Below are 56,765 nucleotides of genomic sequence, written 5' to 3'. Positions count from 1 at the left end.
TGACCGTCTGGCTGCCCGGATCAGCCGTTTCGACGCGGTGGAATCGTGCTATCTGATGTCGGGTTCCTACGACCTCCTGATCTTTGCCGTGGGCAAAGACTTGCGTGCGGTGGCGAGCTTCGTCTCGGAGCGTCTGGCCAGCGTGGAAGGGGTCCTGTCTACCGCCACACATTTCATGCTCCGTGCCTACAAAGAGCAGGGGCACCTCCTTCTTTCACCCACAGAGAGCGGCGATAAGCCCGCCGTCAGTCCGTAATGAGTGATCAAGGTCAACGTTTTGTGGCAGACCACGTGGTTGGTTTGCCTCGTTCCGGTATTCGCGATTTCTTCGCCATCGTGGCCGCCATGCCGCAGGCCATTTCGCTGGGGATCGGGGAGCCGGATTTTGTCACGCCCTGGCATATCCGTGAAGCGGCCATGTTCGCCCTGGAGAAGGGCAAGACCAGCTACACGGACAACAAGGGCTTGATCCGCCTGCGCCGTGAGATCTCCACTTATGTGGAGAATCATTTCGCGCTGAGCTATCACCCTGAGCAGGAAATCATCGTGACGGTCGGTGTGTCCGAAGCGCTCGATATTATCCTGCGTGCGGTGCTGAATCCGGGGGACAAGGTGCTCTACCACGAGCCCTGCTACGTGTCCTACAGTCCGAGCATCAAATTGGCGCATGCCGTTCCGATCGCGGTCGAAACTTCCGCCAATGATGAGTTCGGCATCGATCCGGACAAGGTGGCTGCCGCTTGGGAACCCGGCTGCAAGGTGCTGATCCTGAACTTCCCGACCAATCCGACGGGCGGGGTAACGGAGCGTGCCAAGCTGGAGAAGCTGGCCAAGTTTGCGGTGGAAAAGGACCTGCTCGTGCTCAGTGACGAGATCTATTCCGAACTCACTTTCGAAGGCGAGCATACCAGTATCGCGACCCTCCCCGGGATGAAGGAGCGCACTGTCTTCCTGCACGGATTCTCCAAGGCCTTTGCCATGACCGGATTCCGGATCGGCTATGCCTGCGGTCCGGCTCCGCTCATCGAGGCCATGATGAAGATCCACCAGTACAGCATGCTCTGCGCGCCGATCCTCTCGCAGGAGGCTGCCATCGAAGCCTTGAAAAATGGTGGTCCTGCAGTGGCCAAGATGAAAGAGGCCTACCAGCGTCGGCGTGACTTGATTGTTCGCCGCTTCAACGAGGTCGGCCTGAAGTGCCACTTGCCCAAGGGGTCTTTCTACGCCTTCCCCTCGATTGAAGCATCCGGCTTGAGCTCGATGGAGTTTTGCCAGCAATTGCTCAAGGAACAGGAGGTCGCGATTGTGCCCGGCACGGCCTTCGGTGCCTGCGGTGCCGGTTTCGCCCGCGCCAGTTTCTCCACCAGTTACGAACGCATCCTCGAGGCCACCAACCGCATCGAGCGATTCATGGAGAATTTTGCTTAGGCAAAATTCTCCATGAACGTCGAACATCCAACTTCGGAGATTGAAGATCGAATGAGGATGGGTTCGACCTCTCGCCTAAACTATCTATCTTGTCTAACTTGAGCATCGCATTCGATGTTCGACGTCGGACGTTCAATGTTCAAAGTTCTCTCCCGTGATCGATCCCTCCAGAACCGTGGCCCTCGTCGGCCGTCCCAATGTGGGCAAGAGCCGTCTCTTTAACCGGCTTTGTGGCCGGCGCATGTCCATCGTCCACGATATGCCGGGTGTGACGCGCGACCTGATTTCCACCGAGGTGAATGACGACTTCGTGCTGTTGGATACCGGCGGGATCGGGATGGAGCTGGAAATGACGCCTAAGAAGATCGCGACCGCGGCGGAGGACCAGGTGGAGTTTGCCATCCAGGCTGCCAAGGTCATTCTCTTTGTGGTCGACGTGCGTAACGGGGTGACTCCGCTTGACGAGATGGTGGCCGAAAAGCTGCGCCGCTATGGCAAGCATGTGATTCTGGTGGCCAACAAGGTGGACAGCGAGGCCGAGGAAGACGCGGCCGACGAGTTCAACCGTTTCGGCCTGGGCGCGCCGGTCAAGGTCTCGGCCGAGCATGGTCGCGGGATCAGTGATCTGAATGAGGCGATCGAGGCAAAGCTGGGCCCGAAGCCGGAAGGTTCGGAAAGCGACAAGCAGAAGCGGATCCGGATCGCGCTGGTCGGCCGTCCCAATGTGGGGAAGTCCTCCATGGGGAACGCGCTCCTGGCGTCCACCCGTTTGATTGTTTCGGATGTGCCGGGCACGACCCGTGACTCGGTCGAGCTCGATCTTGACTACAAGCATCGTGACGGCGAGCTGCTCAAGTTCCGCTTGGCGGACACCGCGGGCCTGCGCATGAAGCGAAAGGTCGACAGTCCGGTCGAATATTTCTCCACCGTCCGGACCCAGCATTCGATCGAAAACTCGGATGTGGTCTTTCTCGTGATCGATGCCGCGGATGGCGTGACCAAGCAGGACCAGGCCCTCGCCGGACAGATCCTGGATGCCGGGCGTGCCCTGGTCGTGGTGGTCAACAAGTGGGATAAGATCCAGGAGATGTGGGAAGCCGAACCCGTGGCCGGCTACAAGAACCTGAAGCATTTCCTCACCTCGTATGAGGAGTCGCTGCGCAAGGAGATGTTTTTCCTGCCGGATCCGCCGGTGTTGTTTGTCTCGGCCAAGACCGGTTTTAAAGTCGAAAGTCTGCTGGAACGGGCCGCTTCGATCGAGGCCACCCTCGATATGAAACTGTCCACCGGCAGGCTGAACCGTGTGATCCAGGATATGTTCGAGGCGCGCTCACCCAAGCTGGTCGGCACTAAGCGCTTCAAGGTTTTCTATGCCGTGCAGACCGGTTCGCGCCCGCTCAGTATTCGCCTGTTCTGTAATCGTAAGGAACGGCTGGATCCGACTTACCGCCGTTATCTCGAAAAGGGACTGATCCACGAGTTCCGCCTCGGCGGCTGCCCGGTTCGATTTGATCTGGAAGGCAAAGCCAGACGCTACGCCGAGGATGAGGGTGAAACCCCTGCGCCGCGCCTCAGCCGCCAGACCCAGGATAAGATCCGTGAAAAGAAACAGGGCGACAAGGCCTTCGAAAAGAAGCATCCCGAGCGCCGCAAGGCGATCACGCAGAAGAAAGCCGCCCACAATAAGGGGAAGAAGCGCTAGGCGTTGTGGGGTGAATGTTGGTTCGATTTTGCTTCGAAATCAAACTTGAGCAAACGGTCATTTAGGTAGGATTATTGCGTTGCAGCCTGCCCGCATGCTCACTAGAAGCGTGAAACTACGAACAACGTGTTTGCAACGCAGCAAAGATGTCGTGCTAAACCGTGTTCGTAAGTTTACTATGTGTGACCTATAATACTGTTCAGCACTGAGAAAGCAAAATGGAATTCATCGTCATACCCGCCATAGTTATCGGTATCATTGGCATGTGGTTCCTCTTGATGAAAAGTGAAAGCTACAAGCAAAGAGCGATTGGCGGAGTGATCTTCTTGGGGCTGATCTTGTTAATCCTTGATACTTATCGTCTAGCAGGGAGTTCGTATCGAACAGACTTCTACGACTCAGCACTCAATGGCATCGCTGAAATGATTGAAAAAGGAAGAGGCAAGGAAGTCGTTGAGCCCATTTATAGGTTTCAAGAGAAGAGTGAGCGCGATACTCGATCATCATTCCCGAATGTTGCCGAGTTGGCGTCCACAATCAGCAGACTAAACAGAGCTGAACCAGTCGACACAGACAACCCAGTTAACCCGCCCGAAAATTCTAAAAACCAACTGGACGATTAAGCCGTCAGGCTGGTTGTCTGGTCTCGACGTTCGCTAAAAATGAAATGAATCCTTTCTCAAAACTGATGAAAAAGAAACCAAAGGAAACTTGGTATCCGATTCCGTTTGAAGAAGGCGTCACATACAGGGTGAACCAAACCATCCTCGGAGACTTCGATAAAATAAAAGAAGGAACAGAACTCACATATGTGAGCACAGGTTTTTCGAGATATGACGGTTACATTGGATTCTTTTTCAAAGATTCAGAAGGAGTTGATAGAAGATGGGATATTGATGAATCATGGGACCCCATCGAGCGATCCAAAGGTCTTTTTACACCCTTAACCTCAAAGAGCGAACCAGGCGCAGGTGGCAACGGCTAAAGCCGCGCCACTGCTCATCGATATGTGAAAGCGAATGAATCTTACAACCGCTTGCGCTAGAGATTGGGAGTTTGGGAGGCAAGTATATGCCGTATCTGAGTTCATCTCCCCAACCTCGCCCGAAGGGCCCTCTAGCGTCAGCGGTTGTGACCCAAAAAAGGAATGAGGTGAAGGGAAAGCACTTGTCGGATTCAGTCTCACTTGGCACTTTGGAATCCATATCCAGACGGAGCTGGACAACCCCATTTACGCCGCCCGGCATTCGACAACCACCACTAATCCAAAATTCACAGGCTGGGTTTCCAGTCCTCACCGTTCTCAGAAATGAAAGCACTCCTTTCCATTCTACTTCTATTCGCGATGACGAACACAACAACCGCAGTCCCAGATTCCCTAAAAAAGAAAAGCGAAGTCGACCTTGTTTCGATTACACTCGAAGTCGAAAGCGAGGCTTGGTTGTTCATTCTTCTAGCAAGAGACGGAACAATAAACCGAATGGGCGATGGAGCGAATTCACCCAAAAAAGAATCAGTCTACATTGGCATAACAGAAGAAAAGTTGTTTGAAGCCTTCATGGAGAATGTAGACGAGCAGATGCTCTCACACCCAGGCGCATACGACCATAAAGAGAAAGAAGGAAAGGCATGTAGCGTGAAGATCATCTTTTCTGATCAGAATGAAGAAAAGAAATCTGGTTTCTATTTTGGATATGGATCGGACTCAGCTGGACCACCTCAGCCAATCCCAAGCTTAATCATGAAAGCAATAGAGATTACAGACCCTTGGCACCAAGAGCAGAAAAACAAAGAGTGAGAACCAGACAGGATAGGCAACGCCTTTGGCGCGCCTACCTTTGACGTTCTGCGAAGGAAAATGAAACTCATCGAAGCACTAAACGAAATCAATTCTCGGGATAATTATGAAGACCTGATGACCATCTACTCGAAAAGAGAATGGAATGAAGACTCCGAAACAATCATTGTCCTTCAACCTGAAGATGGGAACATCGAACCAATCGATGGGCACAGCTATTTCCTTGAAGTATTTATCGTCAAGGAATGGCTTGAAGAATTGAGTGAAAAAGAAGTGAGCAAAGCGACGTGTGACAGAATAATCCAATATGCGATCAACGATGCATAAGCAAACCGAAGGCAGAACAAGGCGGTGGTCTCAATTCCTTTCGCGCTCCGCGCTTCAGTCTTGAGACACCTCAACGTTAAATGAAGGAAATTGAACCAAACTTTCATGCACTAATTGGAGGCTTCATTCATCAATGCGGCGCTATCGAGTTACTCATAAATGCAGCGATTAAGAATTATTGCCCTGAAGAAATACTAGTGACGGAGGTCGTTAAATTACCCCTATTTAAGCGACTAAACATTCTGAAAAGAGCGCTGAAAGAACGAACTGAAATTGAGCACCCGAAAATTGATTTACTCTTTAAAGATTTAGACGAATTACGCCTCGAAAGAAATAAAGTGGCCCACAACCCCATACTATTATCTAGTCTTGGTGAAACCGAAGGTGGTGAGATCCATGTAGTCCGCTTCAAGTCTGATTGCTCTAATGATGAGCGCATTAACAAAGAGCGAATGCATGAACTAGCTTGCGCTAGTGGTGCTGCACTACGCCGCTTAAGTGAACTCATCCCTTACGAAAAAAGAAATATCTAACCAGTAGGCACAGGGCAACCCATGTAACCCGCCCGAAAATCCGAGAATCACTAGAACCACTAATCCGTCAGGCTGGGTGCCTGGCCTCGACGTTATCAAAGAAAATGAATTTCAAATCCATCGCACTTACACTTACTATGGTGCTGCAAAGCGCGATTTTTGCTGAAAGCCCATTCGAACCTTTTGAGCCTAGGGCACCATCTCCCTACAAAATCGACACCGTTGTAAAAGTGACCATCAACCTAGGGCAAGAAACTGCAGGGTATGTTGATGGAATAGGCTTAGTCATCATAAAACCCAAGCAAGTTCAACTAGATCTTGCCGGTGCAAGACGTCTACTCGGCGAACTGAAAGAAATAAAGAAGGACAGAACCTTAGATCCATTCTTCCCCATCGATCCAGTTGGTAGTCCCTACATGTGCTGGGTGAACGTCATGGACATGGAAAACGAAATAATCGATGGATTCCCAGTTTACACGCACTCCAAAGAACGCACTCCAATCCTTCACCATTTTGTAGTAAAATATGAACCAGACTTAGAAGAGTCCTACAAAGAACGACTCAAAAAGTTCATGGCTCCAATAGAACAGGAATGATAACCAGTCAGGATAGACAAGATCGAGGCTGCGCCCCGATCTGTCTACCTTCGACGATGGAAGAATAAAAAATGGAAAATACAACCAACACGGTCTTCAACAATTTTGGCAATTTTATGATCATTGCTCAGCTGATTAATTTGCTTATCATCGGAGCTATAGTCTGGGGTGTCATCCATTTCTGGCAGAAGATCTCAAAATGGAATAATGAAAGAAATCAAATCCTTCACAGTATGGCAGTCGAACTTGCCGAAATTAAAAGAGAGATGAAGAGCAATCGAGGCCTTTAAGATCACCGAAGCACTCAGGAGTCCATCCAGACGACACAGACAACCCATTTAACCCGCCCCGAAATTCTAAAAAGCAACTGGACGATTAAGCTCTCAGGCTGGTTGTCTGGTCTCATCGTTGGAGAAAGAGAATGAACAAAAGAAGCCTTATCGCTTTATCCTTAGTGATGCACTTCCTGCTTTTCTTCACTGGCGGAATCACCATCGAGAAAACGATACCAATCATGATGGTGGGAGAATCTGGAAATGCGTCAGATGAAGATAATAAGGAAGGCGCAAGGGACTTGATGGCTGTTCTGAAAGCGAGTCAGATCGAGTCTTCTAAAGAGAATGGCACCCCTGTGCTCGTCCAGTCCATGCACCAGTTTGGCGATAACACATATGTTGTGCGGTATAATTTCATGGTTATAACGCTAGTCCTTGTCTCCGCGATCTACCACTTCTACTCACTGAGAAAACTAAAATTCCAACAAGAGGAGGTGAGCAACGGCTGAAGCCGCCGCTCACTCCATACGTTGGCTGAAAAATGAACGTGGGGTTTACCACTCGCCTTTAACCTGACCTGCTTTGCCCTCGCTGGATATCTCAAGTTCCTCAGAGAATAAAGAGAACTGAATGAAGTCTGCTCATTCCGTCAGGGCTGCACTCGAGTGGGACCCCTCCGGTCCGGCTGAGTCGCCGGACCACCTCCCCTGCAAGCAGAGGAGGAATCTGTGTGTCTGCTTCGTCCCCCATCGCAAAGCCTAGGCATCCACTTCTATAGGAAGTCGTTTCTTCTCGAAAATCGCCTATGAACCATAAAAAAGCCGCCCCGTTTCAGGGACGGCTTGTATGAAATCAATTGGTAGAAATCGCTATCGCGCTTTCTCTACAATTTAGGCCTTGGCCTTCTTGTAGTTTTCTTCGGCTGCGTTCCAGTCGACCACATTCCAGAATGCCTCGATGTACTTCGGGCGAAGGTTCTGGTACTTCAGGTAGTAGGCGTGTTCCCAGACATCGAGACCGATGACAGGAGTACCTTCGACTTCGGCGATGCCCTTCATCAGCGGGCTGTCTTGATTCGGTGTGGAAGTGACGGCGAGTGTACCGTCTGCCTTGACTACGAGCCAGGCCCAACCGGAACCGAAGCGGGTGGCGCCTGCCTTGGCGAAAGCTTCCTTGAAGGCATCGAAGCCACCGAGTTCGGCGTCGATCGCCGCGGCCAGTTCGCCGACGGGGGCACCGCCGCCGTCCGGGCTGAGGATGGTCCAGAAGAACTTGTGGTTGGCATGGCCGCCACCGTTGTTGCGGACGGCACCGCGCTTGGCTTCGGGCACGACCGACAGGTCGGAAATGAGGTCGCAGACGCACTTGTCTTCGAGGCCGGTGCCTTCGAGCGCAGCGTTTACATTGGTGATGTAAGCGTTGTGGTGCTTGCTATGGTGGATCTCCATCGTGCGCGCATCGATGTGCGGTTCGAGCGCATCGTATGCGTAGGATAGTGAGGGGAGTTCGTATGCCATGATAGTTAATATATGATTATGTTGGTGAGAGAGTAAGCCAGTAATGTGAGACGGACTGTCCCGTCTGTCAAATGGGGGATGAGGTTGTTATTTGAAAGTTGCTCGTTGTTTGTTCCCGCAACGCGCAACCCGCAAGGTCCCACTCTCAACCCTCGAGCTTCTTATCCTTATTCGCCTGCCGCTTCATTTCGAAGAAGGCCTTGAGCAATTCATGGTTGAGCTCCTGCAGAATGCCGCCGGTCGATTCGAACTTGTGATTGCTTTCGGGCAGGGCGCCGAGGTCGACGGCGCCGCCGACGCAGCCCATCTTCGGATCGGGCAGGCCATAGTAGACCTTGCCGATGCGGGCGATGACGAGTGCGCCGGAGCACATGGGGCAGGGTTCCTTGGTCACATAGAGGGTACACTCGTTCAGGCGCCAGTCGCCGATCGCATTGGCGGCTTGTGAGATGGCGATGATTTCGGCGTGTGCCGTGGGGTCGTTGGTGCTGCGCGACTGGTTGTGGCCGGTCGCGATGATTCGGCCCTGATGCTCGATGACCGCGCCGATCGGGACCTCATCCTTTTTCCAGGCCTCGATTGCCTCGTTGTAGGCATGCGTCATGTAGTATGCCTCGTTGCGGTTGAGCTCGGAGGGAAAGATCTTTTCGAATGGGCAAGGCAAGTTCATGCGGGAGGAGATACGGGATGCGGGATACGGGATAGACAAATCCCCGGTGGGCGACACGGTCAAGCCATCCCGTATCGCGTGGAACAGTCGAATCTTGACTTTCGCGGCTTAAGTGCTTCCCTCCGCGGTTTCACAATTATTTATGGCAAAAGCACAAAGCGAAGAATACGTCGAAGTAGAAGGTAAAATTGTAGCCGTTCTTCCGGGCACCATGTTCCGGGTCGAGTTGGCAAACGGTCATCAGGTGCTCGCCCATATTTCCGGTAAGCTGCGCAAGCACTTCATCAAGATCACAACGGGTGATACCGTGAAGATGGAGATGAGCCCCTACGATCTGGACAAGGCGCGCATCGTGTATCGCCTGCGCAATGCAGCGGTTCAGCGTAATGCGCCGAAGCGTAGCTACGGCCCGAAGCGCCGGTAAGCATCAAACGCCCCGAATTCTGGAAGCACCGCCCCGCGGTGTTTTTTTGTGCCCGGACTTCGCGCCATAATTACGAGAAGAAGTATAACTGACTTCCGGACTTGCAAGCCAGGGGAAAAGCGCGTTGTGTTCTTATCTTTCTATCTTCACTCAACCAATAAGGATTATGAGCAAAGCATTCGATTCAATCGTTTCCACCGTGGGTAATACCCCGCTTGTTAAGATCAATAAGACCACCGCTGGACTTGAAGCCGACATCTACTTGAAGTGCGAGTTTTTCAACCCGCTGGCGAGTGTGAAGGACCGTATCGGTAAGGCCATGATCGAAGCCGCCGAGCGTGACGGCAAGATCGGTCCGGGCAGCATCATTATCGAGCCGACCTCCGGCAACACCGGAATCGCGCTGGCCTTTGTCTGTGCGGCCAAGGGCTACAAGCTGATCCTGACCATGCCGGAGACGATGTCGCTGGAGCGCCGTGTGTTGCTCCGTATGCTGGGGGCGGACATCGTTCTGACTCCCGGTCCGAAGGGCATGCCGGGTGCGATCGCCCGTGCCACCGAGCTGGTGGAGGAATACGGCGAGAAGGCTTACATGCCGCAACAATTTGAGAATCCGGCGAATCCGGAAGCGCACCGCAAGACCACAGCCGAGGAAATCTGGTCTGCGACCGGCGGAAAGATCGACGCGTTCGTGGCCGGTGTGGGCACCGGCGGCACCATTACCGGTGTTTCTGAAGTGATCAAGTCGCGGAAGGAGCTCTTGTCCGTGGCGGTCGAACCGGAAGCCAGTCCGGTGCTCTCCGGCGGCCAGCCGGGGCCTCACAAGATTCAGGGAATCGGCGCGGGCTTTATCCCGAAGAACTGCAACGTCGATATCATTGACGATGTGATCAAGGTCTCCAACGAGAACGCGTTTGCCACTGCCCAGCGGCTGGCCCAAGAGGACGGTATTCTCGGTGGTATTTCCACCGGTGCCAATGTCTGGGCGGCGATGGAACTGGCCAAGCGTCCGGAAATGGCCGGCAAGACCATCGTCACGGTCGGCTGCAGCTTCGGCGAGCGCTACCTGAGCACCCCGCTGGCGGAAAAGGCCCGCGAAGAAATGATGGCCGCGACTGCCAGCTAAGTCAGGCAACACGATTTGAAACGAAAGCCCCGGTGGAAACGCCGGGGCTTTTTGTGGTTAAAGCCTTTGGACTGTGTGCCTTGAACCCCTCCACCCTTCGGCAGGCTCAGGACAGGCCGCTTCGCGGTCCCCCTCCCCTGCGTGCACCCGTCTTCGTCTAAGACTACGCCGAGCCATGGAGGAGGAGTTTATGAGGTATGTCAGATTCGTTGAGCCAGCGGTTGTGCATGCGGCGCTGCGTGCCTTGAACCCCTCCGTCCCGGGCGAGCCGGGCCACCTCCATGCCTGCTCGCAGGGGAGGAGTTTTGTTGGGGATGGCAGAATTAGCGTGCCTCGCGCCTCTTTCTCGGTTGCGAAAATGGGAGCCTCGCGAGTGATTTCCGGGGGGCAGCACAGCAAAAGCTCCTCCTCTTATCAAGGGGAGGTGTCTGCGCTTGCCGCAGACGGAGGGGTGGGCTTCTGCGGGCTCGCCGGATCGGGCTCTTTTGCGCCGGCGGCTGGGCATTTTTCACGCATCGGGCACTTTGCCGCCGACCCCTTCGGGCATGGACCGGCTCCACACTTTGTGTCTCCGGCAGTTAGTTCCGTGTCGGGCTCCAATGCCTTGGCATGTTTCGCTTGTACGGCCTCCGGTCCTTTAGCTGCGAAATCGCTGACAATCCTAGCATGGTTTTGCGCCACGAGGATGGCTTCCGGGGTTTTGCCGGTGACGATGACCTGGATACCGTCTTCCAGCTCTTCAACATCTACGGAGATATCTCCATGATGTTCGATCATTTCAACGAAAGCGGGGTCCCATCGGCGGACCATGGCGCCCGAGGCGAGGCGCTCGGACATATATTTCACGTGGGCCTTCAATGAGGCCGCGATTTCCGCATCCTGTGATGTGGTGGTGGCTTTGTAACCTGTTTCGGTCATCTCGACCGTACGCTCGATGGCTTCATGCTGTTGCGCCATGTCATGGATCAAGCCGCGTTGTTCGGCCGGAAGGGGGCCGCGCATGGGTTCCGCGAGGACCGGCGTGCTGATCATGACTGTCGCAGCGGCGATGAGAAGACTGAGCTGTCGTGTGTATGGGGGCATGATGGGGTCTGGAATGTTGTGGGGCGATTGAACTGCGGGGGGCGAGGCAAAGCTGACAACAAGGTTCCAGTTTAGGCAAAATCTGAGTTTTTGGAAGCTCGATTTCAGGCCTGTCAGCGCGAGCTCATTGGAGCCACGAGCACACGCGTGAGCAGGCCTTGACTACTCCGTCCACAAACGAGGGGCTTCCGGTGCTAGAGTTGCCGTTTTTTCACGGGCTTTTTCCGATCGCGTGGGCCGCCGTCGGCGGAGTTGATCGCTTTTTGGGCCGCTTCAAGGTTGGCGAGGATCCTGTCGTGGGCTTTGCCGTCATCGCTTTCATCGATATAGACATGGCCGCTCTCCAGAAGGTGAAAAATGCCCCGTAGCCGCTTTGAGTCGACTTTTTCCGCCGCGCCGCGATTGATGTCCGGGGCATCGCCGTATTTCCGCAGGAATGATTCGGCCTCGTCGCTGAGCACCGCCACTACGATGGTGCCGCCAAAGCTGTGGTTGTCCTTGTCTTTCGTCTGCGCGACGAAAAAGGTCACACCTTCGATTTTATTGGCCGCCAGGGGGCGCTTGACGAAGATGCAGTCCACATCGACCTTCTGCCCGTCGAATTTCCCGGGATTGGATTTATAGTATCGAGCGGAATCTTCGTCGGCGGAGTTACCTGCTTGCAGGGGGCTGAGGAGCGCAAGCGTGAATAGGGTGAGGCTGAGTCGGTACAGTCGTTTCATCAGGATTGGGGGTTAAGGTTCAGCCTGGGTATCGTCCAACGGTCCTAAAAGTTTCGTTTGTGTGTCGACTGGTAGACGAGGCACAAAAAAGCCCGTTGATTGTGAAAACCAACGGGCTAAATGGCGGGATAGACGGGACTTGAACCCGCGGCCTCCTGCGTGACAGGCAGGCGCTCTAACCAACTGAGCTACTACCCCAAAAAGTGGGAAAGACGCAGACAGTAGAAATGGCCTTTTTGAAGTCAAGCGGTGTTTTCGACTTTTTTTAGATGTTACTGTGGTCCTGTTTTTGACGCTTTGATTCCCGGATCGTGGTCTTGCCAGGATGTGAATTGACGACCAAAGCAGCCCGAACTATGAGTCGGGCATGAAATACCGCCGTTTTGGACGTACCGGACTGGAGCTTTCCGTTTTTAGCCTGGGGGGCATGCGTTTCCCTCGTGGTTGGGAAAAAGGCCTGACTTACGAGGGCTTGACCGATACCGAGCGGGAGACAATTGCGGCGATCCTCGACCGGAGTTTCGACTGTGGCATCAATCACATTGAGACGGCCCGTGGCTACGGGCATTCGGAGGATTGGTTTCGTCTGGTCCTGGGGGCGCAGGCGCGTCCGCGGGACAGCTACTACCTGCAGACCAAGGTCGCGCCCAAGGCGGACCCGAAGGAATTCGAGAAGACACTGCAGGAATCCTTTGATTCACTGGGTTGTGACTACCTCGACCTTTTCGGCTTTCACGGGATCAACGAGCAACAGGAGCTGGACTGGATCATCCGTCCGGGGGGATGCCTTGAGGTGGTGCGCCGCTGGCAAAAGGACGGCCGGATTCGTCATGTCGGGTTTTCAACCCACGGGGCCTGTGAAGTGATCGTGAAGGCAATCGAGTGCGGGGAATTCGAGTATGTGAACCTGCACTGGTATTATATCAACCAGACCAACTGGGCGGCGATCGAGGCGGCAACCCGTCAGGATATGGGCGTGTTTATCATCAGTCCGACGGACAAGGGCGGCCAACTCTTCGCTCCCCCGCAGAAGCTGAGTGATGCCTGTGCACCCCTGCATCCGATCACCTTCAACGACCTGTTCTGCCTGCGGCGTCCGGAGGTCCATACCCTGAGTGTGGGAGCCGGGCAGGCGAGTGATTTTGACGAGCATCTGGCGGCGTTGGCCTACTACGACCGGATCGATGGGACGATCGCACCGATCGAAGCGCGGTTGGAGGCGGTTCTGCAGGATGCGCTCGGGGCGGACTGGTGGCCCTCCTACAGCGAAGGCTTGCCGTGGTACACGCAGGTTCCCGGCGAAGTGAATCTTCCTTATATCCTGCGCCTCTGGAGTCTGGCCAAGGGGCTGGATATGACCGGTTACGGCAAGTACCGCTACGGGATGATCGAAGGGGGCGACGGAGGCAACTGGATGGGGGGCAAACCTTCGGGCGAGTTTGATGAGCCGGCCCTTCTGGCCCTACTTAAGGATCATCCACATCGGGATCGTATTCCCGGCATCCTGCGTGAAGCGCACGCCATGTTCAAGGGTGAGGCGAAACAACGCCTGAGCTCGGACTGAGCTAGGACTCGTGGGGTTCCAGCAGGGCGTTCATTTTGCTGGTGAGAATGCTGAAGTCGATCGGCTTGCTGACGTAATCGTCGCAACCCGACTGGATGGCTTTTTCCCGGTCGCCGCGCATGGCGTGTGCGGTAATGGCGATCAAGGGAATCGTGCCACAGCGCGGGCAGTCCTTGAGTTCGCCCGCAACGGTCCAGCCGTCCTTTCCCGGGAGGCTCATGTCGAGCAGGATGATGTCCGGTTTCATGTCCTGCAGGAGGGCCAGGCCTTCTTCGCCATCTTCCGCGAGGACGATCTTGTACCCGTGCCGTTCCAGTCGGCGGCGGGTCATTTCGCGAAGTGCGATATTGTCTTCGATGACTAGGACCGTGTGAGCCTTCATGGCGCGTAGCTGAAGGGAGGATTGTGCTGTATGCTCTTGGGCGTCTCCATGGCCTCAAGGCTGCAAGGAATTTGCATGGTGAAGGTGGACCCTTCATCCAGTCGGGACCTGACGCTGATGTCGCCTCCCATCAAACGGCAGAAGCTGCGGGTAATTGCCAGCCCCAAGCCGGTACCTCCATAGCGGCGTGTGGTGGAACTGTCCGCTTGGGTGAACGCTTCGAAGATCGTTTTCATCTGTTCCGGAGTCATTCCGATGCCGGTGTCGGCAACCTCGAACAAGCAAAGCTCGCGCCCATTTGCCCATTTCCTTTTATGAATTGAGAGGGTGATGCGGCCGTTTTGTGTGAACTTGGCCGCGTTGGCGATGAGGTTCAGGAGGCACTGCTCGAGCTTGGTTTCATCCGCGACGAGGAGGTCCAGTCCGTCTTCGATCTGTAACTCAAGCACGTTCTTGTTCTCCTGGATGAGCGGCTGCACGGTTTGTACCAGCTTCGGTACGAGGTGTCGCAGGTCCACTTGTACATAATAGACATCCATCTGGCCGGATTCGATCTTGGAAATATCGAGGACGCCGTTGATCAGATTGAGCAGGTGGTGGCTGGCGTGCGCGATGGTTTCGAGGTCCTCCGCGTAGTCTTCGATGCCGCATTCCTTCATCTCCTCCTGGATCAGTTCCACGTAGCCGGTGATGATGCCGAGCGGGGTGCGCAATTCGTGGCTCATATTGGCCAGGAAGTCCGATTTGACCTGGTTGGCCCGGATTGCTTCGGCTTGGGACTTCCGTGCCTCGGCGGTGGCCATTTCGCGGTTCTTGAATTCGGTTTCGATCCGTTCGAGGACGCGGTTGTATTCCGCCGCGATCTGACCGACTTCGGTATGAGGCTCGACATAGACGCGCTTGTCAAAACTGCCCGCTTGTTCCTGGGCATCCATTTCGGTAATCAGGTCCAGCAGCTCGGTGGAGGCGCCATGCTCGCTGACGTTCAGGCCCTCTCGTTCCTCTTCTTCGGTGACACGTAGGCGGATTACCCGGTTGAGCAGGGTGAAGAAGACGAATGCGATGGTGAACGTCCAGACCGCGCAGACCCCGATACCGGTCAGTTGGACTTGCAGTTGCTCGAGTCGGCTCAGGCCGGTGCCCCATGCTTCCTGGGATCCGAAGAGTGCGACCGAGAGGGTGCCCCAGATCCCGCAAAAGGCGTGCGCCGGGACCGCCCCGACGGCATCGTCGATCTTGAAACGCTCCAGAAGTAGCATGCCCAACATGCAGATGATTCCGGCCATGGCGCCGATACATGCGGCTGCGGGCATGGTGACGACGTGGCAGCAGGCAGTAATGCCAACCAGGCCTCCGATGACGCCGTTCATGATCGTCCAGGTACGTGCCATCTTGTAGTATACGTAGCCGAAGAGCAGGGCAGAGACACCGCCGCAGGCACCGGCGAGGATGGTCTTGGCGATGATGGGGGGCACATGGGCATTGAGGGCGAGCGTGCTGCCTCCGTTAAAGCCCAGCCAGCCGAACCAGAGCATGAGCACGCCTACCGTGGCCAGCAGCAGGTTGTGGCCTTGGATGCGCCGCTCGCTGTCAAACTGGCCCAGTCGCGGGCCGATTACCAGGATGCCGGCAAACGAGACCCAACCGCCGACCGAGTGGACCACGGTGGAGCCGGCAAAATCGATGAAGCCGCGTGCCGCCAGCCAGCCCTGGCTGGTGCCTTCGATCAGGCCGCCCCATGCCCAGTGTCCGAAAAAGGGATAGATGATGCCCGAGGTGAACAGGGCGACGAACAAGTAGGCGCTGAAGCGCATCCGCTCGGCCACCGCGCCCGAGATGATGGTGATGGAGGTGCCGCAGAAGACCAGCTGGAAGGTGAAAAAGGCCATCACCCACGGCGCATTTTCCGCGTCGAACAAGAAATACTCGCTGCCGATCCAGCCGTTCAGGCTGGTGCCGAACATGATTCCGAAACCAAAGAGCCAGAAGACAATGGCGGAAACGCTGAAGTCCGCCAGGTTCTTGATTGCGACATTGATGCCGTTCTTGGCCCGCACGAGGCCCGATTCCAACAGGCAGAAACCTACTTGCATGACCATTACCAGCGCCGCTGTGATCAGAATCCAGGCAATATCCAGGCTCTCGGAGGTAATCATGTCGCTGTCAAAAGGTACAAATGCAAGGGTTCTCAGGCTGTGAGCCGGAGAATTCAGGCTTAGCATTATCGACGAAAAGGTAAGCATGATCTAGGCCAGATACCTCGGGAGAATTGCTTGCTTGCAGGAGAACGAATCCCCGCGGCCATGGAAATCCTATCGTTGGGTAATCAGGGTCAATCTCCATAAGGGACAGAGTTTTCAGGGCGCTGACGAATAACGATTTAACTTATACTTTAGGATAAAGCTTTCATTATACGGCAAAGTAGTATTCCTACTGCTCCTATGTCTACGAATTCCCCCCGCGCGCATCGCCGTGCCTGCTTGCAAGTCACTCTACTGCTACTCGCCGTGTGGTTTCTGATTAGCTTTGGAGCCGCGATTCTTTTCCGGGACTGGGTGGATGCCCATTTTCCGGAAGTCGGGCACGCTCCCTTCGGATTTTGGATGGCGCAGCAAGGATCCATCGTAGGGTTCATCCTCATTCTGATCAGCTATGCGCTGTTGATGAACCGGCTGGACCGCAAACACGGCTATCGCGAAGACAAATAAAGGGGGCGCATGACACAGGATATTTTAAACTTCATCTTTATCGGTCTAACGTTTGCGGTCTACATCGGGATTGCCGTGCGTTCCCGGGCGGCTTCCACGAAGGAATATTATACGGCGGGGGGCGGCGTTTCACCTTTCGCCAACGGAATGGCAACCGCGGCCGACTGGATGTCGGCGGCCACCTTCATCTCCATGGCGGGGACTGTGGCGATCAGCGGCTACGACGCATCCCGTTTCCTTATGGGTTGGACCGGCGGTTTCGTTCTCTTGACCATCCTGATGGTGCCCTATCTTCGGAAATTCGGGAAGGCGACGGTCCCGGATTTCATCGGTGACCGTTACTATTCGAAATGGGCCCGGGGCGTAGCCGTGGTCTGTGCCATCTTTATCTGCATGACTTATATCATGGGGCAGATGCGCGGGGTGGGTGTGGTTTTCTCGCAACTGTTCGGCATCGGTATCCCGTCGGGGGTTATGACCGGTGCCGCCATCGTCTTTGTCTATGCCGGCTTGGGCGGCATGAAAGGAATCACTTACACGCAGGTGGCCCAATATTGTGTGATGGCTTTTGCCTATACCATTCCGGCGATATTCATCGCCTTGGCGCTGACCGGACATGTGCTGCCGCAGCTGGGGCTGATTGGGGATTATACGGCTTCCGAGCCGGTGGTTCCCTTTCTGCAGAAATTGAACAACATCAACACGGAACTGGGTTTTCAGGAATACACCTCGGGCAAGCTCTCCACGGTGAACATGTTCTGCATCACGGCCGCCTTGATGTGCGGGACGGCGGGACTGCCTCATGTGATCGTCCGTTTCTTTACGGTGAAGAACGTGCATTCGGTGCGCAAATCCGCGGCTTGGACGCTGAGCTTTATCGCGGTGATCTACCTGACGGCTCCGGCCATCGGGGCCTTTGCGCGGGTGAACCTGATCGAAAAGCTGCACAACCAGCCCTACACCGAAACGCCGTATTGGTTCAAGGAATTCGAAGCCACCGGCCAGATGGCCTGGGTGGACAAGAACGGCGACGGACGGATCCAGTACTTTGGCCCCGGGAAGTCGGAAGCCGGCACCTTCTCGGTCTTTCAAGGCTCGGCTCCGGTGTATCCGACCTATGACGCTCCGCAGCACCAGCGAATCGGCAAGCACGGCGAGCGGCTCCTGGCCAGCAAGGCGGACGATTCCAACCCGAATGAATTGTGGTTCGGCAACGATATCATGGTCATGGCCAATCCCTATATGGCGGGGCTGCCCAAGTGGGTGATCGCGTTGCTGATGGCGGGCTGTATCGCGGCGGCACTTTCGACGGCGGCCGGACTGCTCTTGGTGCTATCGACTTCGATCTCCCATGACCTCATGAAAAAGATCCTGAAGCCGGACCTAAGTGACCGTGAAGAGGTGAACTATGCGCGAGCGGCTTCCTTCATTGCGCTCGGGGTGGCGGCTTATTTCGGGATCAATCCGCCTTCCGCGTTCATTGCCAAGACTGTGGCCTTCGCCTTTGGCTTGGCGGCTTCCTCCTTCTTCCCGACCTTGCTGATGGGAATTTTTTCCCGTAAGATGAACAAGGAAGGGGCGGTTTGCGGGATGCTGGCCGGGATTTCCTTCACGATCGGTTACATCGTCTATTTTCAGTTTCTCGGGGGACACAAGGACGAGCTGTTGTTCGGGATCACGCCGGAAGGCATCGGCTTTGTCGGCATGTTGCTCAACTTTGGCGTGGCCTTCTTGGTCGGTCGCTTCACCGGTGCGGTGCCGGACTATATCGAGCAGATGGTCGACGAGATCCATATCCCCAGTGGTGTGGGGACGAAGAAGGAGCGGGATTTCGAGATTTAGATTTCAGTCGGATTTTCGCTTCGTGCGGCTTCCAACTCGCGGAGGAAGCCTTCGATGATCTCTTTCCAGCCGAGTTGTTCCGCGGTGGCTCGGGCGGCCCTGCGCAGTTCGGGCCAGTGTGCGCGTGCATCGACGGCCGCGTCGACCTTGGATAGGTAGGCTTCCGATTGGTCGAAGGGCACGAGATAGCCATTCTCCGCATCGCGGATATAGCGGCGGGGTGCGGCGTAGTCGTAGGCCAGGGCGACGAGTCCCGATGCCATGGCCTCGGTGACGACATTCCCGAAGGTTTCGGTTACACTGGGAAAGACGAAGAGGTCGCCGGATGCATAGTGCCGGGCGAGCTCCTCGCCTTTCTGCATGCCGGCGAAGATGAATTCCGGATGAGTTTTTTGCAGGCGCGCACGCTCGGGGCCATCCCCGACAAAAACACAGGCGGCACCGGGATGCTTTTCGCGAATGCGGGCAAAGGCGCTCAGTGTCAGCGGGATGTTCTTTTCCGCGGCGATGCGGCTGACAAAGATGGCGACCAGCCCGTTTTCCGGATCGACGCCCCAGGAACGGCGCAGTTCGGGGTCCCTGCGCCCGGGATTGAAGAGTTCCGTATCCACCCCGCGGCCGAGCAGGCGAGTATTGCGAATGCCCATAGCATCCAGACGTGCAATCACATCCCGGGAGGGGGCGAAGGTGCGAAGGGTCCGGTTATGGGTCTTGCGCAGGTAGGCTTCGGTGAAGCGCTGCAGGCCGGGCAACTTGTAGTGCCGCATGTATTCGTGAAAATTGGTATGAAAGCCCGAAGTGACAGTGATGCCGAGCGCTTCGGAGGCGCGTATGGCCGACTGGCCCAAGGGGCCTTCGGTGGCGACGTAAATCACATCCGGTCGTTGCCTCTGCCAGAGCTCGCGCAGTTTTTTCCAGCAGGGCAGGCCGAAGTGAAGGCCCTTATAGCCGGGAATGGGCAGGCTGTTGACTACGGTTTCCCCGTCTTGAGCGGCTTTCGGGTTCTCGCCCTTTTGGCGGGGGCGGACGATTGTGACCGAATGGCCCAATTGGCGCAGCCCCTGGCTGATCCGGTGCAGCGTCATGGCGACCCCGTTGATCTCGGGCGGATAGGTTTCGGTTACGATGCAAACTTTCATCTCTTGCGCTCCTGTATTGCCAAGATTGCGTAAGCGTTCAGGTTTTTGATTTCAGGATAATAGACAAGCTGAGAAAAGCCCTTTGCATCGATCGTGACAGTCGCGTTACATATCATCACCGGTCCCACCGCCGTGGGCAAAACCGACTATGCGCTCGAATATGCGGAAGCGCGGGGGGCGGAGATCCTTTCCTGTGACGCCTCGCTGGTCTATCGCGGCATGGATATCGGTACGGCCAAGCCCAGTCCGGATGAACTGGCCCGTGTGCCCCATCACCTCATCGATGTCTGCGAGGTGGATGAGCCCTACGACATCGTACGTTTCGATCGTGAGGCGCACGCGGTGGTGGAGGACGTCCTCGGGCGGGGAAAGCCGGTCGTGGTGACCGGGGGCAGTGGGTTTTACCTTAAGAGTTTCCTGGCGCCGGTGATTGACGAGGTCGAGGTGTCCAATGCCGTGCGGGAGGAGGTGGCTGCCCTGTATGAGACCGGTGGCTTGCCTGCCTTGTTGGAAGCGCTGCAGCTTTGCAGTCCGGACGGTCTTGGGCATCTGGATACGCGGAATCCGCGCCGAGTCTTGCGTGCCCTGGAGCGGTGCCGGGCCTCCGGGCGCTCCCTGCCCGAGCTTCAGCGTGCCTTCGCGGCCCGTCCGCTGCCATACGGGGAGCTCTCCAAAAAGCTGATCCTGCTCGACCGCGATCCGGAAGACCTGCGTGAACGGGTGGCACGGCGTGCGGCTTGCATGTTGTCCGATGGGCTGATCGAGGAGGTCCGGCATCTGCGTGAGGCGGGGATCGAGCGCAATCCGAGCGCGGCTTCAGCCATCGGCTACCGTGAAACCCTGGCTTATCTGGACGGCCGATTGTCGCGGGAGGCGCTGTTGCCGGCCATAGTCCAGAATACACAGCATCTGGTGAAAAAGCAGCGCACCTGGTTCCGTAGCCAGATCGGTGAGCCGGACGAGCGGGTCCAGCTGGGCGCCTAGTCTTCGAATCGGGTCGATTTTGCGAAGCTCTTGATGAAGATTGCGACCTGTTTGGACAGCGATTTCAGCATCGATTCGGGAATTTGGCGGTTTTCGATAATCGCGCTAAAGCCCGGGATGTTGTCGACCAGTTCGGATTGGTCGGTGCGACGGAAGCCCATCTTGTAGTCGGGAAAGTCCCGTTTCGGGATCGTTTTGGACCAGAGGACCTGCAGACCGCGGTGGCGGGAATCGCTTTGAATCTTTTCGAACAATTCCTTGATCACGGTTTCCTTGCCTTCGATGATATGAAGAATGCTACCGTCGGCGAAGAGCATCAGTCCGGTGATTCCCTTGCGTGCATTGCGCTCCCGGGAGCCTTCCAGCAATTTCATGAGCGCATCACCATTCAGCTCCGTAGTGGCGGAACTTAAATACATGATTTGATACAGTGATTCGCTCTGATTCATCCCTGACTTTTGGTATTCCTATAAAGAAAAATGGGAGTATGTTATAAATTCAACTTATGCGGCAAGGCTCCATCTACAGATTTTGTGACCATCGTGTAATACTCCGCGCGTCACGCGTGGTGATCCTGTGATGGTTCCAAAAATCCATTGTAAACATTGCGGTCTCCCTTTTCCGGACGGACAGGGGGAAGGTGCATATTGCTGTGCTGGCTGCGCTCAAGTCAACAAATTGATTGAGGCAGATGGCTTAAATGAGTACTATAAGTTGCGCGACCGGGGCGGACGGGCGGTTGGAAGCGAGGTACTGGATGCGGTGGATTGGTCCTGGGCGCAGCGTTTGCAGGTGGAAGCCGAGTCGGGCGGGGGACATTCCCTCGTACTTCGTCTGGAGGGCATGCACTGTCTCGGGTGCATTTGGTTGGTTGAGCGTATCGGCAAAACGACTACAAGGCTACGGGCAATCAAAGCGAGCCTGAGCCTGCATCAAATATCAGTGGATTGGATACCGGGCGAGTTTGACCTTGCGGGCTTTCTTCAGCAGCTCCGTCTTTTCGGGTACGAGGCTTCGGCGCCCGGGCGCCGTGGATTCTGGCAGTGGTCCCCGCTGGCTTGGCGTGCCTTGCTCTGCGGGATCTTTGCGTTCAACGCCACTCTGCTCGAACTCCTGGCGCATTATGAGCCGGGCGACTTTACGCAGTCCGGCTTGTTCGTCCTCTTGCGGCTGCTCTTTCACCTGCTCTGTCTTTTGATCGGGGCGAGCTATTTTGCGGAGCCGGTGCTTCGATCGCTGAGGCAGGGGTTCTGGCATCCGGATACCTGGCAGTTTTTGGGCCTCATGATGCTGGCCCTGGGCAGCATTCCCGGCCTGGCCTTGTTGCCACTCGGGCTTGCCGGCACGGTGGTCCTGCCCCTGGTGCTGACGCTTTTGCTGTCGGGGCGCCTCTTCCAGTTCCGTATTTGGCAGCGCTGGGGCTCGGTGTTCGGGGCCCGTTCGCCGGAAGGCGGGCCTGTCCTGCTGCGGCAAAAGCGGGCGCTGGCAATCGCTCATCTGGCTTTCGGGCTGCTGCTGGCGCTGGGTACCGGCACCGTCTTGTTTGCTTCCGGTCCGGTTGAAGCAGCATCGGTCCTGGTTGCCGGTCTTCTTTCGCTGCTGCTGTACCCGGCCGAATTGTTCATCGAGGAAGAGCGCGGATGGGGGCCGTTCGGTCTGGCGCTCTGGGTTAACCTCTGCGGCCTGGGGCTTGTTTTAACGGGCTGGTTCGGTGTCTTGGCGGCCGGAGTCTGGGCGGCTGTTTCCGGGACATCTGTGGTCTGGTTGGTTGCCCGCTTGCAAGCCGGACCGGAATCCGTCAGTCACTGAGTTTATGTTGGAAGGCATTACCACCGGCTTTATTCTGTCGCTCTCGCTTTATCCGGGAACGGTCTGGCTGGTCAAGGTCGGCATGGCGGGGCGGGCGGGGCAGGTGCTGGCGGTGGCCTTGGCGTTTGCGCTCTCGCAGCTGATCTGGCTGGCTGTGGCGATTCCCGGATTGATGATGATGGTCCGGCATTTGTACTTCCTGAAGGCCGGCATGCATGTGTTCGGTGCCTTTGTCCTCTTCTATATGAGCTATAAGTTCATGCGCTCGCGTCCGGCCCTGGCCCTGGATGATGTGCGGGAGCTGGCGCCGGCAGGCGAACTTTTTACCGGGGCTTTGAAGCGCTCCTTCGCCATGCCCATGCGTTTGCCTGCGGCGATGGCGATTCTTATGTCCACCGGGGTCTTTGTCACGCATCCGGCGGTGCCGGCTTCGATCCCTCCGGTGGCGGTCGGCAGCTTTCTCGGCGTGGTATGGTGGTGGGGGCAGTTCGGCCTTCTCGCCCTTCTTTTCGCACGTTCCGTGCCGCAGGCGATCACGCTCAAGTCTTTGAACAAGATTCGCCCCTTCTGCGTTCTGATCTTCCTCGTGCTTGGCGGGATTACGCTTTACTTCGGCCTGATGGCCTAGGCTCTAGCATGAGGGGCTTGTTCGCGATCATCCGGCTTACGCCGAATGCTACATTGAAGGTCTCTTGTGCCGCGTCGGCGGTAGGGTCGATGGCCGGTTTCAAGGATTCCATCGATTATTCGAAGCGGTTGCACGCCCGTAGTGCGAACATCAACATGTGTGAAAGTCACATCCATAAAGTTATGCCATTCATTATGGAAGGCAGGGACAACTGCGCAGCCGCGAGGCTGGGTGGGGAGCAGTTCTGTGCCGAATCGGCAGGCCGCAACGAAGGTAAACTGCATCGAATGAGCCCCGAAATGAATGAGAACCGACGAGCCGAGCCTCTTACCGTTGGGCGAAGGCCGCAGGGGAATCCGCCGTGGGAAACCCGCTTCTGAGCGGAAAGGCCTCAATGGCAATCGCGGTTCCAACGCGTCGGCGGGGTCAGCGCAGGTAGCATGTCGAGAAGTGATGTTCGAGGAAGCGGGGAGATCTCCAAGCTCAGGCACAAAGCCAAGTGACTGTCTCAAGCGGCCAAGTCGCAAGGGCAGTGGCGGGCTTGGAGAAGTCGGAGTCGTTCATAGTAGGGTTGAAGTGTCTGTAATGGACATGGACCGAAGGGGCGACACTTGGTTGGCAGCACATGAACGAGGGCAGCAGAGGTGATGGTTCCATTATGGAAATAGAAACGCCGGACAAACTGCGGAAACTCCAACAGGTGCTACACCGCAAAGCGAAGGCGAACGCAAAGTGGCGCGCATGGAGTCTGTATGCGGACTTGCTTCGCGAGGACGTGTTAGCTCATGCCTCCGCAAAGGTCATCGCCAACAACGGGGCGGCGGGAATCGACGGTGTTACTGTCGAGGACATCCGCCGCACTGAATCCCGCGCTCGCTTCCTGAGCGAGTTGCGGGAGGAGCTTAGCTCGAAAGGATACAAACCCTCGCCAGTGCTCTGTGTGCGCATCCCGAAAAAGGACGGCAAGACGCGGGCACTGGGAATCCCGACAGTGAAAGACCGCGTGGTGCAAACAGCACTGGTTCTTTTGCTGGAGCCGATCTTCGAGGCGGATATGCATCCTCAGAGCTACGGATACCGCAAAGGAAAGGACGCGCATCAGGCGATGGATAGTATCTGCCGCGCGCTGTATAGCGGACGACACGAAGTCATTGACGCGGACATCACCGGCTACTTTGACAACATTGACCACTCGATGCTGATGAAGTTAGTCAAGAAACGTGTCAGTGACGGGAGCATCCTGAAACTGGTCAAAGCGTTCCTGACAGCTCCGATCGTGGAAGAGGGCACAGGCCGAAAGAATGATAAAGGCACGCCACAGGGCGGGGTTCTCTCGCCCCTGCTGGCAAACCTGTATCTGAATGGTCTGGATCATCAGGTCAACGGAAGTGCCGGAAGTGGCGCACAGATGGTCCGCTATGCAGACGATCTGGTTATCCTCTGCCAGCGTGGTAAAGGAACCGAACTACTGGAACGGCTCGACCGCTATCTGTCGGCCAAAGGCTTGAGTCTGAACCGCAAAAAGACCCGCAAGGTCGATTTTGCGAGAGAAGGCTTCAGCTTCCTTGGCTTCCAGCTCTACTGGCGCACGAGCCTTCGCAGTCGCAAGCGCTATGTGCACGTCGAACCCTCAAGAGACTCACAGAAGGCTCTGAGGGATAAAGTGCGCGAAGAACTCAACCACTGGACGACATGGAAGAGCAGCACCGCCGCGGTCGCACGGGTGAACCGTATCGCCCGCGGATGGGGCAACTACTTCCACTATCGTAGCAGTAGCCGTGTGTTTGCCCAAAGCAACAACTGGCTGCGTGCCCGCTACCGCCACTGGTTATGGAAGAAGCATAAGCGCAAACACAGCTACTACGGCTTCTTCACCAATGCCAAACTCCACGGCACCTACAAGCTCCACCAACTACCGCTGACCGCGAACCACCCTTCGCTGTGGTGACAACCTCGGAAAGCCGGATGCGATAAATCCGCACGTCCGGTTTGATGAGCGGGGAGCAGGAGCCGTATGGATCTCGTATCACGGTTCCCGCTCCTCGACTCTACTTAATCCTTATCGGCCGGAATCAGGTGCACATCGCGTTGAGGGAAGGGGATCGTGATCTCCGCCTTCTTCAAGGCATGGTAGACGGCCATGTTCAACTCATAGCGTTTGCTGTGGTAGCTGTTGGTCGGAACCCAGATGCGGTAGCCGATGTTGATGGAAGAATCGCCGAATGCATCGATCCCGACGTCGGGTTCCCTTCCTTCGGCAATGCCTACGACTTCGGTAATGGAGTTTCGGATACAGGTGATGGCCTGTTCCGGGTCGGCCGCGTAGTCGATGCCGACGATGCCCTCGACGATCTTGTATTCCTGCGAGTTGACGAAGATTTCCCCGAGGACCTTCCGGTTCGGGATGGTGATGCGTTCGTCATCCTCGTTGAGCAGCTGGGTGTTGCCGAGGTTGACGCAGTCCACGATTCCGGTTTGGCCGCTTACGCTGAGGGTGTCGCCGACTTTGAAGGGGCGGGTGATGATCAGGACAATACCGGCACCGTAATTCGAGATCGGGCCCTGGACGGCCAAGCTCAAGCCGAAGGCGCTGGCCCCCAAGAGGGCGATGAAGGGGGTGATCTCGATGCCGGCCTTGCTCAGCGCCATGATGACGGCAAAGGCGAGAATGAGCAATTTGGAAAAGCCGGCGAAGAAGCGAGCCAGGGTGGGGTCGACCTGCTTTCGGTCCGAGACTCGCAGGATCAGTCCGGCGACACTTTTGCCGAGCCAGAAGCCGATGGCGAGAATGATAGCGGCGATCATAAGCTGCACCCCGTTGGTGACGAGATAGACGATCAGCTTGTCCTTAACAGCCAGTATTTGTTCGTATTCTTCTTCCATGATTTTAAATCCTAGTCCTCGAGGCCCGACCACCAGTCATCCGAATGGCGCAGGGCTTCCGGGCTGTGCCCGGCCTCACGCAGTTCCCGCAGGCTCAGGGAGCGGTGACGTTTGGCCAGCCGAAGGCCGGAGCTGTCGCACATCAGCGGGGTGTGGTAGAATTGCGGCGGCGTCAGGCCCAGTGCCTCGTAGATGAGCAGCTGGCGTGCGGTCGAGATCAGCAGGTCCTCGCCGCGGACGACTTCCGTGATGCCCATCGCATTGTCGTCCACCACGACGGCCAGTTCGTAGGCGGGGACCCCGTCCTTCCGCCAGACGAGGAAGTCGCCGAAGTCGCGGAGGCATTCAAATTCGCAGGGGCCGAGACGGACATCGTCAAAAATGATTTCCCGGTCGTTCGGCACGCGGAAGCGCCAGTTGGTGGCTCCCGGTTCCTTGGCCGTGCGTCCGGCTCCGAGGGCGGGCCGCCAGCTTTCGGGATAGATCGGTTCCGCATCATCGTCGGCATGCGGCGCCTGAGCGGCCCGGCTCACGTCCTTGCGGGACTTGTCGCAGGGGTAGATGTAGCCGCCCTTCTTGAGGTGTTCCCAGGCCTGGAGAAAGCGGTCCATGCGCTGGCTTTGCCGGTAAGGCGCATGCGGCCCGTTGACGTCCGGTCCCTCGTCCCAGTCGCAGCCGAACCAGCGCAGGTCGTCGATGGCGCTTTGGGCGTATTCGGGCAGGCAGCGTTGCGGGTCGATGTCCTCGTCGCGGTAAATCAGGGTGCCTCCGGCCTCCCGTGCGCGCTCCATGGCGATCCAGAACGTCCGTGCATGCCCGAGGTGCAGATAGCCGGTCGGGGTCGGTGCAATGCGACCACAATAGGAGGGACTCATGGTCCAAATAAACCCTCATTTCGTGACTTCGGCAAGCTAGTCTTAGGAATCCGGTCAATTTTCCTTCACTTGGATGGTTGTCAAAAGAACTTAACGGGTTGTCGGTTGGGTTTTGACCGCTTAGGATGTCTGTTTTGTGAAACAACGACGGTACCGAACTATCCTTTACGGGGGCTTGCTGATCTTGGCTGCCTCCCTGGTGCTGTTTTTCTCCAGTGCAGTCTGGCTTCCATGGGTCTTGCCCGGGGTCTTGTCCCATTACGGTGTTCATGTGGGGAAGGTGGAGCGTGCCGGCATGGATTGGATCCGTGCTGAGTCGGTGGGGTACGAGGAGGGGTCCTTGGTCCTGCACTTGGATGAAATCCGTGTCCCCGCACTGCACCGCTACTTCTGGGCATACATACGTGGACGCCTCGATGGGGATACCGGGGTGGAGGCCGGCCACATGCGTGTGGAGCTGGCTCCAGTACTGGTAGGTGGCGAATCACAGGTCGACTTGGTCCGCGAATATCGTCAATACGCCGCAAAATGGAAGCGTATCAAGAACTGGATACCGGAGCTTCGTCTGGAGTCCTTTCGATTGGTGCAAGCCGGGCAGGATCGTTTGCACTTGCACTCTCTCGTCCGTGAAGGCGACCGGTTGCGGGGGCGGCTTCGCGTGGTGGATGACGACAGCTGGCTTGTCGAGATGGATCTCCGGATGCAGGAATCCGGCGGTATGGAGCTGGACTTGAAGCTTCCGGGTCAGGCACTGTCCGGGCGGTTCGAGTTGACGGTGACTCAGGATGCCCTGGTTTTGGAAGGCCGGGTGGATCAAGGCAATGATCGTATCCAAGTCTCCGGATCCATTCCGGCGGGTGCGCTTTTGCCGGATCATTTGGAGGTTCGTTCCGATTCCTGGGCGCTCAAGCCTGAGTGGTGGCGTTCCCCGGAGCTTGCCCGGTTGGAATCTGTACACTTGGATTACTTGAACCTTCATTGGGAAAAAGACCGTTACCGGGGGCGCTTGGTGGTGACTGCATTTATTCCCGGGAAGGAGAGGGCGAGTTTGGAGCCGGTGCTGGAACTGGAACTGAGTGGCGATCTGACACAAATTCGTTTCCAGCGTGTGGAGGTCCGGAGTGCTTGGGCGCAGGCGTCTTTAACGAAGCCGGTGGTCCTGCAATTGCCGGGCTTCAGCTTTGAGCAGGCGGCATCGTTGAGCCTGCGCACCGACTTGTCGCAACAGCCTTTTTTTCCGGTCGAGGGACAGCTTGAATTAGGACTCGATTTCCTGCCGAAAAAAAACGGGCCCGGTCAGATACGCTTTCATCTAAGCGGGTCCGCCTTGCGATATGCCGGCTATGAAGCGGATCTCTTGGCGCTCCGGGGGCAGTTCGAGGACGGCTTGATTCGGATGGATGAGGGGGAGCTCCGCTTGGATGGCGCGGATGGAGGAGAGCTTCATTTCAACGGCCTCTTGGATTGGAAAGGGACGGCGACTCAAGTTGAATACAATGCGGACCTTTCCGCGGGTCTGGTAAACCGCTGCTTGGGCGGAGCGCTGGTACGTCGCCCGGTGCAGGTGAGTGGTTCGCTTCGAGGAGGGCTGGATAAACCGAGACTGAGCCTGCATCTCACGCCCACACCTGTCCAGCTTGAGGGGTTCCGGCTTCTCCAGCTTGCTTTGGATGCGACGTCGGAAGGACTCAAACAATGGAAATTCGAAGCTTCCGCCGCAACGCCTGATGAAGAGGCCAATCTAGAACTGTCCGGCTCTTTGGAGCAGTTTGCGGGCGCGTTTCGTGTGCAGTTGGAGCAACTGGACTGGCTTGATCGGAACTATCCGGATTGGCAGCTTGAGTCTCCGGGCCGCATTGAATGGTTGTCGCCGGGGCAGAATCGCTCGGACTGGCTCAAGCGGCTTCTTGTCACGCCTCTGCGGTTTTCCGGTACAGGCAGTGAGCTGCAGCTCACGTCGTCCGAAGACGGCGGACTTTCGCTTACGATGCAAGGTGTGCAGGCGGGCCGTCTGAATGCTTGGTTGAAAGCGCCACAGCCGGACTACACCTTGACCCGTGTTGACTTTCGACTGGGCCGCTTGAGACCCTGGATTGAAGCTGAGTTGGGCTTTTCTGTAGCGCAAGCAACGGCGGAGGATGCCCAATTGCAGTTGGACGGACGTCTACAGTTGGATGCGGAGGGCACTGCGGTTCCCGCGATCAATCTAGTGTTCAACGGGGAGTCGCAATTGAGCGGGGCCTTACGCCTGCCGCTCCGTTTTGCGCCACCGGCAACCGGTCGGGACACATCCTGGGAGCTGTCAGAAGCGGGGTCCTTGGAAGGGCGTTTTCGCGGGCAGCCGTCGGATGCCTTGGTGAGCTGGCTGGAGTCCACATACGGTGTTATCCTGCAAGGCGCTGCGTTGGACGGAGCGCTTTCCGGGTCGCTCTTGAAACCGGAGGGGACGATTCGCGCAGTGGTAAAGGGACTGCGTTTTAAGGGGGGCGGAGACGTACAGATGCCAGGGCTGAATGGCCTTGAACTGGACATGAAGCTGGACAGCGATGTCATTCGTGTGGAGCGCTTGGATTGTCGCTTGAGGGGCGGACGCCTGGAGGCGAATGGGGAATGGACGACGGAGGCATTCCGACGCTTTATTCAAAGTGGTGGTCGTGAGGGGGTGGCTTTTCTGGAGTCCGGATCGGGGCATGTGGCATGGGCGGATTGGAGTCTGCAAAACTGGACGCCATACCTGCCTGCGATTGTCCGGCAAAGCGGGACTTTGGAAGGATGGGTGGATTTCAATCGGGGCGCCCAGTTGCAGGGTGAAGCGGCCTTTCAGGATTTCGCGCTTCGTCCCACCATGCCGTTTCCTTCGGTCGATGCGATTCAGGGACGCGTGCGGCTTGAGGGGCGCCGCTTCGAGCTTGAGGATGTGTCCGCGCGTGTCAGCGGGAGTCCGATTCACCTGAAGGGGCAGTTGGATTTCAGCGATTTAAAGGTGCCGGCTTGGCAGTTGTCACTCCAAGGGGAGCGGGTGCCTCTCGTCCGCACCGCGGATTTGATCCTGCGCAGCGACCTTGACCTGACGGCCGAAAAGACTTCGACCATGCCGGTTCCCAAGATTCAGGGCAGCCTCAATCTGCGTTCCAGTATACTCTTGGTCGAGTTCGATCTCTTTTCGCGCGATGTGGATACCGGTTCCACGCGCAGGCCTCCGTTCTTTTCCGTCAGGTCGCCCACTTATCGGGACTGGGATCTGGATGTGGCGATTCAGGGTGATTCCTTTATGCGTGTGAGAAGTCCGTATTTCAAATCCAGCTTGTCCGCTAATTTCAAACTGGACGGGACGCTTGGGGAGCCTCGCTTGATTGGTTCGGCTTACGTGGTGGACGGGGAGGTCCGCTTTCCCGGGGGCAAGATGCGCTTGGATGAAGCGGAGGCCTACATTGATCCGGCGCGGGCCGATGTGGTGCAACTCCGGGCGACGGGCATCGCACAGGTGGCATCCTATGTGATCACAATGGAGGTTTCCGAAACGATGCAGGATCCGCAGGTGGTTTTTCAGGCGTCGCCGGCCCTGTCCAACGCCGCGATCGCCCGCTTGCTGGCCACTGGCAGTACCAGCGGAGGCGGGGCCGGGACAGTCGGACTTTATCTTGGACGTGGCTTGCTCGGGTCGAGCAGTATGAAAGAGTCGATTGCAGACCGCTTTACCATCGACTTGGGGGAAGAGACGACACGAAGTGGCAATAGTACCTACGGGGTACGCTATGACTTGAATGAAGACCTGTATTTGAAAGGCGAATATGATATCTATGACGCCTATAACGTGGATTTGATCTGGAGCATCTTCAATCAATGAGAGGGCGTAGTCTCATCGTCTTGTGCTCCGGGCTCGCCGGATGTCTCGTCGGGACATCCGGGCAAAGTAATATCACGGTGGACGGCTTGGGCTGGTGGGAGAACCGCCAGATGGAGTCGCGGGTCGCATTCTTGCATGGCTTTGCGCCGAACGAGCCGGCCGAACTCGATACGGCCGTACTGGAGGATACCGCTTTTCTACTTTACCAACAGGTCCGGAGGCAGGGCTATTTACAGCCGCGTCTCTCGGTGGATTTGATCCGCGGCGACGGCTCGGTTGAAAGGGTCGAGTGGGAGGCGCAGGATTTTTGGTTGCCATCGGGGACCACGGCCGAGGCGGCGAGCTATCAGGTTGAGCCTGGATGCCTGTATTATTTTGAATCGGTTCAGGTTGATGGCTTGGCCGAGGTCTCGCTTGAGCATCCGGAGCGTTATTTCGTGCCTGGAGGCGCCTTGTTCAATACCCGGCGGGCAAGGGCCTACACGCCGGCCAATCTAGAGCGGCGCACGCAGCGTCTGATTGATTCGCTCCGGCAGTTGGGGTATCGATCAGCCCGGAGCGCGCCACCGGAGCTTGAGATGGATGATACCAGCGGGGCGGTGCAGGTGTACCTGAAGTGTAGTCCCGGACCGGTCTTCCGGGTTGGGATGGTCGAGCTCATCGACAACGGCGAGTCCAGGCGCTTGCCTGAGCTTGCAGGAGCGATCCTGACGCCTCAATGGGAGTTGGATCTCAAAAGCAAATGGCGCCGTATTGCCAATGAGGAAGGCTATCCGGATGCCCGGGTTTGGCTGGAATCTGCCGGGGAGCGCGCCGGCGAAGCTGGCTTGGTGCAAGACTTGAAAGTACAGCTCAAGCGGGGGCCCGCGGTGAGCTTGCGTTCAGTGCGTTTTGACGGGGATGAGGCGACGAAGCGATCGATCTTGAAGCGCCAGGTGGATTTGACTGCCGGGGCGCCATTGGATGTGCAGGAGGTCAGCGAGGGGCGGCGCCGGGCGATGGCTTTGGGTATTTTCCGGGAAGTGGACTATAGCATCGAACCGGAATCCGCATCGGAGCGGGATGTGACCTATCATCTAGTGCCGGGGCGGCGAAAGGAGTTACAGTTGCAGGCAGGTTGGGGGAGCTATGAGCAATTGCGGGCGGGCTTTCGCGGGGTCGGCAGGAACCCCTTTGGTCGGGCGAACGTCTATGAATTCGGGATGAAGCAAAGCTTCAAGTCGCAGTCGGCCGATGCGATTTTTTCGGTGCCGCAATTGTATGGTTCGGCTGCGACTGCTTATGTGCAGGGAGAGTATGAGGAGCGGGAGGAAATTTCCTACACGACTTCCCACTATGGGGGTTCGGTGGGGGCGCTGACCACCCTGGGCGAGCGCGGATTGCGGTTGTCGGCGGAATACAGCTTGTTCAAGGAGGATGTGGACCGGGAGGAACAATCTGATTTTCGTTCGGAGGAGAATGCCACGGTGGCGAGTCTGACCTTCAAGGCCACACTCGACCGGCGTAATGATTTTCTTGCGCCCACGGCCGGCTACAACCTCTACCTCTCCTATGAGCTCGCCAACAGTTTACTGGGTGGGAGCGTTGATTTTCATAAGTTCGAGGTGGGAGGCGGCATTCACCAAGCACTGACCGATAGTACGATTCTGCATTTCGGCTTGAGTGGCGGCTATCTCTACGCCCCGGGGGCGGCAGATGAGAATATCCCCTTCGGGCGGCGCTTCTTTACGGGGGGTGAAAATTCGGTTCGTGGCTACCGCGAGGGCGAAGCCTCGCCTCTGGATACTGACGGAAACCTGATCGGGGCCGAGGCTTATGCGCTGTCCAATTTGGAGCTGGAGCAACGCCTGTTCGAGGCTGTCTCCGTCGTATTCTTCTGGGATTCGGTGGTAAATGCGCGGGAGCGTGATTTTGGGGAGGGGGCCTGGCTGAACTCGGTGGGGCTGGGGATTCGCTACCAGACTTTAGTGGGCCCTTTGCGTGTGGAGTATGGGCACAACCTGAATCCGCGGAGCAAGGATACGGATGGGACATTGCACTTTTCGATCGGCTTTCCGTTTTAGCCGCACTGCGGCCTCCCTGCTTTCATCCTTGATTTAAAGCGGAATGCGGGCACTGTGCACCATTTACGCCGGAGCCTGCTGCTTGCCGGCGGCATCTCACAACATGGACCCGGGTACGTTTGGCCGGGCATTTTAAAACCAACGATACCACATGACATTTAACGAACTCGGACTCCACGAAACCATCCTCAAATCCATCGACGAATTCGGCTTTAAAGAGCCGACTCCGATCCAGGCGAATGCGATCCCCCCGATCCTGGAAGGCCGGGATGTCATCGGTTCGGCCCAGACGGGTACGGGAAAGACCGCGGCCTATGCCTTGCCGATCCTGCATCGTCTTGGCGGGCACAGGGAAGGGGCGCCGCCGCGCTGCCTGATCCTGGGGCCGACGCGTGAACTGGCTGCCCAAGTCGAAGACCAGTTCAAGTCCTACGGCAAGTACTGCGAGCCGAAGTGCTGTCTGGTGCATGGCGGGGTGGGCTACGGCAAGCAGATTCAAGAGCTTAAGGCCGGGGCGGACGTGGTGATTGCGACGCCGGGGCGCTTGCTGGATCACTTGCAGCAGAAAAATTTCGACCTGCGTTCGATCGAGGTGCTCGTTCTGGACGAAGTCGACCGCATGGTGGACATGGGGTTCATCGACGATGTCACACGTATCATAAAGCTGTGCAACCGCAACCGGCAGACCCTGCTCTTTTCCGCCACGGTGTCGGATGAGATCAAGCGACTGGTGGGCCGCTTCCTGAAGGATCCGGTCGAGGTGGCCATCGGGGTAAAATTGTCCCCGGCGGAGACCGTGAAGCACGAGATCTATCCGGTGGGTGCGATGCAGAAGTTCGATTTGCTGATGGCGCTGATCGAGAAGATGGAGATCGATAGCCTGATTATTTTTTGCCGAATGAAGATGGGTGCCGACCGTATTACCCGTTGGCTGAAAGAGCACCAGTACAATTGTGCGGCGATGCATTCCGACCTCCCGCAACGGGTGCGGACCAAGTCCCTGGAGGAATTCAAAACCGGCAAGATCCAGATTCTGGTGGCGACGGATATCGCTTCCCGCGGTCTGGATATTGCGAACGTGACCCACGTCATCAATTACGATGTGCCGGAGCATCCGGAGGATTACGTGCACCGGATCGGGCGAACCGGACGGGCCCAGCGCGAAGGCGATGCGGCTACCATTCTGGCGCCGGACGAGGAGAGTAAGCTTCATGCGATCGAGAAGTTCATCGACCAGCAGATCCCGCAGCGCAAGCTGGAGGACTTCAATTATTTCCATGAACCGATCATTCGCAGCGGGGAGGGTGGACCGCCCCGCCGTCGCCGGCGCAACTCGGCCTCGAGCCGTTTCGGTCGCCGCCGCTAGGACGCAGGCTTCGCCATGAACCTGATTCTTTTCGAACAGGCTTTCGATCGTATTCAACTGTCGAAGGACGATCCGCGGGCGGCGCATTTGCGCAAAGTGCTGCGAGTGGAATTGGGGACTCTGGTCTTTGTCGGTTTTGTGAACGGCCTACGGGCCCGGGCGAAAGTCGTGGCGCTGGAGGCGGATGGCAGTGTGGCACTCGAGGTGGTGGGTACGGAACCGGCGCCGGCAGCCTTGCCCCTGACCCTGCTGGTTGGCTTGCCGCGGCCGCATACGGCCAAGCGTATTCTTTTCGAGGCCGCCAGCCTGGGGGTGCAGACGCTGGCCTTTTTCGAGGCCGAGCGGGGCGAACCCTCCTACGCACGCAGCAGTCTCTGGCAGACCGACGAATGGCGTGAGCGGCTCCGGCTGGGTACGGAGCAAAGTTTCGGCACCCATGTGCCCGAGGTGGTCATGTATCCGGATCTTCAGACCGCACTCTCCCAGCTCTATGATCGTCCGGTCCGCGTGGCTCTCGATAATTATGAAGCGGCGGGGGCGCTCGCCGCGATGCTTCCTCAATCGGCCGGATCCGGTGTGCTGGCCTTCGGGCCCGAGCGGGGCTGGTCGCCGAACGAGCGCGATACGCTCCGCCGCAACGGCTGGGCGCTGGCCCATCTCGGACCTCAGGTCTTGCGTGCGGAAACCGCTGTGGTCGCTACTGTCGCGGCAGTGGCTTCGCAGCTCGGCTACTGGAAAGACCAGACCGCTACCTCGCTCTGAGTAAGATTTTGCGTTGACGGAGCGTAGTGTGGATTGAAGCTCCCACCCTGATGCGTCCGATAGTTCGTCCACTCGCTTTACTGCTTCTTCTGCTACCTACATTCTTCACTGCGTGCACGCCCGGTGATGTCGAAATCGTCAGCGAGACCAATGAGAAACAGTACCAGCTGGCCAAGAGCTACGAGAGCCAGGGACGCATGGAGGAGGCGCTGAGTGCCTATTTGCGGGTGATCGACTCCCGCCGGGATGCGCCGGAGTCGCACCTCGATGCCGGCAATATCTACCTCAAGCAGCTCAAGGATCCGATCCGTGCCATCTACCACTTCGACCGTTATCTCCAATTAAAGCCGGGGTCTCAGCAAGCCACCCAGGTACGACAATTGATTGAAACCGCCCAGAAGGAGTTTGCGCGTCAACTACCGGCCCAGCCTTACCAGGGGGATTTGGAGCGTATCGACCTAATGGAGCTGGTGAAGAATTTGAAGCAGGAGAACGATTCGCTGAAGCGTGATCTGGTTGCGGCCCAGGCCCGGGTGAAGCAGCTCGAAACCATGGTGGGCGAGGCACGGCGGGTCACGCCTGCGCAAACGCAAAGCACGACGACCTACCGTGCGCCGCTTGCCACGACGGCCACGCGGAGCGCCACCAGTACGGGAAATACGCAGCGTACAGCTCCGGACCCGGCCAGCGTGCCGCGCACATACCAAGTCCAATCCGGGGATTCCCTCAGCAGTATCAGTCGGAAATTTTATGGGACGCCCTCGCGCTGGATCGACATCTATCAGGCGAACCGGGATCGTTTGGCGAGTGAGAATGCCTTGAAGGTGGGGCAGGAGCTCCGCATCCCCTGATTGACCGCCGGGGCGTCCCGGATAGACTCAGCCGTCATGGATCCTGGCTACTTTGATTGCAATGCGACCACGGCCCTGTGGCCTGAAGCCCGGGCTGCCTGGGTGGAGGCGGTCGAGCAGTACTGGATGAATCCGTCCAGTCCCTATCGTGCGGCGGCCCGGGCGCAGGTGCGCATGGAGGCAGCGCGGGCAGCTCTGGCGGCGCGTTTCGGACTGGTGCCGGAGCGTGTCGTTTTCAATTCGGGCGCAAGCGAAGGGAACAATGCGGTTTTTGCCCACTGGGCCCGGTGCCTGCCTGCGGAGGCCCGTGTCGGGGTGAGTCCGACCGAGCACCCGAGTGTGACCGAGGCGGCCCGGCATTATTTCGGTGACCGCGTGCGGTGGCTGGAACTCGGTGCGGAGGGCGCGGTCTCGGTCGAGGCGCTGGGGGAGCTGTTGCGGGAGGGCCGGCTGGCCGCGGTTTCCGCCATGGCGGCCAATAACGAAACCGGGATCCTGAATGACTGGCAGACGATTGCCGGGCTCTGTCGGGAAGCGGGGGTGCCCTATCATTGTGATGCCTCGCAGTGGATTGGAAAGATGCCGCTGGCGGGGCTGGGGGACTGTGGAATTGTGACCGCCTGCGGGCACAAGTTCGGCGGCCCCCGTGGCGTGGGCTTCTGGTTGCTTGCGCCGCAAATGCAAGGCTTTGAGGCCCAGCGGGGCGGGGCGCAGGAAGCCGGAGTGCGTGCGGGTACTCCGGACCTTGCGGGCATACTCGCGCTGGAGGCGGCCCTTCGGGTGGCGGAGTCGGTTCGTACCCGATGCGATGCCGCCGAGCGGGACCGTTTTGTCCGTGGGCTTTGTCAGGCGATTCCGGGAACGGAATGCGTGGGTGAAGGCATGGAACGTCTGTGGAATACGACTTGTCTGATTCTGCCGGAATTTGCCAGTGTACGCTGGATCCGGGCTTTGGAGAAACGGGGCTTCTATGTCTCTTCCGGTTCCGCATGTTCAACCGGCAAAGAAGGCCCCTCGCCGGTACTGGCCGCGATGGGCCTGTCCGCGGGGCAGATGCGCCGGGCGATCCGGGTGAGTTCGACCTGGAGTACCCGGCCCGAAGACTGGGATGCCTTGGCGGCGGCTTTCCTGGCAGCCTACCACGCGATGAAGGAGGAGGCCGGCCGTTCGGGGAACGAGGTGATCTCGATTTAACAGCATGCGTTTCCTGCAACTCAGACTCCAGCAATTCCGGAACATCGACTTTGCCGAATTGGACCTGTCTTCGTCCCGCAGTTTTCTTCTCGGAGCCAATGGGCAGGGGAAGTCCAATCTGCTGGAGGCGTTGGGGCTGATTACGGCACTCCGTTCGTTCCGCACCCAAAGCCTGACAGCACTGCCGCAGCAAGGGGGGCCGGGCTATGCGGTGGTTTACTCGGTGGAACATGAGCAGCAGGGGCGCACCGAAGTCGAACTGCAGTCCGCCCGGGCCGGACGTACGGTTTCGGTGGATGGTGAAAAGATCAGCCGGTTGGGTGATTTTATCGGGCGTTTCCCGGTCGTGCCGCTCAGCTCGGGAGACTTGATGCTCCTGCGTGGCTCGCCCACCGAGCGTCGGCGTTTTCTCGACCTGACGCTTTCGGCGGTGGACCCTGCCTACTATCATGCCCTGCGGCGTTACCATCGCGGGGTGGCGGAGCGGAACCGGCTGCTCAAGCAGAACGGTTCCGCCGCAGAGCTGAGTGCCTTTGAGGCCGAGATCGCGCCGCAGGCGGTGGCCTTGGCTCGACGTCGGGAGCAAGGATTCGAGGCCTTGCGCAGGGTGTTGACCTGCGTCTACGAGGGAATCGCCGAGGCCGATGAGGGCCCGGAAATGGTTTTTCAGGCGAGTGATTCCTGCGAATCGGAAGACGCTGTGGCGGCCATGTTGCGAAACAGCCGCAAGCGGGATGCGATTGTCGGGTCGACCCAGAAGGGGCCGCACCGGGATGATTTTGCTCTGCGCCTGCGGGTCGGCGGGGCCCGTGAATATGCCTCCGACGGCCAACAGCGAGGGTTGTGTGTGGCGCTTCGTATCGCTCAAGCCCGATTCTTTCATGAGCGTTTGGGAGTGCAGCCGGTGATCCTGGCGGACGATGTCCTTGGTGAGCTAGACCCGCACCGCAAGGCCGGCTTCTGGAAGGCGTGCCCGGAAGACTTCCAGATCATCGCCACCGGAACGGAACTTCCGGACCGTCCCGAAAGTTGGAGTGTCTGGCAGGTGAGACAGGGGGCCTTTGCCCCGCTGATGCCATAGCGCTGCGCTCCTATTCGGGGAGGCGAAGTTCTTCGGTCAGGCTCAGTTGTCCGTGTGGGTCGCAGTTGGCGCGCAGTCCGATAAAGCCTTCGCTGTAACGGTCATAGTAGGGCCAGAGCAGGGTTCGGTCGGTTACCGGAATCGGCAGGCTGTCGATGCGCTCGCGGCTGAAGAAGGCGAAATGCCCTTCATCGATGGCTTCGGGCAGTCCGTGCATGCGGCGCTTGCAATCAAACAGGAACATCAGCCAGTGGCCGGTGCCCTCATAGCTTTTTTCCGAGATGTATCCGAAGCAATGCAGGTCCTCGTCTCCCAGTTTCAGGCCGACTTCCTCCATGGTCTCACGCCGGGCGCATTCGTAGGGGGACTCGCCCCGATGCATGTCGAGCTTGCCCCCGATGGGGCTCCAGCACCCTTGGTTGGGAGACTTTGTCCGTTCAATGAGGAGATGTTCACCCGCGTCATTTCGGATGAATACAAGTGCGCTGATTTTGAAGGGCAAGGTGTCCGCCATGCCATGACGCTTTGCAAAGATTTGCGGTCTGCAAGTGTATTTCCAAGTGATTCGGGTGGTTACGCAGCGATGATGCGCTCTAATCCGCGATATCAGAGGGAAAGAATCCCATTCATTAAATGAAAAATAGGTTGCTTCATGCTGAGTCTCTCCATAACCAAGTCCCCATTATCGGCGCACTAAAGCGCGGATTCATTGTTTACCTTCCGATATGAAACAGATTTTCACCCCAATCCTGTTGCTTTTTGCAGCGCTGGCGGCTTACGGCCAGCAGCCCATGATCGAAGTCCAAAAAGTCGACTTCAAGACGACCAACGACAAGTGGACGCAAGTCGAAGTCGAGCTTCTCGCCAATAAGAACCTGCTTCCGGATGCCCGGGACGAGAACTATGTCGAGGACATCAAGGTCAAGCTTTACCTCGGTTACCTGATCGATTCCAAGGCGAAGAAGTACGACTACTACACTTCCGAGCTTGAAATCGTGATGATGGAGTCCGGTGACAAGAACAGCGTGTACTTCTACCTGCCGGGGATCATCGTCGACCGTGACGGCCTGGACACGATTCCGACATACTTCTATGTCGAGATCAGCGTGGGGGGCGAGGTGATGCCTCCCCAAGAGCGCGCCACGACGAACGACAGTGACTTCCGCCGGTCCTTTCTCAACACCTTCGTTTCCAAGGCGGACAGTGAAGGGGAGGCGAACAAGGACCTGTTGATGCCGATCTACCTGGCACCTTCGACCGCTTATGGTCGTATCAGTAATTTGCCGCTCATCCTTCGCAGGGATGTCCGCCCCTAATTATAAACCGTTCATTTTATAAAGAAACTATACAGAACTAAATGAGTAGCGCCAAACGACTAATCATTAACTGTGGGGCCAGCCACGTGACCGCAGCGGTCGTCGCCTCGTCCGGCGGCAGTCTGCAAATCGACACCTTCGTCGCGGAACAACTGGTCTATGATTATTCCAATGATGATGCCTGGCTCGGTGCGCTTTCGGATGCGCTCAAGGAGCTTTGTCGTCAGCACAAGCTGTCCGGCAAGGCCACTTTCATCATCCCCGGGAACCAGGTCCTGACCAAGACCTTCCGCATCCCGCATGTGGAAGACTCGAAGCGCGCCCAGATCATCGCCTTTGAGGCCCAGCAGAACATCCCTTATCCCCTCCACGAGGTGGTCTGGGACAGTCAGGTGGTCGGTGATGACGGGGTGGAGACCGAAGTGCTCTTCATCGCATGTAAGTCGGATACGATCGATGAGTTTTGCCGGGTGGTCGGGCAGGCCGGGTTGACGCCGGAGTCGATCAGTGCCGCCACCGTGTTGGACTACAATGCGCTCCAGTTTGCGGACCCTGCGCTGGAAGGCGAGGTTCTGCTCATTAATGTGGGCGCCCGTTCGACCAATTTGCTCTTCCGCAATGATGACGGTATATTTGTCCGTAACATCGCATTGGGCGGCAACGCGCTGACCCAGAATATTGCGGATAGCCTGGGCAAGAGCTTCCCTCAAGCCGAGGAGATCAAGCACCGCTTCTTCAGCGGGCAGTTGGATTACTCCAATGATGACTCCGGGGCCAAGCTCCTGAATTCCTGCGCGGATTCCTTCATGCGCCGGATGGGGCAGGAAATTACCCGCTCCATCGTGAACTACCGTCGCCAAAAAGGTGGCGGGGCGCCCAAGCAGATCCTGCTGAGCGGCCGTGGTGCCCTGCTGAGCGGCTTGGCCGAGAAGCTGTCTGAAACGCAAAAAGTGACGGTCGAGTTTTTCGATCCGCTCTTGAATGTGACGCTGGATGGCGCGATCGACATCGATCCGGATGTCCTGCGCCTGCAAGCCAGCGAGATCATCGGTGAAGCGGCCCGCGACCAGATTGCGGATCCCGCCTGTGCCAACCTCTTGCCCGAGGCGATCCAGAGCGAGATGCGTTTTTCGCGTCAGAAGCCTTTCCTCATTCTGGCGGCGGCCTGCCTGGCCGTGGCTCCCTGGCCCGTCTTCCTCGCAGCCAACAGCAAGGCTGCGGTCTATAAGGAGCAAGTCGCTGAAATTCAGCAGCAGATTCCGCCGCTGCAGTCCCGCAAGGCGCAAATCTTTGAATACCAGGAAAAGGCGGAGGCCCTGAAAGCTTCGATCCAGCAAGTGGAAGGGCTGGTTAGCACGAAGACCAACTGGATCCAGTTCTTCGCGGATCTTCAGGAGAGTCTCGCGCTGGCCAAGGATGTCTGGCTCGACGGGCTCAAGGTGCAACGCTTCCAACCGGAGAAGGGGACCGCTTCCTACGAGGTGGTCGTGGAAGGGCAGATGCTGGTGCGTGAGACGGCCAATGGCGCGCAGTCCATTGACCAGAATACACTCTCCCGCCGGATCAAGAGCCTGCAATCCAGTTTTGAAGGTTCCGAGTTCGTGAAGGCGACCAAGCAGCCGAAGATCTCGTGGAATCAACTACGGGAAGGGCTCAATGTGCTGCCTTTTGAGATTACCCTGGAGATCGACACTGCCAAGCCGCTCTAGGCGTTCATCACTGTTAGAGATTTTGAATTTATGGCGTTTATAAAGAAAAACCTGGTCTTTAGCCTCTTCGTGCTGATCGCCCTCGGCGTCTGTGCGGCGGGCGCCTACATGGCTTTTTCCGCGAATGGAAAGCTCGATTCGCTGCAACGCGAGGTAAAGACTGCCGAACAACAACATCGCAGCTTGCTGCAGGCCGCTCCGTCCCCTTCGGCTGACAACCTGGTCGCCGCGGAAGATAATGTGAAGCAGCTCACTGCGGAACTGGGCAAGATACGTGAAGAGCTGCGCCGCGGATCGCGCATCAACGCCTCGGACGATGGTGTGCGTGTGATGGCGGCCATCCAGCAGTTTATCTTCGACTTCCAACGCAAAGCGGCCGCCCATACCACGGAGAAGTTGGAGGAAGCGAAAGCGCTCGACCCGGAAGCGACCCGGCCGGACATGGTGGGCAATGATTTTGCCTTCGGCTTTGAGGCCTACCTCAAAGACGCCACGATTCCGAACGATCCGACGGTAGTTCCGGAACTGGACAAGCAGCGCCAAATCCTGACTTACCTGATGAACCAACTGATCCAAGCCGATCCGATGACGATCGAATCGGTCCAGCGGGAATTGATCGAGCAAGCCGCGGCGACCGACTCGCGCTCCTCCAGCAAGGGCTTTGCGATTGATCCGGCGATTACGGCGGCAGTACCCGGCGCGATCGATACCATGGCGTTCAGCGTGACCTTTACCGGCAAGACCAGCGCCTTGCGGGACTTCCTCAATGAGTTGGCGCAGTTTAACATGCCGATTGTCGTGCGCAGCGTGACGGTGGAACGTCCGAGCGGCAGCGCCACGACCGTGACGGCACCGCGCGGTGGACTCGAAAGTATCTTCGGTGCCTTTGAACCTGCTAAAAATGCAGGGACAGGGGACGCGGAACCCGAGACACAGAAGCCGGTGGTGGAAAACACCGACTCGCGCTTCAGCGTCGTGCTCGAATTCATCGACATTGTCCTTCCGACTGAAACCACCGAAGAGGCCTCCTGATCGGTATGAAGAAATTTTACGACAAACTTATTTTCCTTCTGGCACTGCTTGCTCTGGCTGCAGGCTGTGCGGTCTACTTCATGCAGTCGGCCCCGGCTCCGGTGACATCGGCTTCGATGGGCGATCACCCGTATGAGGCGGTTCCGGTTCCGGATTCGAGCGCAAGTGATGCGCACTGGCCCATGGCGGAGGCCCCGGCCGATGCGCCCGACGAGCTCTTTGATGTCTTTACGCCGCCCAAGATCTGGCTCGATACCGAGACGCTCGAATTTGTTTTTCAAGCACCGTATGTGGACCGTCGGGGTGACAAGCCGATCCCCTTCGGTGTGGAATTCGTCGACTTTGCACAGGTACCTTTCCGCCTGCAGCTTCAGGGCTATGTCGAAGAAGATCCTTCCGATGCCACCAAGTCGCTGCTTCTCTTCGGCGATGCGGAAAAGGGTGAGCGCGTCCGTGCCCGTGTCGGGGATGAAAAGACCGAATACGGCTTCAAGGTCGTCGATTTCGAGGTCAAGAAAGTCGTGGCTGCAGACAACAGTATTACGCGCGAAGCCAAGGCCACCATCCTCGATCTGCAGACCAATCAGGAGGTTGTTCTGGTGCCCGGTGAGATCCTGATGACGGACGAGTACACCGTGACCCTCCAAGCTACGGATGTCCCGGATTTGAAGTTTGAGTTCAGTCAGGCGCCCGAATCCTTTGAAATTGCTGGTTCCCAGTATGTATTAGAGGAAATTAACCTTGAAGAACCCAGTGTTAGCGTGAAGAAACAGGGGGACGGCGAGAACGAAGCGGTCACCAAGAAACTCACGCTCAGTAAGAAGACAAATACCAACACCGTCAAACCGGTTGCCCCAAGTCCAGCTCCCGCGATCGATTCGGGGAGCGACCTCTTCGGGTTCTAACCGGATCTTTAGTTTACATTCCTGTAGATTTCGAAATAACAGCAACGTTGCCTAGATAACATTATGAAGAAATACCTCGCCCTACGCATGCGTATCGCCGCCATCCTGATGGCCGCGGCGCTGGGATCATTCGCGTTCGTCGCACCCCAGGTCGCCGATGCGCAAAGCACCACGGATAAAATCCGCCTGATGGCCGAAACCTTGCGCGCCCGCGATTCAGGTGATTTGCTTCTGGCCAAGGACAAGGCCGAAGAATTGATTAAGATCGCCCCGAACGATGAAAACGTGCAGCGCCTGCTCGCTTCCATCAACCGCGATCTCGAACGCCAAGGCGGTGCGCCCGAAAGCGCTGTCTTCGGCCAAGCCGCCGATGCTTCTCCGGAAGCTGCCATGGAATCACCTGCCGCCGCATCGATGGGCAGTAGCAGCGCGGATTCGCTGGCCGAAGCTGCAGCAGCGGATCAAGCCTCCAAAGTGGCCGCTGCTGAAGCCGCCATGGACGAAGCCGAAAAGCTGGCTGAGCTGGGTGCCTATTCCGATGCGACCGCACTTTTGGATTCCGCTAGCGCCAGCCTGACTCTGAACACCGCAACCGCTCAGGTTCTGGAAGATCTGGAAGAAGCCAAGGGTGACGTCGTCCTGGCCCAAGCCGAAGCGCTTGCCGAATCCGGCAACAACAAGGGCGCCGAAGCACTTCTGGAAGATTACTTCGCTGCAGGCGGCAATTCCCGCAAGGCCCGCTCGCTGGCCAAGAAGCTGGATGCGGCCATTTCCGATCCTTACAGCATTTCGATCGCTGAAGTGAGCCCGGAGTTTGTCGAGCAAAGCAAGATCGTCCGTGACCTGCTTACCCGCGGCCGTGCCCAGTACTTGAACGGGGACTACGATGCCGCAGCCTCCACCTTCAAGGAAGTGGAAGCCCGCGATGCAAACAACGCGGAAGCCAAGGCTTTCTCTACCAAGATTGCCGAAGTGCTCGGCAAGATCCACAAGCAAAACCACTACAAGACCCGTGAGCAAATGCTGACGGAAGTCGATCAAGGCTGGGAGCGTCCCAAGGTCTTCGATATCGCAACGGGCCCGACTCAAGAAGTTATCAATGTCGACCTGAAGAAGAAGATGGAGAACATCATCATTCCTCAGGTCAACTTCTCCAGCATGGAGTTGACCCGTGTGATCGAAACCCTTTCCGAGCTGTCGGTCGAGTATGATGCCGAGCGCAAGGGCGTGAACATCGTTCCGCTTTTCGATCCGAACCAACGCAACCCGCGTGTGAACATCACGCTGCGTAACCTGAACCTTGACCGTATCCTCGGTTTCGTGACCGCCCAGGTGAATTTCGCCTACGATGTCGGCACCGATGCGGTGACCGTCTCTCCGGATGGCCAAGGCACCAGCGGTAACACTGTGACCGAATTCTTCCCGATTTCCCGCGCCACCATCATCCGCATCACCGGTGGTGACAGCGGCGGCGCCAGCGCCGGCCCGGTGGATCCCTTCGCTCCGGCTCCGGCTGGTGGCGGCGGTGGCAGCGCCGATGACCGCACCGAGAAGATCAAGAGCTTCTTCCAAAGTGCCGGTGTCGATTTCACCATCCCGGGAGCCAACCTTGCTTTCGACGGCGAACAGCTGATCGCCACCCAAACCCGTCGCAACCTCGACCGTATGCGCACCATCCTTCGTAACTACAGCGATGTGAAGCAGGTCGAAATCGAAGCGAAGTTCCTTGAAGTGTCCCAGAACGACCTGGATGAACTCGGCTTCAACTGGAATGTATCCGATGAAGACGGAAATGCGATCTTCACCTTCGGCGGTCAAAGCCTTGCGGAACGCTACAGTGTTGCAGGTGAATCCTCCAACATCAGCATCAGCTCTCCTGCAACTGCGATCTTAAACAGTGATGGTGACGTTATTGGGGTCTCGGCAGCTATCGATAAGGATCTTGCCTTGCTTCCTCCGTCACTGCCGACCCAAATCGATCTGGCTGCCGAAGTGGGTAATTTGGCCACTGCCACCGGTTGGTCGGTCTTGGGCTACGATGTCGATTTTGCCTTGCGTGCACTGGCTCGCAAGTCGGGCAGCGACCTCATGAGCGCACCGAAGGTAACCGTTCTTTCCGGTAAGCGTGCGAATATCACGGTCGCCCAGGAACTTCGTTATCCGGAAAGCTATGGTGATATCGAGTCCACCGTTTCTTCCAACAACTCCGGCGGGGCTGCGATTTCCATCACTGCCGGTACGCCGGAAGATTTCGTTACCCGCAATGTGGGGGTCGAGATGTCCGTGACACCGAACGTCGAAAACGACGATACGATCAGCTTGATTCTTGAGCCGCGTGTCACCGAGTTCGAAGGCTTTGTCGAATACGGTGGTCCGAGCGTCGCTTTGGCCGGTTCAACGATCGCGACTGTTCCTGCTGGCTTCTACCAGCCGATCTTCTCCACTCGTGAAATTTCCACAGAAGTGACTGTCTTTGACGGTGCGACTGTTGTGATGGGTGGTTTGACTCGCGACGAAGTGAAGTCCATTGATGACCGGGTTCCGGTGCTGGGTGATATCCCAGGGGTGGGTCGCCTGTTCCGTTCGGAAGGTGAAACCCGTCAAAAGCGCAATCTCCTGATCTTCGTGACGGCCAACCTGGTGAGCCCGGGTGGCTCGCCCGCCAAGCAAAGCTACCGTAATGTCGGTGCCAATGAGCTCTTCCAAAACCCGACGATCATGACTCCGAGTGGGTCTGTGAATCGTGGGATCAAGAGCGCAGAAGCTGAGTAAGCGGTCTCTCTGAGATAAAGTTATTTCTCCTCGATGGGGGCTTGCTCAACAGCAAGCCCCCATTTTTTGGTTCACCGTCGATTTGCGGGATTCGGCATGGATCATTCACGCATGAATCCGGGAGGCAGCAAAGCAAACGCTCTCCTCTTCTAAAGGGAGGGGAACAGCGAAGCGGCGAATGGCACGACCTTAAGGCTGGTTTGAGAGGAGATAGGCCTTCGAGTCGCTTGCCGGATTTGAGATTGGGAGGGCGGCTGTCCCCAGCCGCCGTGCTACGTACTATGTGATGCGAAGCCTCGACATGATTGCCGTGCCGCGGAAGCGAATCGTGCTAATCTGGGCTCGGTGTGCCGAATCGTGGCGGCTGGGGGCAGCCGCCCTCCCGTGAGGTTGGGCCATTTCCCCCGAAGCTCCCTGTCCAGCCGGTCGGTGACGCGGCTACTTTCTGTCGGGTCTCAATGCCAGTTGAAAGTGGAATCAGAGTCATGGGGCTGTCTCCGGTGTTTTTATCACGCGGTAGATCCTGAAGCGAATGCGCTCTTTGGGAAAGGTTCCATAGTAGGGTAGTTCTTGTAGCCAGCCGGGAAGTAACTGTCCATTGGCCAGGCGGTGTGCGAAGCTTGTGCCCGCTGAATCGGTTTCGGCTCTGGCCGCCCAGGTGACGAGTGCTTCGAAGGGCCCGTCCTGTACATCACCCTGGACGACGAGGTAGTCGGCTTCCGCTTGGCGGACGGCGGCCCAGGCCTCGTTGTCGCTTTGCGCGCTAAACAGTTCAGAGGCGAGGCGAAGGCCGTCGGTGTTTTCCCAATAGAAGCTACCGATCGGATGGATTGCAGGAACCAGTGCGGGGCTTGCGGCAAAGGCATAGGGCATGGCGACCCGGACGGCTTGCTCTTTGGAGTAGGATTGCAGGTTTAAATTCAGGTCGCGGCTGCCGGTTTGCAGGATCATGTCGGCGACAAACTCCCGGCCGGGTTTGGTTTCGATCCGCGACCAGTCGCGCAGCCAGCCCAGTAGGCAGAGGGAACAAAGAACCAAGCCCAGTATGCGGCCTGAACGTCCTGAGGACAAGGTGAGGGCGAGTTGCAGGCAGGCTGCGGTCGCGAGCAATCCGAGCCAGCGGGTCTGCATGCAGGCAAGAAGTATCAGGCCCAGGAGGAGAACGTAGCCGGGACGTATCTCCTTGGGGGACTGGAAGACGGGAATCGCTGCCAGGCATGCCGCGAGGCTGAGTAACATGGGGTGGAGGAAGAGGCTGCTTTTCCAGATCCCGTTCATCCACGGGCTTTGGAACTCGACGATGGAGTCATGAATCCTCCGTGCAAAGGGGTCGAACCAGATATGGGAGGCTTGGCCGTGTAGGCCGATCCAGATCAAGGGGGTCAATCCGGCCAGCAGCCCGATACTGAAATAGACCGTCCGTCTTTTGGAATTGCCGGCCATGAAGGCGGCGGCAGCGACCATGCCCGAACCGGCTTGGGCTAGGATAAACACCGGATGGAGCGAGGCAATCGATGCCGACCACTGCATCCGGCCGTCCAGGAGCCCGAGAACGAGGATGCCGGCGGACGAAAGGAGCCCCCAGCCCAGACAGGCAGTGGCCATCCGTTTGTTAGCTTCATCGTTTCCGCTTCGATTTAGATATGCGGCGAGAATGAGGGCGGTGGTGATGAGTATGCCGATCGCGGCTTGGGTGGTCGCACTGACCCACCAGCAACCGGCGCTGCCGAGACTGGCAAGAAGCGTCCAGCCGATGTTGCGGTGGCGGAGCAGGGCATAGAGGCCGATAAGCTGGAGCGTGAAAAAACTCTGGAACATGGCCTCATGGTCCAGCCGGGAAAAGGCGAAGTCCCAGGCACTGCCGGCATTGAAAAAAAGCAGGACGGCGAAGAAGGCCGCGCTCCACGCCTTGTCCGTCTTTAGCAACAGGAGCATGCAGAAGGCGCACAATATGAGTAGGACGACGCTACCGATCCAGTGTGCCGCCTCATGTATGCCGCGTACCACCGTCCAGTCATGCCATTGTGCATTGAGCCATCCGCTGAGATGCAGCAGGCGCGCCAAGCCGGAATGCCAAATGTTGGCCCGGCCTTCGGGCGGTCCTTCGTCGCTGCGCCAATGCAGGACCCCCGTGTCGCCGGCCGCCAGAGAATCCGCCAGATGCACCCACTGATAGCTGTCATTCGAGCGATAGAGCGGATACTGCCAGGCCAATTCGCTGGTATCCATCGCCTGCTTCCACTCGGGAGGGAAGAAATCCGCCGACCGCTGCACCCAGACCTGGTTCCACTTGTGCCAGCTCCAAAGGGTGGCCAATACCAGCCCCGCGAAGACCAGTGCCAGATAGAGCCACCGGTAAGCGGACTCTTTCGGGGATGTCTTTGCTGCGGCCATGTGCCCCTCATGTAGTGCGAGGCGCGTGGATTCTTCAATCTTTCTCTCAAGCGCGGATCCCCTAAAATCGCACATCGGGCTTTCATTCCTGCGGAAGCTGGCTAGCGTGCGGGCATGGAGTGGATCGATAGTCATTGCCATTTGGAAGTCTTTCACAAACAGGGGCAGTTGAAGGAGGCCCTTGAACGGGCGGCCGCCGCCGGTGTGCACCGTTTTGTCACGGTGGGTACCGGGCCGAAGGACTGGGTGCTCTATCGCGAAATGCACGCTGCCCATAGCGGAACGATTGATTACACTGTCGGGCTGCATCCCTGCTCCGTGGACGAAGACTGGTCCGCAGCGGTCAGCCAGATATCGACCTTTTTCATGCCGCCGTCGGCGCCGGTGGCGCTTGGAGAGATCGGCCTGGACTTCTTTCATTTGCCGAAGGATCCGGTGGCGGCGGGCGAGCAGATCCTGTTGCAGGAGGCGGCATTCCGCCAGCAGCTGCTGCTGGCGCATGAGATTGGTTGTCCGGTGGTCATTCACAGCCGTAAGGCATTCAAGGAGACGGTTGAGCTGATCGACGAGTCCGGCATGGACTGGACTCGTGTGGTCTTTCATTGCTTCAGCTACGGGGCTGAAGAGATGGCACTGCTGCGGGAACGCGGAGGCCGCGGCTCTTTTACGGGAATCGTGACCTACAAGAATGCGCCGGATGTCCGCGAAGCCCTGCGTCTGCAGGGGGCCGAGACCTTGATGCTTGAAACGGACTGTCCCTACCTCACACCTGAACCGCATCGCGGCAAACCGAATGAGCCGGCTTATGTCGCCGACATTGGGCGGCGCTGCGCGGAGGCCCTGGCGCTCGCACCAGAGGTTTTGGCCGAGCGGACCGTTGCCAATACAAAGGCCTTTTTCAACCTCTAGCGTTGTAAGTGTGGTGGCTCGGTTCGTAAGGGCGCGGTCGAAATCGCTATCGCGCTTTCGCTACACCTCAAAATAAATGTGGTGCTGACAGAATTAACGTCTATTCACGTGTTCAAAACACGTCACTTAAACCGTGCCGTGCTGACGGGTGAAGATCGCGACCGTCGGTTTGTCCTTGCCTGCCTTGCCGATGCGTCGGCTCAGTTCCCAGCCCGGGATTTCCGGGTGCAAATTGCCAGGCAGTTCAAGTAGCACGCGCGCATCCACCGCCGCTATCCGGTTGAGTACCTGTTCAAAGATGCGGGGCAGTTCCGCTTCGATCCGGGAGTAGGGCGGATCCAAAAAGATTAGGTCAAAAGCGTCTTCCGGTCCCCGGATCGTATACACGTCACTGCTTTGCACGGCGAGGGCGCCTGGGTTTAGATTCGCGCTCTTGGCGACGGCTGCGGCATTTTGACGCAGGCAGTTCAGGGCGTCCTTCTGGTTTTCATAGAAGCTGCAACTCGTGGCCCCGCGGCTGACGGCTTCCAGCCCGTAGCTGCCGGTGCCGGCAAAGAGGTCCGCGACGCGACAGCCTTCCACACTGGGTCCCAGACTGGAGAAGGTGGCCTCCCGCATCCGGTCGGTTGCGGGGCGTGTCTGGTCACCCTTGGGGGTCTTCAAGGGAATGCCCCGGGCTTTGCCTCCGGTGATGCGCATTTGGGTTGTTAGTTGCTGGTTGTTTGTTGTCGGATGCTGGTGGATCGTCGCTTAGGTGAACGTTCAACTGGCAACGATCATCTAACAACTATCGAACCGCTTTCCAGACCCGAAGCAGACTCTCGATCAGCTCGGGCAGCTCGGCCAGCGGGATCTGGCTGGCAGCGTCGGAAATGGCTTTTTCCGGATTCGGGTGAGTCTCGAGAAAGACGCCGTTGGCTCCGGCGGCGAGGGCGGCCCGTGCCAGCGGCGGGACGTACTCGCGTTGGCCGCCGCTGACTCCGCCGGCGGCTCCGGGCAGCTGCACACTGTGCGTCGCATCGATCACGGTCGGATGTCCGTTGGCTGCCATGATGCTGAAGCTGCGCATGTCGACCACCAGGTTCTGGTAGCCGAAGGTCGTGCCGCGATCGGTCTGCCAGATCTCCTTGGCGCCCGCTTCCTCCAGTTTGTCCGTCACGAATTTCATTTCGTAGGGGGAGAGGAATTGCCCTTTCTTGACGTTGATGGCGCAGTCCGTCTTCGCTGCGGCCACCAGCAGGTCTGTCTGGCGGCAGAGAAAGGCCGGGATTTGAAGGGCATCCACGACCGCGCCAACTGCCGCGCATTGTTCCGGCAGGTGAATATCGGTGATGGTGTTGAAGCCATACTCCTTGCGGATGGTTTGGAAGATTTCGAGGCCTTCTTCCATGCCGGTGCCACGGTTGCTGTGAATCGAGGTCCGGTTGGCCTTATCGAAGGAGCCTTTGAACAGGATATTCAGCTCGGGGTGCTTGGCTTGCAGAGCGGACAGGGCGTCGGCTACAGGGCGGCAGGTGTCGAGTCCCTCGAGGGAGCAGGGGCCGGCAATGAGGAGAAGCTTGTTCGCATCGTAAATCATGATCCTGCTATATGAACATGTCCGCGCGAAGGCCAAGCCGGAATCCGATTAATCCGCTTCCGTCCCCGATTTTACCAGATGTCCTTTGTAGACCAATTGGGCGAGCCCGTCGGCATAGACGTAGCTGTCGAAGCCTTCGGTTTGCATCACGGTGTCACCTGCTTCTTCCTTGAAAGTCTCCTTGATCTGGTAATCGGTTGCCCGCTGCATGTCGGCGGGGATCCAAACGATACCCCCTTCATGCCGGGTTCCGATGAATTGCTCGGTCTGCCCGTCACTGTGGCTGACTTCGGATATCAGTTTCCCTTCCACGATTTTGGTTTCCGAGCGGGAACTACTGATCCCGCTCTCCCGCTGGCTGACGGAAACGCCGCGCAGGATGCCGTCTTTGTACCAGTACTGTTGCTCGACGATGAAAGTTTCCGAATAGTCGCTTGCGCTCGAGTAGACCGTGAATTCGCCGACCCAGCGGCCTTCGTATTGTTTAACCAGCTCGGGGGGTAAATCCTCTGCGGAGAGCATCCGTCCCAGGACGCTTAGAATGAGCAACAAGCCGGCTTTGCGGATCATAATCGCTTAATGATCGTATGTAAGTTGCTAATGTCAATTCTCTTATGGACCGGAGAGGTGGCTCTCCTCCGCGTTATGTATGGATGGGGATGGCGATACGTTCCCGCTTACGGAAATAGTGTACTTGCTCAAAGCCTTTGGACTGGAGGAGTGGGAGGATGGTATCGAAAAATTGACCGACACTTTGCGGACGGTGGGAGTCGGACCCGATGGTGAGTTTGACGCCCATTTCGGCGGCCCAGTCGAGGATGATCGGGTCGGGGTGGACCTCGTAGTCACCTTTGGTCAGGCCACTGGTGTTGACCTCCATGCAAATGTCTTCGTCGACAATCGTCTGGAGGAATTCGCGGATGACGGTCTCGTGCTGGGCGGGCTTGAACTTGCGAACCACGCCATAGGTGCGGATCACGTCCGGATGCGACATGCTGTCGTAGCGGCCGGATTGTGCTCCATCGATGAGGTGGCGGAAGTAGGAGTCGATGCGCATGGCATCGGAGTGGACTTTGTTCTCCTTGAGCCAGGTCAGGTAGCTCAGGCACTGTGCATGGAGGGAACCGAGCACGAAGTCGAAATCGTAGGCGGCGAGGATTGCATCCATCGGGGTCATGTGGGCCTCGTCCGGAAAGACTTCGGCTTCGATTCCGCAGAGGACCTCGACGCCGAGCGGCCGGGCCTGGTCCGCGGTCTGCCGGACGAGTTCGACGTAGTCGTCCAGCTCGTGGCGCTGCATGCGGATCCCTGTCTGTCCGAAGGCTTCCCATTCCATCGGGATATGGCAGGTGATGGTGATCAGCTGAATGCCCCGTTCGACAGCCATCATGGCATATTCGATCGGCTCGCCGATGGCGTGCCCGCAAAGCGGTGTGTGCATGTGACAATCTACCAGCATAATTCGAATCTCCGGAGGCTAGCACTCACAGTTTCCGGCCGGAGGCTCAACTGAAAACGTCGTCTGCCTTCGGATCTTCACCTGTTCAAAGTAATGTATTAGGGTGCCAGGCGTTCGATCGTCCAGCTGTCGTCGGCCTGTCGGCGGTAAATAAAACGGTCGTGCAGCCGGCTGGTTCGCCCCTGCCAGAACTCGAAGGAGCGCGGTACGATCCGGTAGCCGCCCCAGTTGTCGGGCAGGGGGATCTTGCCGTCGGCAAACTTGCGCTTCATTTGCGCGAATTTTTCCTCCAGCAACTGGCGTGAGGTGATCACCTTGCTTTGGGGAGAGGCCCAGGCGCCCAGTTGGCTGGCGAAGGGGCGGCTGAGGAAATATTTGAGTGATTCCGCCTTGGAGACACGCTCGACCTGTCCCCGGACATTGACCTGCCGTTGCAGGGGCAGCCAAAGGAAGGTGGCTGCGGCGTTCGGGTTGCTTTCGAAATCGATCGCCTTCTGGCTGCTGTAGTTGGTGTAGAAGGTCAGGCCTTTGGCGGAAAAATCCTTCAAGAGCACGGTTCGCGTGTTGGGGCAGCCTTCGCCGTCCACCGAGGCCAGGCACATGGCGTTGGGCTCGTCGACTTCGGCGGTGATCGCATCCTTGAACCACTTTTCGAATTGCTCGAAGGGGCTCTTCAACAAGTCGGACTGGTTGAAGCTGTGCTTCGTGTAATTCTGCCTGAGGTCGGAGAGGTCCATTGTGCGTTGTCGGTTGTTCGTTGAGAGTTGATTGTGACTGGATCAAGTCAACTAACAACAATCATCGAACAACGTCCCACTAAACCTGTTCCGCCAGCCAGCGTTCGGCTTCGATGGCGGCCTGGCAGCCCATGCCGGCAGCGGTGATGGCCTGGCGGTAGACATGGTCGACACAGTCGCCGGCGGCGTAGAAGCCGGGGAACTTGGTCTTCACCTGGCTTCCGCTTTCGGGGATGATGTAGCCGTCGCCGTCGCGGTCGAGGAGGCCGTCGACAAAATCAGTGTTGGGGATGTGGCCGATGGCGATAAAGACGCCCTTGCAGGGAATCTCGCGTTCCTCGCCGGTTTTGGCGTCCTTCACGCGGATGGCACGGGTAAAGCCCTTCTCGTCCGCAATCACTTCCTGAGGCAGTGAGTTCCAGGCCATCTCGATCTTTTGGTGCGAGGTGGCGCGGTCGGCCATGATCTGGGAGGCACGCAGCTCGTCCCGGCGGTGGATCAGGGTCACCTTGGAGCAGAAGCGGGTGAGGAAAAGGGCTTCCTCACAGGCGGAGTCGCCCCCGCCGATCACCACGACATCCATGTCGCGGTAGAACGCGCCGTCACAGGTAGCGCAGGTGGTCACTCCCTTGCCGCCGTACATTTCCTTTTCGCCGGGGATGCCCAGCAGTCGGGGGCGTGCGCCTGTCGCCACGATGACCGACTTGGCCTCGTAGGTCTTCTCGCCGGCATAGAGCTTTTTTACCCCGTTCTCGATCGTGATCTTGTCGACCTTGGCGTGCTCGTATCGGGCGCCGAATTTGGCGGCCTGCTTGCGCAGGTTGTCCATCATCATGAAGCCGTCGATGCCCTCGGGGAAGCCGGGAAAGTTCTCCACTTCCGAAGTGGTGGTGAGCTGTCCGCCCGGTTGGGTGCCTTCGAGCACCAGCGGGTTGAGCTGGGCGCGGCCCGTGTAAATTGCGGCGGTCAGACCGGCGCAGCCGGTCCCGAGAATGATGACGTCTTCCATTGGTAGTATTAAAGTGCTGTGTGCTTGGTAAAACAGCTCAGCATGCTTTCGCGTTCCGGCTGCTCAACCATTTTTCAAGCGAGTCTGCTTTTTCCTGAGAGGCAAATGCGCCCGGATGATTCCGTTTTTCTCAGTTCGGACCTCCGCCCCCGGCGAAGAGCTTCTCCACGTACTTCGCGATCAGGTCGTATTCGAGGTTCACCTTGTCGCCCACTTTCTTGGTGTGCAGGTTTGTGATTTCCATGGTGTGGGGAATCAGCCAGATGACAAATCCGCTGGCATCGACTTCCGCGACGGTCAACGAGATGCCGTCTACCGTGATACTGCCCTTATGCACGATGTAGCGCAGGTTTTCCGGGTTTTCCGGACGGATCCGGAAGAAGAAGTCCTTGCCGCGGGGCTCGATATTCTCGACCACACCGGTTCCGTCCACATGGCCGGAAACAAAGTGCCCGCCCATTCGTGTGCTGGGCAGCAGCGCGCGCTCCAGATTGACCTTGCCGCCGGGGCCGATGCCCTCGATCGAGGTCAGGCGCACGCTCTCGGCCAGCAAATCGAAGTGAATACGTTTTCCTTCAATCGCCACCACGGTCAGGCAGCAGCCGTTGACGGCCACACTGTCACCGATGGCGAGGTCGTCGGTGATGGTTTCGGTATCCAGGATCAGACGCCAGGCGGCCTGCCGGTCCTCAAAGGCGACCACTGTGCCGGTTTCTTCTACGATTCCAGTGAACATGCCTAACACTCAACGCCAATTTCGGCGCTTGTCGCGCCTAAAACACAGTTTTCAAGGCGATGCGGACAACTGATTTAGGGAATTGCTGCCTCGCTTCCCCTTAGCCTTAAGATGTCAATTGTGGATAGGAACTCAGTTCAGGCGCTCGTAGAACAGCAGTTCCCGCTCGGCCAGTAGCCCCGGGTGGAAGATCTGGATAAGGTCGGCCAGCACCTCGTCGGGGTGCACGACTCCGTATTCCCAGATGGGGTTGCCCCCTTCGGGACCGACTTGCCTGGTGTGGTTGAAGACCTTGCCTTGGCGGGCGGCTTGGAACATGGCGAAGCGCGGGTCGGCGGAGCGGAGCGCTGGCATCGTCCGGTAACTGCTGGGGTTGAGCCAGATGTCTGCCTTGGCCGCCTTTAGAAAGACGCGTTCGGTATCGAGTGGAATTCCGCCCTGACTGTCGTCCCCGGCCCAGAGATAGCGACCGCTGGCGTCGGCGATGGCTTGTGCCGTGTAGCTTTTTCCGCCGGGCACATGCCAGATCCCGGAATAGGGGGCGCCACAGAAGACCGTGGGCCGGGTTTTCGCTTGGGCGGCTTGTTCGACCAGCGCATTGTAGCGGGTCGCGATGTCGCGATAGAGAATCTCGGCTTCAGCGTCCTTTTCGAGGAAGGCCGCGATGAATTTGAGCCATTCCGAGCGGGCCAGCGGATGGCGCTCCATGTAACCGGCGGAGAGGACGACGGGTAAGCCGGAGCGGATGAGCTTGGGTGGGACGTCGAAGCTGGGGTCCCCGGAAATACTGGTCAGGATGAGGTCGGGCTGGATCAGGAGCATGCGCTCGATGTCCATGTTTTGCCCAATCTGCATTTTTGCAATCTCGCCTGTTTCGACCCGGGCCCGCACCGTGGGATTGCTGATGAAGTTAGTGGTGGCGGCTCCAACGATGCGGTCGAGGGCTCCCAGTGCTTCCAGATAGCCGATATAGACCGTTTCCATGCAGACGATGCGCTCGACCGGCGTGCGTACGAGCAGGGCATCTTTGGGCAGGTCGGCAGGGAGTGGGGCGGTCTTCGGAACCAGCGCGTAGCGGTAGGTCTGGTCCGAGTTGCGGTAGGCATTGCTTACGGTGAGGAGGCGGTATCCGGGAAACTGCTCGATGTTGAAGTTCTGCGCGTATTCGGGCTCGTCCGCACGGAGCGTGTTCAAGCCGCAGAGGCAAGTGACGAGGACGAGGAACTGGAAGAAACGAAAAAACATGAAAGAGATTGGCGGATCCGGGGATCGCGGCAGGATGTGAGTCGATGAAGCCGAAATTGAGCAAGAATCTGGATGAAGTCTGCTATCCTTATATTTATGAGGATTCGCTCAAGTGTGATTATGAAATACACACGGATGAGATGTGCCGTCAAATCGGCGGAATCCTTGCGGTCATGCCTCCGGAGTTTCCGGAACTCATTGCGGAATTGGAAGCGCTTCAGCCGATGGTGTATCACTTGAACGGTTCGATCCGGGGGAAGTGTGCCTTGACGGAGGAAGATTTGACCTGGTTGCGGGACTGTTACGCCCGGCACCGCGAGGCGACTGCCGGGGCGATTTCGGGTTTCGTTTTGCCCCGTGGTTCGGTCCCGGTGCCACAGCTCAACAGCGCCAGCTCCGCGGCGAAGAAGGCGATCCGCCTGATGGTTCGCCTGCACCGCGAAGAGGGCCTGGACATTCCGGATGTGCTCCATCGCTTCTGCAATGTGCTTTGCAATTACCTGTTCACCCTGACGATTGTGATCAATCAGGCGCGCGGCTTGAAGGAGATCCCTTTTGAAAGCGGCAGCTACCGGGTCCGGACGCTGAAGCGGAAGGCTGAGGGCCTTTGAGGAAGGATGAAGGCTGAAACCTGAAACCTGAAGGGGGCGAACCGCCCGGAGGGGTCAGGACATGGGTAACAGTTTAGGTTCAAGACATAGGTAACACTTCGTCAGAGCTTGGTGACAGTTGTTAGTATTATTTTTGTAGGTGTTTACGAAGCTTTTTGGGTGTTGCCCTCTCC

The 56,765-nt window shown here is 57.6% G+C and carries 54 protein-coding genes and 1 tRNA gene (1 of these 55 running past the window's edge); 34 read left to right on the top strand and 21 right to left on the bottom strand.

Annotated features, from left to right (window positions below; all coding sequences use genetic code 11):
• From O2597_RS17320 to O2597_RS17270, 11 genes are all read left to right on the top strand, one after another.
• Positions 1-256, top strand: the 3' portion of a protein-coding gene (locus tag O2597_RS17320) for an Lrp/AsnC family transcriptional regulator (protein ID WP_269526845.1). 227 nt of this gene lie to the left of the window's left edge; 256 of the gene's 483 nt are visible here — the last part of the coding sequence; its start codon lies beyond the left edge, outside the window; the stop codon is at positions 254-256.
• Positions 256-1,428 carry an aminotransferase class I/II-fold pyridoxal phosphate-dependent enzyme gene (locus tag O2597_RS17315; protein ID WP_269526843.1) on the top strand — a complete coding sequence of 391 codons (1,173 nt, stop codon included), beginning with the start codon at positions 256-258 and terminating at the stop codon, positions 1,426-1,428. Before O2597_RS17320 ends, O2597_RS17315 begins: the two co-directional genes overlap by 1 nt.
• A 154-nt stretch (positions 1,429-1,582) precedes the next feature.
• Positions 1,583-3,130, top strand: coding sequence for a ribosome biogenesis GTPase Der (gene der / locus O2597_RS17310; protein ID WP_269526841.1), 1,548 nt, complete (start codon positions 1,583-1,585; stop codon positions 3,128-3,130).
• A 218-nt stretch (positions 3,131-3,348) separates the two neighbouring features.
• Complete coding sequence (locus O2597_RS17305; RefSeq protein WP_269526839.1) at positions 3,349-3,753, top strand: hypothetical protein; 405 nt, start codon at positions 3,349-3,351, stop codon at positions 3,751-3,753.
• A 65-nt stretch (positions 3,754-3,818) separates the two neighbouring features.
• A complete protein-coding gene (locus tag O2597_RS17300; RefSeq protein WP_269526837.1) occupies positions 3,819-4,115 on the top strand; it encodes a hypothetical protein in 297 nt (98 codons plus the stop codon).
• A 324-nt stretch (positions 4,116-4,439) separates the two neighbouring features.
• Positions 4,440-4,928: a hypothetical protein gene (locus O2597_RS17295; protein WP_269526835.1), complete on the top strand. Its 489-nt coding sequence runs from the start codon at positions 4,440-4,442 to the stop codon at positions 4,926-4,928.
• A gap of 60 nt (positions 4,929-4,988) precedes the next feature.
• Entirely contained in the window at positions 4,989-5,255 is a 267-nt protein-coding gene (locus O2597_RS17290) for a hypothetical protein (protein WP_269526834.1), read from the top strand.
• Between the two features lie 80 nt (positions 5,256-5,335).
• The gene (locus tag O2597_RS17285) at positions 5,336-5,788 is read left to right on the top strand and encodes a hypothetical protein (protein WP_269526833.1); all 453 of its coding nucleotides are present in this window, start codon (positions 5,336-5,338) and stop codon (positions 5,786-5,788) included.
• 104 nt (positions 5,789-5,892) lie between these two features.
• Positions 5,893-6,384 (top strand): hypothetical protein, encoded by a 492-nt coding sequence (locus tag O2597_RS17280; RefSeq protein WP_269526832.1) that lies wholly within the window; start codon positions 5,893-5,895, stop codon positions 6,382-6,384.
• A 71-nt stretch (positions 6,385-6,455) separates the two neighbouring features.
• Positions 6,456-6,674, top strand: a complete 219-nt coding sequence (locus tag O2597_RS17275; RefSeq protein ID WP_269526831.1) for a hypothetical protein — start codon at positions 6,456-6,458, stop codon at positions 6,672-6,674.
• A 131-nt stretch (positions 6,675-6,805) separates the two neighbouring features.
• Complete coding sequence (locus tag O2597_RS17270) at positions 6,806-7,168, top strand: hypothetical protein (protein WP_269526829.1); 363 nt, start codon at positions 6,806-6,808, stop codon at positions 7,166-7,168.
• Positions 7,169-7,549: 381 nt separating this feature from the next.
• Here the strand turns inward: O2597_RS17270 and O2597_RS17265 are convergent, their stop codons facing one another.
• Both O2597_RS17265 and tadA read right to left on the bottom strand, forming a co-directional pair.
• Positions 7,550-8,179, bottom strand: a complete 630-nt coding sequence (locus O2597_RS17265) for a superoxide dismutase (protein ID WP_345783029.1) — start codon at positions 8,177-8,179, stop codon at positions 7,550-7,552.
• 142 nt (positions 8,180-8,321) lie between these two features.
• Positions 8,322-8,846 (bottom strand): tRNA adenosine(34) deaminase TadA, encoded by a 525-nt coding sequence (gene tadA, locus O2597_RS17260; RefSeq protein ID WP_269526825.1) that lies wholly within the window; start codon positions 8,844-8,846, stop codon positions 8,322-8,324.
• Positions 8,847-8,988: 142 nt separating this feature from the next.
• On the opposite strand from tadA, the gene infA reads away from it, so the two are divergent.
• Together infA and cysK are read left to right on the top strand one after the other, a co-directional pair.
• Positions 8,989-9,270 (top strand): translation initiation factor IF-1, encoded by a 282-nt coding sequence (gene infA, locus O2597_RS17255; RefSeq protein WP_269526823.1) that lies wholly within the window; start codon positions 8,989-8,991, stop codon positions 9,268-9,270.
• A gap of 166 nt (positions 9,271-9,436) precedes the next feature.
• Positions 9,437-10,396, top strand: coding sequence for a cysteine synthase A (gene cysK, locus O2597_RS17250; protein WP_269526821.1), 960 nt, complete (start codon positions 9,437-9,439; stop codon positions 10,394-10,396).
• A 414-nt stretch (positions 10,397-10,810) separates the two neighbouring features.
• On the opposite strand, the gene O2597_RS17245 is transcribed toward cysK, so the two are convergent.
• From O2597_RS17245 to O2597_RS17235, 3 genes are all read right to left on the bottom strand, one after another.
• Positions 10,811-11,479, bottom strand: a complete 669-nt coding sequence (locus O2597_RS17245) for a hypothetical protein (protein ID WP_269526819.1) — start codon at positions 11,477-11,479, stop codon at positions 10,811-10,813.
• Positions 11,480-11,673: 194 nt separating this feature from the next.
• On the bottom strand, positions 11,674-12,201 hold the full coding sequence (locus O2597_RS17240; protein WP_269526817.1) for a hypothetical protein: 528 nt from the start codon (positions 12,199-12,201) through the stop codon (positions 11,674-11,676).
• 121 nt (positions 12,202-12,322) lie between these two features.
• Positions 12,323-12,399: transfer RNA gene (locus tag O2597_RS17235), tRNA-Asp, on the bottom strand.
• A 169-nt stretch (positions 12,400-12,568) separates the two neighbouring features.
• On the opposite strand from O2597_RS17235, the gene O2597_RS17230 reads away from it, so the two are divergent.
• Entirely contained in the window at positions 12,569-13,765 is a 1,197-nt protein-coding gene (locus O2597_RS17230) for an aldo/keto reductase (protein ID WP_269526816.1), read from the top strand.
• A 1-nt stretch (position 13,766) separates the two neighbouring features.
• On the opposite strand, the gene O2597_RS17225 is transcribed toward O2597_RS17230, so the two are convergent.
• Together O2597_RS17225 and amt are read right to left on the bottom strand one after the other, a co-directional pair.
• Positions 13,767-14,147, bottom strand: coding sequence for a response regulator (locus O2597_RS17225; RefSeq protein ID WP_269526814.1), 381 nt, complete (start codon positions 14,145-14,147; stop codon positions 13,767-13,769).
• Positions 14,144-16,303, bottom strand: coding sequence for an ammonium transporter (gene amt, locus O2597_RS17220; protein ID WP_269526812.1), 2,160 nt, complete (start codon positions 16,301-16,303; stop codon positions 14,144-14,146). Before amt ends, O2597_RS17225 begins: the two co-directional genes overlap by 4 nt.
• A gap of 285 nt (positions 16,304-16,588) precedes the next feature.
• Here amt and O2597_RS17215 point away from each other — a divergent pair, with 285 nt between their 5' ends.
• On the top strand, positions 16,589-16,855 hold the full coding sequence (locus O2597_RS17215; RefSeq protein WP_269526811.1) for a DUF4212 domain-containing protein: 267 nt from the start codon (positions 16,589-16,591) through the stop codon (positions 16,853-16,855).
• Between the two features lie 9 nt (positions 16,856-16,864).
• Positions 16,865-18,697, top strand: a complete 1,833-nt coding sequence (locus O2597_RS17210) for a sodium:solute symporter family protein (protein WP_269526809.1) — start codon at positions 16,865-16,867, stop codon at positions 18,695-18,697.
• Here the strand turns inward: O2597_RS17210 and O2597_RS17205 are convergent.
• Complete coding sequence (locus O2597_RS17205) at positions 18,694-19,836, bottom strand: glycosyltransferase family 4 protein (RefSeq protein ID WP_269526807.1); 1,143 nt, start codon at positions 19,834-19,836, stop codon at positions 18,694-18,696. The two genes, O2597_RS17210 and O2597_RS17205, sit on opposite strands and share 4 nt — an antisense overlap.
• A gap of 93 nt (positions 19,837-19,929) precedes the next feature.
• Between O2597_RS17205 and miaA the strand changes: the two genes are divergently transcribed.
• Positions 19,930-20,820 (top strand): tRNA (adenosine(37)-N6)-dimethylallyltransferase MiaA, encoded by an 891-nt coding sequence (miaA, locus tag O2597_RS17200; RefSeq protein WP_269526806.1) that lies wholly within the window; start codon positions 19,930-19,932, stop codon positions 20,818-20,820.
• On the opposite strand, the gene O2597_RS17195 is transcribed toward miaA, so the two are convergent.
• Positions 20,817-21,269 (bottom strand): BLUF domain-containing protein, encoded by a 453-nt coding sequence (locus tag O2597_RS17195; RefSeq protein WP_269526804.1) that lies wholly within the window; start codon positions 21,267-21,269, stop codon positions 20,817-20,819. The two genes, miaA and O2597_RS17195, sit on opposite strands and share 4 nt — an antisense overlap.
• Before the next feature lie 130 nt (positions 21,270-21,399).
• On the opposite strand from O2597_RS17195, the gene O2597_RS17190 reads away from it, so the two are divergent.
• From O2597_RS17190 to ltrA, 3 genes are all read left to right on the top strand, one after another.
• On the top strand, positions 21,400-22,629 hold the full coding sequence (locus O2597_RS17190) for a heavy metal translocating P-type ATPase metal-binding domain-containing protein (protein ID WP_269526803.1): 1,230 nt from the start codon (positions 21,400-21,402) through the stop codon (positions 22,627-22,629).
• A 4-nt stretch (positions 22,630-22,633) separates the two neighbouring features.
• Positions 22,634-23,257: a hypothetical protein gene (locus tag O2597_RS17185; protein WP_269526801.1), complete on the top strand. Its 624-nt coding sequence runs from the start codon at positions 22,634-22,636 to the stop codon at positions 23,255-23,257.
• Between the two features lie 658 nt (positions 23,258-23,915).
• A complete protein-coding gene (gene ltrA / locus O2597_RS17180; RefSeq protein WP_269526800.1) occupies positions 23,916-25,205 on the top strand; it encodes a group II intron reverse transcriptase/maturase in 1,290 nt (429 codons plus the stop codon).
• A gap of 104 nt (positions 25,206-25,309) precedes the next feature.
• Here ltrA and O2597_RS17175 read toward each other — a convergent pair whose 3' ends face one another.
• Both O2597_RS17175 and gluQRS read right to left on the bottom strand, forming a co-directional pair.
• Positions 25,310-26,140 (bottom strand): mechanosensitive ion channel family protein, encoded by an 831-nt coding sequence (locus O2597_RS17175; RefSeq protein ID WP_269526798.1) that lies wholly within the window; start codon positions 26,138-26,140, stop codon positions 25,310-25,312.
• Between the two features lie 11 nt (positions 26,141-26,151).
• Positions 26,152-27,015: a tRNA glutamyl-Q(34) synthetase GluQRS gene (gene gluQRS, locus O2597_RS17170; RefSeq protein WP_269526796.1), complete on the bottom strand. Its 864-nt coding sequence runs from the start codon at positions 27,013-27,015 to the stop codon at positions 26,152-26,154.
• 136 nt (positions 27,016-27,151) lie between these two features.
• Here gluQRS and O2597_RS17165 point away from each other — a divergent pair, with 136 nt between their 5' ends.
• The 7 genes from O2597_RS17165 to recF all read left to right on the top strand — a co-directional run bounded on the left by O2597_RS17165 (position 27,152) and on the right by recF (position 38,179).
• Complete coding sequence (locus O2597_RS17165) at positions 27,152-30,862, top strand: translocation/assembly module TamB domain-containing protein (protein WP_269526794.1); 3,711 nt, start codon at positions 27,152-27,154, stop codon at positions 30,860-30,862.
• Complete coding sequence (locus tag O2597_RS17160) at positions 30,859-32,925, top strand: BamA/OMP85 family outer membrane protein (RefSeq protein ID WP_269526792.1); 2,067 nt, start codon at positions 30,859-30,861, stop codon at positions 32,923-32,925. Before O2597_RS17165 ends, O2597_RS17160 begins: the two co-directional genes overlap by 4 nt.
• Positions 32,926-33,076: 151 nt before the next feature.
• Positions 33,077-34,291, top strand: coding sequence for a DEAD/DEAH box helicase (locus O2597_RS17155; protein WP_269526790.1), 1,215 nt, complete (start codon positions 33,077-33,079; stop codon positions 34,289-34,291).
• A gap of 15 nt (positions 34,292-34,306) precedes the next feature.
• Complete coding sequence (locus O2597_RS17150) at positions 34,307-35,053, top strand: 16S rRNA (uracil(1498)-N(3))-methyltransferase (RefSeq protein ID WP_269526788.1); 747 nt, start codon at positions 34,307-34,309, stop codon at positions 35,051-35,053.
• Between the two features lie 50 nt (positions 35,054-35,103).
• Positions 35,104-35,904, top strand: coding sequence for a Cell division protein CpoB (locus O2597_RS17145; RefSeq protein WP_269526786.1), 801 nt, complete (start codon positions 35,104-35,106; stop codon positions 35,902-35,904).
• A 36-nt stretch (positions 35,905-35,940) separates the two neighbouring features.
• Positions 35,941-37,098 (top strand): cysteine desulfurase family protein, encoded by a 1,158-nt coding sequence (locus O2597_RS17140; RefSeq protein ID WP_269526784.1) that lies wholly within the window; start codon positions 35,941-35,943, stop codon positions 37,096-37,098.
• Positions 37,099-37,102: 4 nt separating this feature from the next.
• Entirely contained in the window at positions 37,103-38,179 is a 1,077-nt protein-coding gene (gene recF / locus O2597_RS17135; RefSeq protein ID WP_269526782.1) for a DNA replication/repair protein RecF, read from the top strand.
• A 10-nt stretch (positions 38,180-38,189) separates the two neighbouring features.
• Here the strand turns inward: recF and O2597_RS17130 are convergent, their stop codons facing one another.
• On the bottom strand, positions 38,190-38,693 hold the full coding sequence (locus O2597_RS17130) for an NUDIX hydrolase (protein ID WP_269526780.1): 504 nt from the start codon (positions 38,691-38,693) through the stop codon (positions 38,190-38,192).
• A gap of 211 nt (positions 38,694-38,904) precedes the next feature.
• On the opposite strand from O2597_RS17130, the gene O2597_RS17125 reads away from it, so the two are divergent.
• The 5 genes from O2597_RS17125 to O2597_RS17105 all read left to right on the top strand — a co-directional run bounded on the left by O2597_RS17125 (position 38,905) and on the right by O2597_RS17105 (position 45,913).
• Entirely contained in the window at positions 38,905-39,495 is a 591-nt protein-coding gene (locus O2597_RS17125) for a hypothetical protein (RefSeq protein ID WP_269526778.1), read from the top strand.
• Between the two features lie 41 nt (positions 39,496-39,536).
• Positions 39,537-41,204, top strand: a complete 1,668-nt coding sequence (gene pilM, locus O2597_RS17120; protein ID WP_269526776.1) for a pilus assembly protein PilM — start codon at positions 39,537-39,539, stop codon at positions 41,202-41,204.
• Positions 41,205-41,234: 30 nt separating this feature from the next.
• A complete protein-coding gene (locus O2597_RS17115; protein WP_269526774.1) occupies positions 41,235-42,236 on the top strand; it encodes an Amuc_1100 family pilus-like protein in 1,002 nt (333 codons plus the stop codon).
• 5 nt (positions 42,237-42,241) lie between these two features.
• Positions 42,242-43,141 (top strand): hypothetical protein, encoded by a 900-nt coding sequence (locus O2597_RS17110; protein WP_269526772.1) that lies wholly within the window; start codon positions 42,242-42,244, stop codon positions 43,139-43,141.
• Positions 43,142-43,204: 63 nt separating this feature from the next.
• On the top strand, positions 43,205-45,913 hold the full coding sequence (locus tag O2597_RS17105) for a hypothetical protein (protein ID WP_269526770.1): 2,709 nt from the start codon (positions 43,205-43,207) through the stop codon (positions 45,911-45,913).
• A gap of 483 nt (positions 45,914-46,396) precedes the next feature.
• On the opposite strand, the gene O2597_RS17100 is transcribed toward O2597_RS17105, so the two are convergent.
• Positions 46,397-48,442, bottom strand: a complete 2,046-nt coding sequence (locus O2597_RS17100; RefSeq protein WP_269526768.1) for a hypothetical protein — start codon at positions 48,440-48,442, stop codon at positions 46,397-46,399.
• Between O2597_RS17100 and O2597_RS17095 the strand changes: the two genes are divergently transcribed.
• On the top strand, positions 48,422-49,216 hold the full coding sequence (locus O2597_RS17095) for a TatD family hydrolase (protein ID WP_269526766.1): 795 nt from the start codon (positions 48,422-48,424) through the stop codon (positions 49,214-49,216). The two genes, O2597_RS17100 and O2597_RS17095, sit on opposite strands and share 21 nt — an antisense overlap.
• A 126-nt stretch (positions 49,217-49,342) precedes the next feature.
• On the opposite strand, the gene O2597_RS17090 is transcribed toward O2597_RS17095, so the two are convergent.
• The 8 genes from O2597_RS17090 to O2597_RS17055 all read right to left on the bottom strand — a co-directional run bounded on the left by O2597_RS17090 (position 49,343) and on the right by O2597_RS17055 (position 55,981).
• On the bottom strand, positions 49,343-49,915 hold the full coding sequence (locus tag O2597_RS17090) for an RsmD family RNA methyltransferase (protein ID WP_269526764.1): 573 nt from the start codon (positions 49,913-49,915) through the stop codon (positions 49,343-49,345).
• Positions 49,916-50,003: 88 nt separating this feature from the next.
• Positions 50,004-50,798 (bottom strand): 3-deoxy-8-phosphooctulonate synthase, encoded by a 795-nt coding sequence (gene kdsA / locus O2597_RS17085; protein ID WP_345783028.1) that lies wholly within the window; start codon positions 50,796-50,798, stop codon positions 50,004-50,006.
• A gap of 45 nt (positions 50,799-50,843) precedes the next feature.
• Positions 50,844-51,365: a hypothetical protein gene (locus O2597_RS17080; protein ID WP_269526761.1), complete on the bottom strand. Its 522-nt coding sequence runs from the start codon at positions 51,363-51,365 to the stop codon at positions 50,844-50,846.
• 73 nt (positions 51,366-51,438) lie between these two features.
• The gene (locus O2597_RS17075) at positions 51,439-52,254 is read right to left on the bottom strand and encodes a histidinol-phosphatase (RefSeq protein WP_269526759.1); all 816 of its coding nucleotides are present in this window, start codon (positions 52,252-52,254) and stop codon (positions 51,439-51,441) included.
• Between the two features lie 98 nt (positions 52,255-52,352).
• Entirely contained in the window at positions 52,353-52,991 is a 639-nt protein-coding gene (gene pdxH, locus O2597_RS17070; protein ID WP_269526758.1) for a pyridoxamine 5'-phosphate oxidase, read from the bottom strand.
• Positions 52,992-53,070: 79 nt separating this feature from the next.
• The gene (gene trxB, locus O2597_RS17065) at positions 53,071-54,000 is read right to left on the bottom strand and encodes a thioredoxin-disulfide reductase (protein WP_269526757.1); all 930 of its coding nucleotides are present in this window, start codon (positions 53,998-54,000) and stop codon (positions 53,071-53,073) included.
• Between the two features lie 130 nt (positions 54,001-54,130).
• Positions 54,131-54,736, bottom strand: a complete 606-nt coding sequence (locus O2597_RS17060; RefSeq protein WP_269526755.1) for a riboflavin synthase — start codon at positions 54,734-54,736, stop codon at positions 54,131-54,133.
• A 132-nt stretch (positions 54,737-54,868) separates the two neighbouring features.
• Positions 54,869-55,981, bottom strand: a complete 1,113-nt coding sequence (locus O2597_RS17055) for an ABC transporter substrate-binding protein (protein WP_269526754.1) — start codon at positions 55,979-55,981, stop codon at positions 54,869-54,871.
• Positions 55,982-56,025: 44 nt separating this feature from the next.
• On the opposite strand from O2597_RS17055, the gene O2597_RS17050 reads away from it, so the two are divergent.
• Entirely contained in the window at positions 56,026-56,592 is a 567-nt protein-coding gene (locus tag O2597_RS17050) for an ATP:cob(I)alamin adenosyltransferase (RefSeq protein ID WP_269526752.1), read from the top strand.
• The last annotated feature ends 173 nt before the right edge of the window (positions 56,593-56,765 follow it).

The sequence above is a fragment of the Coraliomargarita parva genome, assembly GCF_027257905.1.
In the GTDB taxonomy this organism is placed as follows: Bacteria; Verrucomicrobiota; Verrucomicrobiia; order Opitutales; family Coraliomargaritaceae; genus Coraliomargarita_A; species Coraliomargarita_A parva.
Note: the sequence above shows the minus strand (reverse complement) of the source record. Positions and strands in the feature narration are given on the sequence as shown.

Excerpts from the sequence above, each read along its gene's own strand:
- O2597_RS17315 (WP_269526843.1), top strand. The coding sequence starts at position 256 with ATGAGTGATCAAGGTCAACGTTTTGTGGCAGACCACGTGGTTGGTTTG.
- O2597_RS17305 (WP_269526839.1), top strand. The coding sequence starts at position 3,349 with ATGGAATTCATCGTCATACCCGCCATAGTTATCGGTATCATTGGCATG.
- O2597_RS17300 (WP_269526837.1), top strand. The coding sequence starts at position 3,819 with ATGAAAAAGAAACCAAAGGAAACTTGGTATCCGATTCCGTTTGAAGAA.
- O2597_RS17295 (WP_269526835.1), top strand. The coding sequence starts at position 4,440 with ATGAAAGCACTCCTTTCCATTCTACTTCTATTCGCGATGACGAACACA.
- O2597_RS17290 (WP_269526834.1), top strand. The coding sequence starts at position 4,989 with ATGAAACTCATCGAAGCACTAAACGAAATCAATTCTCGGGATAATTAT.
- O2597_RS17285 (WP_269526833.1), top strand. The coding sequence starts at position 5,336 with ATGAAGGAAATTGAACCAAACTTTCATGCACTAATTGGAGGCTTCATT.
- O2597_RS17280 (WP_269526832.1), top strand. The coding sequence starts at position 5,893 with ATGAATTTCAAATCCATCGCACTTACACTTACTATGGTGCTGCAAAGC.
- O2597_RS17275 (WP_269526831.1), top strand. The coding sequence starts at position 6,456 with ATGGAAAATACAACCAACACGGTCTTCAACAATTTTGGCAATTTTATG.
- O2597_RS17270 (WP_269526829.1), top strand. The coding sequence starts at position 6,806 with ATGAACAAAAGAAGCCTTATCGCTTTATCCTTAGTGATGCACTTCCTG.
- tadA (WP_269526825.1), bottom strand. The coding sequence starts at position 8,846 with ATGAACTTGCCTTGCCCATTCGAAAAGATCTTTCCCTCCGAGCTCAAC.
- infA (WP_269526823.1), top strand. The coding sequence starts at position 8,989 with ATGGCAAAAGCACAAAGCGAAGAATACGTCGAAGTAGAAGGTAAAATT.
- cysK (WP_269526821.1), top strand. The coding sequence starts at position 9,437 with ATGAGCAAAGCATTCGATTCAATCGTTTCCACCGTGGGTAATACCCCG.
- O2597_RS17245 (WP_269526819.1), bottom strand. The coding sequence starts at position 11,479 with ATGCCCCCATACACACGACAGCTCAGTCTTCTCATCGCCGCTGCGACA.
- O2597_RS17240 (WP_269526817.1), bottom strand. The coding sequence starts at position 12,201 with ATGAAACGACTGTACCGACTCAGCCTCACCCTATTCACGCTTGCGCTC.
- O2597_RS17230 (WP_269526816.1), top strand. The coding sequence starts at position 12,569 with ATGAAATACCGCCGTTTTGGACGTACCGGACTGGAGCTTTCCGTTTTT.
- O2597_RS17225 (WP_269526814.1), bottom strand. The coding sequence starts at position 14,147 with ATGAAGGCTCACACGGTCCTAGTCATCGAAGACAATATCGCACTTCGC.
- amt (WP_269526812.1), bottom strand. The coding sequence starts at position 16,303 with ATGATTACCTCCGAGAGCCTGGATATTGCCTGGATTCTGATCACAGCG.
- O2597_RS17215 (WP_269526811.1), top strand. The coding sequence starts at position 16,589 with ATGTCTACGAATTCCCCCCGCGCGCATCGCCGTGCCTGCTTGCAAGTC.
- O2597_RS17210 (WP_269526809.1), top strand. The coding sequence starts at position 16,865 with ATGACACAGGATATTTTAAACTTCATCTTTATCGGTCTAACGTTTGCG.
- O2597_RS17205 (WP_269526807.1), bottom strand. The coding sequence starts at position 19,836 with ATGAAAGTTTGCATCGTAACCGAAACCTATCCGCCCGAGATCAACGGG.
- O2597_RS17195 (WP_269526804.1), bottom strand. The coding sequence starts at position 21,269 with ATGAATCAGAGCGAATCACTGTATCAAATCATGTATTTAAGTTCCGCC.
- O2597_RS17190 (WP_269526803.1), top strand. The coding sequence starts at position 21,400 with ATGGTTCCAAAAATCCATTGTAAACATTGCGGTCTCCCTTTTCCGGAC.
- O2597_RS17185 (WP_269526801.1), top strand. The coding sequence starts at position 22,634 with ATGTTGGAAGGCATTACCACCGGCTTTATTCTGTCGCTCTCGCTTTAT.
- ltrA (WP_269526800.1), top strand. The coding sequence starts at position 23,916 with ATGGAAATAGAAACGCCGGACAAACTGCGGAAACTCCAACAGGTGCTA.
- O2597_RS17175 (WP_269526798.1), bottom strand. The coding sequence starts at position 26,140 with ATGGAAGAAGAATACGAACAAATACTGGCTGTTAAGGACAAGCTGATC.
- gluQRS (WP_269526796.1), bottom strand. The coding sequence starts at position 27,015 with ATGAGTCCCTCCTATTGTGGTCGCATTGCACCGACCCCGACCGGCTAT.
- O2597_RS17160 (WP_269526792.1), top strand. The coding sequence starts at position 30,859 with ATGAGAGGGCGTAGTCTCATCGTCTTGTGCTCCGGGCTCGCCGGATGT.
- O2597_RS17155 (WP_269526790.1), top strand. The coding sequence starts at position 33,077 with ATGACATTTAACGAACTCGGACTCCACGAAACCATCCTCAAATCCATC.
- O2597_RS17150 (WP_269526788.1), top strand. The coding sequence starts at position 34,307 with ATGAACCTGATTCTTTTCGAACAGGCTTTCGATCGTATTCAACTGTCG.
- O2597_RS17145 (WP_269526786.1), top strand. The coding sequence starts at position 35,104 with ATGCGTCCGATAGTTCGTCCACTCGCTTTACTGCTTCTTCTGCTACCT.
- O2597_RS17140 (WP_269526784.1), top strand. The coding sequence starts at position 35,941 with ATGGATCCTGGCTACTTTGATTGCAATGCGACCACGGCCCTGTGGCCT.
- recF (WP_269526782.1), top strand. The coding sequence starts at position 37,103 with ATGCGTTTCCTGCAACTCAGACTCCAGCAATTCCGGAACATCGACTTT.
- O2597_RS17130 (WP_269526780.1), bottom strand. The coding sequence starts at position 38,693 with ATGGCGGACACCTTGCCCTTCAAAATCAGCGCACTTGTATTCATCCGA.
- O2597_RS17125 (WP_269526778.1), top strand. The coding sequence starts at position 38,905 with ATGAAACAGATTTTCACCCCAATCCTGTTGCTTTTTGCAGCGCTGGCG.
- pilM (WP_269526776.1), top strand. The coding sequence starts at position 39,537 with ATGAGTAGCGCCAAACGACTAATCATTAACTGTGGGGCCAGCCACGTG.
- O2597_RS17115 (WP_269526774.1), top strand. The coding sequence starts at position 41,235 with ATGGCGTTTATAAAGAAAAACCTGGTCTTTAGCCTCTTCGTGCTGATC.
- O2597_RS17110 (WP_269526772.1), top strand. The coding sequence starts at position 42,242 with ATGAAGAAATTTTACGACAAACTTATTTTCCTTCTGGCACTGCTTGCT.
- O2597_RS17105 (WP_269526770.1), top strand. The coding sequence starts at position 43,205 with ATGAAGAAATACCTCGCCCTACGCATGCGTATCGCCGCCATCCTGATG.
- O2597_RS17095 (WP_269526766.1), top strand. The coding sequence starts at position 48,422 with ATGGAGTGGATCGATAGTCATTGCCATTTGGAAGTCTTTCACAAACAG.
- O2597_RS17100 (WP_269526768.1), bottom strand. The coding sequence starts at position 48,442 with ATGACTATCGATCCACTCCATGCCCGCACGCTAGCCAGCTTCCGCAGG.
- O2597_RS17090 (WP_269526764.1), bottom strand. The coding sequence starts at position 49,915 with ATGCGCATCACCGGAGGCAAAGCCCGGGGCATTCCCTTGAAGACCCCC.
- O2597_RS17080 (WP_269526761.1), bottom strand. The coding sequence starts at position 51,365 with ATGATCCGCAAAGCCGGCTTGTTGCTCATTCTAAGCGTCCTGGGACGG.
- O2597_RS17075 (WP_269526759.1), bottom strand. The coding sequence starts at position 52,254 with ATGCTGGTAGATTGTCACATGCACACACCGCTTTGCGGGCACGCCATC.
- pdxH (WP_269526758.1), bottom strand. The coding sequence starts at position 52,991 with ATGGACCTCTCCGACCTCAGGCAGAATTACACGAAGCACAGCTTCAAC.
- trxB (WP_269526757.1), bottom strand. The coding sequence starts at position 54,000 with ATGGAAGACGTCATCATTCTCGGGACCGGCTGCGCCGGTCTGACCGCC.
- O2597_RS17060 (WP_269526755.1), bottom strand. The coding sequence starts at position 54,736 with ATGTTCACTGGAATCGTAGAAGAAACCGGCACAGTGGTCGCCTTTGAG.
- O2597_RS17055 (WP_269526754.1), bottom strand. The coding sequence starts at position 55,981 with ATGTTTTTTCGTTTCTTCCAGTTCCTCGTCCTCGTCACTTGCCTCTGC.
- O2597_RS17050 (WP_269526752.1), top strand. The coding sequence starts at position 56,026 with ATGAAGCCGAAATTGAGCAAGAATCTGGATGAAGTCTGCTATCCTTAT.